This window comes from Novosphingobium sp. GW835-FHT14H07 (genome assembly GCF_058793515.1).
On record NZ_JBXAFX010000004.1, the window covers coordinates 165,495 to 220,670 of the forward strand.

The 55,176-nt window shown below is 63.3% G+C and carries 60 protein-coding genes (2 of these 60 running past the window's edge); 52 read left to right on the plus strand and 8 right to left on the minus strand.

The window, feature by feature from the left end:
* The 6 genes from AC1Q5P_RS05835 to AC1Q5P_RS05860 all read left to right on the plus strand — a co-directional run.
* A protein-coding gene (locus AC1Q5P_RS05835) for a strawberry notch-like NTP hydrolase domain-containing protein (RefSeq protein WP_492518418.1) crosses the window boundary here: on the plus strand, window positions 1-1,445 show its 3' end. 2,905 nt of this gene lie to the left of the window's left edge; the window shows 1,445 of its 4,350 coding nt (coding positions 2,906-4,350); the start codon falls outside the window, past its left edge; it ends in the stop codon at window positions 1,443-1,445.
* 11 nt (window positions 1,446-1,456) lie between these two features.
* Window positions 1,457-2,503, plus strand: coding sequence for a DUF7146 domain-containing protein (locus tag AC1Q5P_RS05840; protein WP_492518419.1), 1,047 nt, complete (start codon window positions 1,457-1,459; stop codon window positions 2,501-2,503).
* Between the two features lie 313 nt (window positions 2,504-2,816).
* Complete coding sequence (locus tag AC1Q5P_RS05845; protein ID WP_492518420.1) at window positions 2,817-3,743, plus strand: DUF2493 domain-containing protein; 927 nt, start codon at window positions 2,817-2,819, stop codon at window positions 3,741-3,743.
* 109 nt (window positions 3,744-3,852) lie between these two features.
* Entirely contained in the window at window positions 3,853-4,038 is a 186-nt protein-coding gene (locus AC1Q5P_RS05850; RefSeq protein ID WP_492518421.1) for a hypothetical protein, read from the plus strand.
* A complete protein-coding gene (locus AC1Q5P_RS05855) occupies window positions 4,035-4,637 on the plus strand; it encodes a DNA-3-methyladenine glycosylase I (RefSeq protein WP_492518422.1) in 603 nt (200 codons plus the stop codon). Before AC1Q5P_RS05850 ends, AC1Q5P_RS05855 begins: the two co-directional genes overlap by 4 nt.
* Window positions 4,638-5,084: 447 nt before the next feature.
* Window positions 5,085-5,408, plus strand: coding sequence for a DUF736 domain-containing protein (locus AC1Q5P_RS05860; protein ID WP_084277423.1), 324 nt, complete (start codon window positions 5,085-5,087; stop codon window positions 5,406-5,408).
* Window positions 5,409-5,497: 89 nt separating this feature from the next.
* Here AC1Q5P_RS05860 and AC1Q5P_RS05865 read toward each other — a convergent pair whose 3' ends face one another.
* Window positions 5,498-6,391 carry a Shedu immune nuclease family protein gene (locus AC1Q5P_RS05865; RefSeq protein WP_492518423.1) on the minus strand — a complete coding sequence of 298 codons (894 nt, stop codon included), beginning with the start codon at window positions 6,389-6,391 and terminating at the stop codon, window positions 5,498-5,500.
* Between the two features lie 332 nt (window positions 6,392-6,723).
* On the opposite strand from AC1Q5P_RS05865, the gene AC1Q5P_RS05870 reads away from it, so the two are divergent.
* The 3 genes from AC1Q5P_RS05870 to AC1Q5P_RS05880 all read left to right on the plus strand — a co-directional run bounded on the left by AC1Q5P_RS05870 (window position 6,724) and on the right by AC1Q5P_RS05880 (window position 8,289).
* Complete coding sequence (locus AC1Q5P_RS05870; protein ID WP_492518424.1) at window positions 6,724-6,885, plus strand: hypothetical protein; 162 nt, start codon at window positions 6,724-6,726, stop codon at window positions 6,883-6,885.
* A 150-nt stretch (window positions 6,886-7,035) separates the two neighbouring features.
* Window positions 7,036-7,488, plus strand: a complete 453-nt coding sequence (locus AC1Q5P_RS05875) for a hypothetical protein (protein WP_492518425.1) — start codon at window positions 7,036-7,038, stop codon at window positions 7,486-7,488.
* A gap of 483 nt (window positions 7,489-7,971) precedes the next feature.
* A complete protein-coding gene (locus tag AC1Q5P_RS05880) occupies window positions 7,972-8,289 on the plus strand; it encodes a DUF736 domain-containing protein (RefSeq protein ID WP_492518426.1) in 318 nt (105 codons plus the stop codon).
* A gap of 55 nt (window positions 8,290-8,344) precedes the next feature.
* Here the strand turns inward: AC1Q5P_RS05880 and AC1Q5P_RS05885 are convergent, their stop codons facing one another.
* A complete protein-coding gene (locus AC1Q5P_RS05885; RefSeq protein ID WP_084277419.1) occupies window positions 8,345-8,563 on the minus strand; it encodes a helix-turn-helix domain-containing protein in 219 nt (72 codons plus the stop codon).
* A 420-nt stretch (window positions 8,564-8,983) separates the two neighbouring features.
* Between AC1Q5P_RS05885 and AC1Q5P_RS05890 the strand changes: the two genes are divergently transcribed.
* From AC1Q5P_RS05890 to AC1Q5P_RS05910, 5 genes are all read left to right on the plus strand, one after another.
* Entirely contained in the window at window positions 8,984-9,274 is a 291-nt protein-coding gene (locus tag AC1Q5P_RS05890; protein ID WP_492518427.1) for a DUF2285 domain-containing protein, read from the plus strand.
* Window positions 9,275-9,373: 99 nt separating this feature from the next.
* Window positions 9,374-9,580 carry a transcriptional regulator domain-containing protein gene (locus tag AC1Q5P_RS05895; RefSeq protein WP_176217866.1) on the plus strand — a complete coding sequence of 69 codons (207 nt, stop codon included), beginning with the start codon at window positions 9,374-9,376 and terminating at the stop codon, window positions 9,578-9,580.
* The gene (locus tag AC1Q5P_RS05900) at window positions 9,537-10,148 is read left to right on the plus strand and encodes a DUF2285 domain-containing protein (protein WP_492518428.1); all 612 of its coding nucleotides are present in this window, start codon (window positions 9,537-9,539) and stop codon (window positions 10,146-10,148) included. Before AC1Q5P_RS05895 ends, AC1Q5P_RS05900 begins: the two co-directional genes overlap by 44 nt.
* Before the next feature lie 114 nt (window positions 10,149-10,262).
* Window positions 10,263-10,562 (plus strand): helix-turn-helix transcriptional regulator, encoded by a 300-nt coding sequence (locus AC1Q5P_RS05905; RefSeq protein WP_492518429.1) that lies wholly within the window; start codon window positions 10,263-10,265, stop codon window positions 10,560-10,562.
* 6 nt (window positions 10,563-10,568) lie between these two features.
* On the plus strand, window positions 10,569-11,453 hold the full coding sequence (locus AC1Q5P_RS05910; protein ID WP_492518430.1) for a replication initiator protein A: 885 nt from the start codon (window positions 10,569-10,571) through the stop codon (window positions 11,451-11,453).
* A 240-nt stretch (window positions 11,454-11,693) separates the two neighbouring features.
* Here AC1Q5P_RS05910 and AC1Q5P_RS05915 read toward each other — a convergent pair whose 3' ends face one another.
* Window positions 11,694-11,843 carry a hypothetical protein gene (locus tag AC1Q5P_RS05915; RefSeq protein WP_492518431.1) on the minus strand — a complete coding sequence of 50 codons (150 nt, stop codon included), beginning with the start codon at window positions 11,841-11,843 and terminating at the stop codon, window positions 11,694-11,696.
* Here AC1Q5P_RS05915 and AC1Q5P_RS05920 point away from each other — a divergent pair.
* The 5 genes from AC1Q5P_RS05920 (at window position 11,842) to AC1Q5P_RS05940 (ending at window position 16,082) form a co-directional block, all read left to right on the plus strand.
* Window positions 11,842-12,360, plus strand: coding sequence for a DUF2840 domain-containing protein (locus tag AC1Q5P_RS05920; protein WP_492518432.1), 519 nt, complete (start codon window positions 11,842-11,844; stop codon window positions 12,358-12,360). The two genes, AC1Q5P_RS05915 and AC1Q5P_RS05920, sit on opposite strands and share 2 nt — an antisense overlap.
* Window positions 12,357-12,965, plus strand: a complete 609-nt coding sequence (locus AC1Q5P_RS05925) for a S26 family signal peptidase (RefSeq protein WP_492518433.1) — start codon at window positions 12,357-12,359, stop codon at window positions 12,963-12,965. Before AC1Q5P_RS05920 ends, AC1Q5P_RS05925 begins: the two co-directional genes overlap by 4 nt.
* Window positions 12,946-13,290, plus strand: coding sequence for a DUF736 domain-containing protein (locus AC1Q5P_RS05930; RefSeq protein ID WP_492518434.1), 345 nt, complete (start codon window positions 12,946-12,948; stop codon window positions 13,288-13,290). Before AC1Q5P_RS05925 ends, AC1Q5P_RS05930 begins: the two co-directional genes overlap by 20 nt.
* A gap of 4 nt (window positions 13,291-13,294) precedes the next feature.
* Window positions 13,295-14,092, plus strand: a complete 798-nt coding sequence (locus AC1Q5P_RS05935; protein WP_492518435.1) for a lytic transglycosylase domain-containing protein — start codon at window positions 13,295-13,297, stop codon at window positions 14,090-14,092.
* Window positions 14,093-14,336: 244 nt separating this feature from the next.
* Entirely contained in the window at window positions 14,337-16,082 is a 1,746-nt protein-coding gene (locus tag AC1Q5P_RS05940; RefSeq protein ID WP_492518436.1) for a relaxase/mobilization nuclease domain-containing protein, read from the plus strand.
* 58 nt (window positions 16,083-16,140) lie between these two features.
* On the opposite strand, the gene AC1Q5P_RS05945 is transcribed toward AC1Q5P_RS05940, so the two are convergent.
* Together AC1Q5P_RS05945 and AC1Q5P_RS05950 are read right to left on the minus strand one after the other, a co-directional pair.
* The gene (locus AC1Q5P_RS05945) at window positions 16,141-16,659 is read right to left on the minus strand and encodes a GNAT family N-acetyltransferase (RefSeq protein WP_492518437.1); all 519 of its coding nucleotides are present in this window, start codon (window positions 16,657-16,659) and stop codon (window positions 16,141-16,143) included.
* A complete protein-coding gene (locus tag AC1Q5P_RS05950; protein ID WP_492518438.1) occupies window positions 16,647-16,919 on the minus strand; it encodes a type II toxin-antitoxin system TacA family antitoxin in 273 nt (90 codons plus the stop codon). The genes AC1Q5P_RS05945 and AC1Q5P_RS05950 overlap by 13 nt, the downstream gene beginning before the upstream one ends.
* Before the next feature lie 274 nt (window positions 16,920-17,193).
* Between AC1Q5P_RS05950 and AC1Q5P_RS05955 the strand changes: the two genes are divergently transcribed.
* The 3 genes from AC1Q5P_RS05955 to AC1Q5P_RS05965 all read left to right on the plus strand — a co-directional run bounded on the left by AC1Q5P_RS05955 (window position 17,194) and on the right by AC1Q5P_RS05965 (window position 20,880).
* Complete coding sequence (locus AC1Q5P_RS05955) at window positions 17,194-19,260, plus strand: conjugal transfer protein TraG (RefSeq protein ID WP_492518439.1); 2,067 nt, start codon at window positions 17,194-17,196, stop codon at window positions 19,258-19,260.
* A complete protein-coding gene (locus AC1Q5P_RS05960) occupies window positions 19,257-19,682 on the plus strand; it encodes a CopG family transcriptional regulator (protein WP_492518440.1) in 426 nt (141 codons plus the stop codon). Before AC1Q5P_RS05955 ends, AC1Q5P_RS05960 begins: the two co-directional genes overlap by 4 nt.
* Before the next feature lie 307 nt (window positions 19,683-19,989).
* Entirely contained in the window at window positions 19,990-20,880 is an 891-nt protein-coding gene (locus AC1Q5P_RS05965) for a response regulator (protein WP_492518441.1), read from the plus strand.
* 214 nt (window positions 20,881-21,094) lie between these two features.
* On the opposite strand, the gene AC1Q5P_RS05970 is transcribed toward AC1Q5P_RS05965, so the two are convergent.
* Complete coding sequence (locus tag AC1Q5P_RS05970; RefSeq protein WP_492518442.1) at window positions 21,095-22,903, minus strand: sensor histidine kinase; 1,809 nt, start codon at window positions 22,901-22,903, stop codon at window positions 21,095-21,097.
* A 16-nt stretch (window positions 22,904-22,919) separates the two neighbouring features.
* On the opposite strand from AC1Q5P_RS05970, the gene AC1Q5P_RS05975 reads away from it, so the two are divergent.
* Window positions 22,920-25,112, plus strand: coding sequence for an ATP-binding protein (locus AC1Q5P_RS05975; RefSeq protein WP_492518443.1), 2,193 nt, complete (start codon window positions 22,920-22,922; stop codon window positions 25,110-25,112).
* A gap of 164 nt (window positions 25,113-25,276) precedes the next feature.
* Here AC1Q5P_RS05975 and AC1Q5P_RS05980 read toward each other — a convergent pair whose 3' ends face one another.
* On the minus strand, window positions 25,277-27,487 hold the full coding sequence (locus AC1Q5P_RS05980; protein WP_492518444.1) for a TonB-dependent receptor: 2,211 nt from the start codon (window positions 27,485-27,487) through the stop codon (window positions 25,277-25,279).
* Window positions 27,488-27,770: 283 nt separating this feature from the next.
* Here AC1Q5P_RS05980 and AC1Q5P_RS05985 point away from each other — a divergent pair, with 283 nt between their 5' ends.
* Both AC1Q5P_RS05985 and AC1Q5P_RS05990 read left to right on the plus strand, forming a co-directional pair.
* On the plus strand, window positions 27,771-28,163 hold the full coding sequence (locus AC1Q5P_RS05985) for a response regulator (protein WP_492518445.1): 393 nt from the start codon (window positions 27,771-27,773) through the stop codon (window positions 28,161-28,163).
* The gene (locus AC1Q5P_RS05990; RefSeq protein ID WP_492518446.1) at window positions 28,160-28,522 is read left to right on the plus strand and encodes a response regulator; all 363 of its coding nucleotides are present in this window, start codon (window positions 28,160-28,162) and stop codon (window positions 28,520-28,522) included. The genes AC1Q5P_RS05985 and AC1Q5P_RS05990 overlap by 4 nt, the downstream gene beginning before the upstream one ends.
* A gap of 134 nt (window positions 28,523-28,656) precedes the next feature.
* On the opposite strand, the gene AC1Q5P_RS05995 is transcribed toward AC1Q5P_RS05990, so the two are convergent.
* Entirely contained in the window at window positions 28,657-28,950 is a 294-nt protein-coding gene (locus AC1Q5P_RS05995; protein ID WP_492518447.1) for a hypothetical protein, read from the minus strand.
* 353 nt (window positions 28,951-29,303) lie between these two features.
* Here AC1Q5P_RS05995 and AC1Q5P_RS06000 point away from each other — a divergent pair, with 353 nt between their 5' ends.
* The 27 genes from AC1Q5P_RS06000 to trbF form a co-directional block, all read left to right on the plus strand.
* Window positions 29,304-30,704, plus strand: coding sequence for an EAL domain-containing protein (locus AC1Q5P_RS06000; RefSeq protein WP_492518448.1), 1,401 nt, complete (start codon window positions 29,304-29,306; stop codon window positions 30,702-30,704).
* 202 nt (window positions 30,705-30,906) lie between these two features.
* Window positions 30,907-31,110 (plus strand): hypothetical protein, encoded by a 204-nt coding sequence (locus tag AC1Q5P_RS06005; RefSeq protein WP_492518449.1) that lies wholly within the window; start codon window positions 30,907-30,909, stop codon window positions 31,108-31,110.
* A gap of 405 nt (window positions 31,111-31,515) precedes the next feature.
* Complete coding sequence (locus tag AC1Q5P_RS06010; protein ID WP_492518450.1) at window positions 31,516-32,046, plus strand: hypothetical protein; 531 nt, start codon at window positions 31,516-31,518, stop codon at window positions 32,044-32,046.
* A gap of 9 nt (window positions 32,047-32,055) precedes the next feature.
* Window positions 32,056-33,426, plus strand: a complete 1,371-nt coding sequence (locus AC1Q5P_RS06015; protein ID WP_492518451.1) for a CsgG/HfaB family protein — start codon at window positions 32,056-32,058, stop codon at window positions 33,424-33,426.
* 82 nt (window positions 33,427-33,508) lie between these two features.
* Window positions 33,509-37,681: a beta strand repeat-containing protein gene (locus AC1Q5P_RS06020; protein ID WP_492518452.1), complete on the plus strand. Its 4,173-nt coding sequence runs from the start codon at window positions 33,509-33,511 to the stop codon at window positions 37,679-37,681.
* Between the two features lie 468 nt (window positions 37,682-38,149).
* A complete protein-coding gene (locus tag AC1Q5P_RS06025; protein ID WP_176217862.1) occupies window positions 38,150-38,512 on the plus strand; it encodes a peptidoglycan-binding domain-containing protein in 363 nt (120 codons plus the stop codon).
* A gap of 28 nt (window positions 38,513-38,540) precedes the next feature.
* Window positions 38,541-39,227 (plus strand): MotA/TolQ/ExbB proton channel family protein, encoded by a 687-nt coding sequence (locus tag AC1Q5P_RS06030; protein WP_492518453.1) that lies wholly within the window; start codon window positions 38,541-38,543, stop codon window positions 39,225-39,227.
* Between the two features lie 28 nt (window positions 39,228-39,255).
* On the plus strand, window positions 39,256-39,717 hold the full coding sequence (locus AC1Q5P_RS06035) for a biopolymer transporter ExbD (protein ID WP_492518454.1): 462 nt from the start codon (window positions 39,256-39,258) through the stop codon (window positions 39,715-39,717).
* A gap of 89 nt (window positions 39,718-39,806) precedes the next feature.
* Window positions 39,807-40,655: a cell envelope integrity TolA family protein gene (locus AC1Q5P_RS06040; protein WP_492518455.1), complete on the plus strand. Its 849-nt coding sequence runs from the start codon at window positions 39,807-39,809 to the stop codon at window positions 40,653-40,655.
* Window positions 40,652-41,962, plus strand: a complete 1,311-nt coding sequence (gene tolB, locus AC1Q5P_RS06045; RefSeq protein ID WP_492518456.1) for a Tol-Pal system protein TolB — start codon at window positions 40,652-40,654, stop codon at window positions 41,960-41,962. Before AC1Q5P_RS06040 ends, tolB begins: the two co-directional genes overlap by 4 nt.
* On the plus strand, window positions 41,959-42,558 hold the full coding sequence (locus AC1Q5P_RS06050) for an OmpA family protein (RefSeq protein WP_492518457.1): 600 nt from the start codon (window positions 41,959-41,961) through the stop codon (window positions 42,556-42,558). The genes tolB and AC1Q5P_RS06050 overlap by 4 nt, the downstream gene beginning before the upstream one ends.
* A 14-nt stretch (window positions 42,559-42,572) precedes the next feature.
* The gene (locus AC1Q5P_RS06055; protein WP_492518458.1) at window positions 42,573-43,232 is read left to right on the plus strand and encodes an OmpW/AlkL family protein; all 660 of its coding nucleotides are present in this window, start codon (window positions 42,573-42,575) and stop codon (window positions 43,230-43,232) included.
* Window positions 43,232-44,074 carry a tetratricopeptide repeat protein gene (locus tag AC1Q5P_RS06060; RefSeq protein ID WP_492518459.1) on the plus strand — a complete coding sequence of 281 codons (843 nt, stop codon included), beginning with the start codon at window positions 43,232-43,234 and terminating at the stop codon, window positions 44,072-44,074. The genes AC1Q5P_RS06055 and AC1Q5P_RS06060 overlap by 1 nt, the downstream gene beginning before the upstream one ends.
* Entirely contained in the window at window positions 44,062-44,751 is a 690-nt protein-coding gene (locus AC1Q5P_RS06065) for a CHAP domain-containing protein (protein ID WP_492518460.1), read from the plus strand. The genes AC1Q5P_RS06060 and AC1Q5P_RS06065 overlap by 13 nt, the downstream gene beginning before the upstream one ends.
* Window positions 44,751-45,200 carry a hypothetical protein gene (locus tag AC1Q5P_RS06070; RefSeq protein ID WP_492518461.1) on the plus strand — a complete coding sequence of 150 codons (450 nt, stop codon included), beginning with the start codon at window positions 44,751-44,753 and terminating at the stop codon, window positions 45,198-45,200. The genes AC1Q5P_RS06065 and AC1Q5P_RS06070 overlap by 1 nt, the downstream gene beginning before the upstream one ends.
* 1 nt (window position 45,201) lies before the next feature.
* Window positions 45,202-45,720: a hypothetical protein gene (locus AC1Q5P_RS06075; RefSeq protein ID WP_492518462.1), complete on the plus strand. Its 519-nt coding sequence runs from the start codon at window positions 45,202-45,204 to the stop codon at window positions 45,718-45,720.
* Window positions 45,721-45,873: 153 nt separating this feature from the next.
* A complete protein-coding gene (locus tag AC1Q5P_RS06080; RefSeq protein WP_492518463.1) occupies window positions 45,874-46,524 on the plus strand; it encodes a 2OG-Fe(II) oxygenase family protein in 651 nt (216 codons plus the stop codon).
* A 186-nt stretch (window positions 46,525-46,710) separates the two neighbouring features.
* On the plus strand, window positions 46,711-47,664 hold the full coding sequence (locus AC1Q5P_RS06085) for a LysR family transcriptional regulator (RefSeq protein WP_492518464.1): 954 nt from the start codon (window positions 46,711-46,713) through the stop codon (window positions 47,662-47,664).
* 431 nt (window positions 47,665-48,095) lie between these two features.
* Window positions 48,096-49,031, plus strand: a complete 936-nt coding sequence (trbB, locus tag AC1Q5P_RS06090) for a P-type conjugative transfer ATPase TrbB (RefSeq protein WP_492518465.1) — start codon at window positions 48,096-48,098, stop codon at window positions 49,029-49,031.
* Complete coding sequence (locus AC1Q5P_RS06095; RefSeq protein WP_492518466.1) at window positions 49,028-49,363, plus strand: TrbC/VirB2 family type IV secretion system protein; 336 nt, start codon at window positions 49,028-49,030, stop codon at window positions 49,361-49,363. Before trbB ends, AC1Q5P_RS06095 begins: the two co-directional genes overlap by 4 nt.
* Window positions 49,363-49,635: a VirB3 family type IV secretion system protein gene (locus AC1Q5P_RS06100; protein ID WP_492518467.1), complete on the plus strand. Its 273-nt coding sequence runs from the start codon at window positions 49,363-49,365 to the stop codon at window positions 49,633-49,635. Before AC1Q5P_RS06095 ends, AC1Q5P_RS06100 begins: the two co-directional genes overlap by 1 nt.
* The gene (gene trbE / locus AC1Q5P_RS06105) at window positions 49,632-52,124 is read left to right on the plus strand and encodes a conjugal transfer protein TrbE (protein ID WP_492518468.1); all 2,493 of its coding nucleotides are present in this window, start codon (window positions 49,632-49,634) and stop codon (window positions 52,122-52,124) included. Before AC1Q5P_RS06100 ends, trbE begins: the two co-directional genes overlap by 4 nt.
* The gene (gene trbJ, locus AC1Q5P_RS06110; RefSeq protein WP_084277381.1) at window positions 52,121-52,840 is read left to right on the plus strand and encodes a P-type conjugative transfer protein TrbJ; all 720 of its coding nucleotides are present in this window, start codon (window positions 52,121-52,123) and stop codon (window positions 52,838-52,840) included. The genes trbE and trbJ overlap by 4 nt, the downstream gene beginning before the upstream one ends.
* A gap of 1 nt (window position 52,841) precedes the next feature.
* The gene (locus tag AC1Q5P_RS06115; protein WP_492518469.1) at window positions 52,842-53,114 is read left to right on the plus strand and encodes a hypothetical protein; all 273 of its coding nucleotides are present in this window, start codon (window positions 52,842-52,844) and stop codon (window positions 53,112-53,114) included.
* Window position 53,115: 1 nt separating this feature from the next.
* The gene (gene trbK-alt, locus AC1Q5P_RS06120; RefSeq protein ID WP_084277379.1) at window positions 53,116-53,364 is read left to right on the plus strand and encodes a putative entry exclusion protein TrbK-alt; all 249 of its coding nucleotides are present in this window, start codon (window positions 53,116-53,118) and stop codon (window positions 53,362-53,364) included.
* The gene (gene trbL / locus AC1Q5P_RS06125; protein ID WP_492518470.1) at window positions 53,361-54,680 is read left to right on the plus strand and encodes a P-type conjugative transfer protein TrbL; all 1,320 of its coding nucleotides are present in this window, start codon (window positions 53,361-53,363) and stop codon (window positions 54,678-54,680) included. Before trbK-alt ends, trbL begins: the two co-directional genes overlap by 4 nt.
* A 7-nt stretch (window positions 54,681-54,687) precedes the next feature.
* Window positions 54,688-55,176 carry the 5' portion of a conjugal transfer protein TrbF gene (trbF, locus tag AC1Q5P_RS06130; RefSeq protein WP_084277377.1) on the plus strand. It continues 195 nt past the right edge of the window, so 489 of the gene's 684 nt are visible here — the first part of the coding sequence; it begins with the start codon at window positions 54,688-54,690; the stop codon falls past the right edge of the window.

A 55,176-nucleotide genomic window follows, 5' to 3' on the forward strand; every position in this document is an offset into this window, starting at 1 on the left:
AGCGCATCCTGGTCTTTTCCGAGGCGGGCGGCACGGGGCGCAGCTATCATGCCGATCTCGGCGCGGTGAACCAGCGCCGCCGCGTCCATTATCTGCTCGAAGCGGGCTGGAAGGCCGATGCCGCCATCCAGGGCTTCGGGCGCACCAATCGCACCAATCAGAAGCAGCCTCCGCTGTTCCGGCCGGTCTCGACCGATGTGAAGGCGCAGAAGCGCTTCATCTCGACCATCGCCCGACGCCTCGATTCGCTGGGTGCGATCACGCGCGGCCAGCGCCAGACCGGCGGGCAGAATATGTTCAGGCCCGAGGACAATCTGGAATCGTGGTATGCGCGCGATGCGCTGCGTCAGCTCTATGTGCTGCTCGCGCGCGGCAAGGTCGAGGGCTGCTCGCTCGCCCGCTTCGAGGCGGCGACCGGCTTGTCGCTGCTCGACAGCGACGGCGGCCTCAAGGATGATCTGCCCGGTATCAACATCTTCCTCAACCGCATGCTGGCGCTCACCGTCGCCATGCAGAACCTGCTGTTCGAGGCGTTCGAGGGGCTGCTCACCGCGCGGATCGAACAGGCTCAGGCGTCGGGCAGCTATGAGATCGGGCTCGAGACGTTGCAGGCCGAGAGCTTCCGCATCACAGGCCGCGCGCCGATCTACACCCATCCAGGCACCGGCGCGCAGACCGAGCTGCTGAGGATCGAGCGCAAGGATCGGCTGAGGCCGCTGTCGCTGGACGAGGCACTGACTCAGGCCGACAATCGCGGGGCGAAGCTGCTGGTGAACGCCCGGACCGGCAAGGCCGCGATCCAGCGGCGGGCGCGCAGCGTGACCGATGATGACGGTGCGATTCATCCGCGCGTGCGCCTGGTCTGGCCGCTCACTGACAGCGTGATCCCGGCCGAAATGCTGCTTGCCAGCCAGTGGGAGGAAGTGGAGCGCGACGCCTTCAGTACGGCCTGGTCGGCGGAGCTTGCGACGCTGTCTGACTATGAGACGACGACGCTGCATATGGTCTCTGGGCTGCTGCTGCCGATCTGGAAGCTGCTGCCCGACGAATCGACCCGCGTCTATCGGCTTCAGAGTGATGACGGCGAGCGGATCATCGGCCGCCGCGTCTCTCCGACCTGGGCGGCGCGTTTGGCCAATGATGACGGACCGGTCACAGTGTCAGGCGAGGACGCGATGACGATGCTGATGTCGGACGAAGCCGCGCTGCTTCTGGCGCAGAACCAGAAGCTCCAGCGTGTTCGGGCGATGAACGACTGGCGGATCGAACTCACCGGGTTCAACAACCTGGGTGTGGAGCGCCTCAAATCGCTGGGCTTGATCTCCGAGATCGTCTCGTGGAAGCTGAAGCTCTATGTGCCGACAGGGGCTGTCGGCGTCGCTGTGCTGGAGCGTCTGCTCGATCGTTTCCCGGTCGAGCGGATCTCCGGGCGCAAGGCCGCCTGAGGAGCCCCATGATGTCCAGTCCCGCCAGCCAGATTGCCACAGCCTTGGCTGACAATGCCGAGGCGGTCTGCCGCCGTTATCTCTCGAAGGGCCATCGTGAAGGCCGCTACTGGCTGGTGGGCGATGTGCGCAATACGCCGGGACGCAGCCTCTATGTTCGTCTGGCGACATCGCCGGACGGACGCGGCGCTGCGGGCAAATGGACCGATGCGCAAAGCGGCGATCATGGCGACCTGCTCGATGTGATCGCCGCGGCCAGACAATGCCGGACCTTGCGCGAGACGCTCGACGAGGCCCGTCGTTTTCTGAGCCTGCCAATGCCGCCGCCGGTGGAAACTACGCCGTTGCGCAAGGCGAAGGCGCCGACCGGAACGCCCGAGGCCGCGCGGCGGCTTCATGGCGGATCGAAGCCAATCGGGAGCAGCCTGGTCCGAACCTATCTCGCCTCCCGGCAGATCACGTATCTCACCGGCTGTGAGGCGCTGCGTTTCCATCCCCATTGCTGGTATCGGGCATCGGACGACGACGATCCCGATGTCCGCCCCGCATGGCCGGCGATGATCGCGGCGGTCACCGATCTCGATGGTAGCGTCACGGGCGTTCATCGTACCTGGCTCGCGCTCGATGGCTCGACCAAGGCGCCGGTCGCCTATCCGCGCCGCGCCATGGGCGACCTGCTCGGAAACGGGGTGCGGTTCGGACGTGCTGGCGCGGTGATGATGGCGAGCGAAGGCATCGAGACCATGTTGTCGCTGCGCCAGGTCATGCCGGTGATGCCCGCGATCGCTGGCCTCTCCGCCGCCCATCTCGCCGCCATCCTGTTCCCGGCAGGGCTGAAGCGCCTCTATGTCGCGCGCGACGACGATCCCGCCGGCGCGGCAGCCTTGAAGACATTGTCCCAGCGGGCGATCCCGGCGGGGATCGAGGTCGTGCCGCTCGAACCCCGACTCGGCGATTTCAACGACGACCTTATGGCCTTCGGGCGGGAGCGTCTGGCGGCAGGGCTTCGGGGGCAACTGCGGGCCGGGGATGCCGCGCATGTCCTGACGGGAGACTGAGAGGCAGCGGATCACGGTCTGGGGCTGGTGGATCATCGCCATCGGCTCCGGCCTTCAGGAGATGCCACGCCACCGGCCTTCGGGAGAGGGCGACTGCGGCAGTCGGCCCGGGACGGCAATGGCTGCGCGGGAGCTATTTTCCGCCGGGGCTGAAGCCCCTTTGCATCGCGAGGCAAAATAGCCCCCGCTGCGCCATCCTCCGCTTTGCTCCGGCCGCACCCCAGGGGCTGCGGTGCAGTCCCGTTCTACCCGCCGCTGGCCGTCGCCACGAAGGCCGCGAGAGGCGCGGCTCCCAGGCACGGAAAGAATGACAATGACCCATGATGACCAGCCCCAGGATCCACAACCCGGTTCCACCGCCTACCTCCTTCAGGAAATGCAGCTCTACGGCTATCGGCCCTATGAAGATGAACCCGATCATCGCCCGCTGCCCGACGATCGCATTGCCGGCGGCGCGGTCGCCGAGATGTTCGACGCTCTGGTTTCCTGCCTGATCGACACGCGGATCGAACCCGACCTCGAGGATCTCGCCTGGGGCATCGTCAACGTCTTCCACCGCGCCGGGACAAGGATCGAGCGCGAGCTTGACGACAACGAGCAGGCGCAGAAGCGGATGCAGCGCGAACAGGATGGCAGCGAGGTCAAGTCCATCGAGCTGGAGCGCACGATCGCCGAAGGGATCACCATGATCGAACGGCGCGACACGATGGAATATTTTCGCGATGCCGCCGCCGAGCAGTTCCGCATCCATCTGCGCAAACCCTGGCTTCCCCGTTCCGGCCCGATGGTCAACCACAAGGCGCTGACCTCGGCGGTGCTCGACAGCCGCAAGCATGTAGAGAAGCGCGGCTATAAGAAGCAGCGGCTGCTCGATCCCGATGGCGTGCGCATCGCCTTCACTGGCGGCGCCGACTACAACGATCATCAGCGCATCTACGCCGTGCTCGACAAAGTCCATCAGCAACTGCCGAGCATGATCCTCATGCATGGCGCAACGCCCACCGGCGCCGAGCGCATCGCCGCCTGCTGGGCACGTGATCGCAATGTGCCGCAGGATCCCTGTCGCCCCGATTGGAACCGGCACAAGAAGGCCGCACCGTTCAAGCGCAACGATGCGATGCTGGCGGTCATGCCCAAGGGCGTGATCGTCTTCCCCGGCACGGGCATCCAGGACAATCTCGCCGACAAGGCCCGCAAGCTCGGCATCCGCATCTGGGATTTCCGGAAACGGGCCGGGTGAACCGGAATTTGAAACGAAACAAGAACGAAAATCTTGCGCTCAGGGACGTCGATACCCTATTCTCAGATATCTGCTGCTTTGTCTGGTAGATTCGAACAGGGGATTTTCGATGACATGCAAGGCTGCTCGCAACGCCGAGCTTGAAAGGCTTCATAGCGAAGGCGCCAGCTATGCGGCGCTCGGTCGCCAGTTCAATCTGTCAGCAGCACGCGTGACACAGCTGATCGCAAGGGTGAGGCGCATGCGCAAAACCATGGCGCTGCGTCTGGAAGCCCCTTTGCGTCACACGACATGAGCGTCCTGTTCACACCACCTGATGGGCAAGCACGCTGTCTTTGGTGCGCGGCTTCACCCGACTACATCGCCTATCATGACAGCGAATGGGGCTTTCCGGTCGATGACGATCGCCGCCTGTTCGAGAAATTGAGTCTGGAAGGCTTCCAGTCAGGCCTTTCCTGGCGGACCATTCTCACCAAGCGCGAGAATTTTCGCACGGCCTTTGCCGGGTTCGATATCGACCGCGTGGCGGCCTTCGATCAGGCCGATGTCGAGCGCCTGCTGCAGGACGCCGGGATCGTGCGGCATCGCGGCAAGATCGAGGCGGTCATCAACAATGCCGCCCGGGCGCAGGATCTCGTGCGCGAGGCCGGATCGCTTGCCGTCTATGTCTGGAGCTATGAGCCACAGGGCGGCGATATTCCCTATCAGGCATCGACCTCGCCCGCCTCCATCGCCATGTCGAAGGATCTGAAGAAGCGCGGCTGGGCCTTTGTCGGTCCGACCACTGTCCATGCCTTCATACAGGCAATGGGTCTCATCAACGACCATGCCGAAGGCTGCGTCACCCGCGCGAAAGCGCAGCGCGCCCGTGAGGCGTTCCGGCGGCCGGGCTGAGAGGCTCTTCCCGAATATCGTCCGGCCCATGGCGATGGCGCGATGCAGCCGAACCCGGTGCGGCACGAACAGCGGTAATGTCACCAAAGGTTTGTGGGAAAGCGATGCGCCGCGACATCCTGGTGCGCCGCGCCTGATGCGCGGCGGGCTGATGCGATGCCCTGGGGCGGCGGTGGAAAGGCCTGCAATCCTGGGGCCGGGGCTTGCGGTCGGCATACGCCATTGCAACCGATCTTCAGACAGGTCGGCTATGGCCACTGCGGACTTTCTCCGGGCTGCTGGAGACCAACCCCTCTTTTGTCGCCTGATACGAGCCTCTGCCGCCTTGGGCCGTCAACCCCCGTAAAGGGGGTTCCCCTGCGCTGATGCTCCGGTGACGTCGGCATCCGGTCTCTCCTGTGGGCGCCATCGGGGATGGTCCCCGAGCAACCACAAGGAGATTTCGTCATGGCCACGATCGCCAACCTCACCGTGAAGAATGACGGCAGCATGGAAGGCATGCTCGCCACCCTGACCGTCCAGGCCCCGATCGCCATTATCCCCAACGGCCGCAAGTCCAAGGACAGCGAGCCCGACTTCCGCATCATCAGCCGCAAGACCGGCTACGAGCTGGGTGGCGGCTGGAACCGCTTCTCGCAGACCACGGGCGCCGAATATACCTCGGTGTCGATGTCGGCCCCCGAGTTCAGCGAAACCATCTACGGCAATATCGCCAACGCGCCGGGCGACGATCCGGCGAAGAAGGTCATCATCTGGAATCCGCCGGCCTGACCCCCAAAGGCCCGCGGCGGCCCCGCCTCCGGGCGGGGCTGAAACCTTGCCCTTCGTTCCGCATCGTCATTGTAACGCCAGGCGGCCGTTCAACCGGAATGGCCGCCTGGCCGTGATGTCTTCTGCCGCGCAATGAATTTCTGGACGGCGGGATGCATGGATTCATACAGGGCCGGTTCGGAATCGCGGGTCCATTTGTCGTTGAAGACCAGCGGCTCGTTCCGCTTCCAGGCGTCGATGTCATAGCTTTCGGCGCGCAGGGCTGCCTCGGCGATGTCCGATAGCTCGAGTTCAGCCGGCTTCATATGCGCGAACATGATCGTCGGCATCGCTTCTGCCGACTGCAGGCGATAGCCGCGGCTGTTGGCGCGCAAGACCGCCTTCGGCTTGTTGTACCCCGCCGCAACCTCCCGGCGGATGGTGTCGTAGGTCATGATGGTGAGATCGCGTTCGGCGCCATAACCGGCTAGCCGCAATTTGCGTGCATCATGATGCTCAAATTCCGCCGAGCGACCGATCATCAGCACGTAGCGGACCGACAGCCGGTGCTGCGCCATCGGCGCAGGCACCATCAACGGACGCAGCTTGTCGCGCAGGCGATCGGGATGTTGATGGACATAGTCGCGCCAGACGTCGATTTGCGCGACCGCGTCGTTGAATTCGGTGCTGAAGGCGGCGTTCTTGCTGGAATTCTTGAAGATCGGCTTGCTGCTGTCTTCCAGTTCCACCAGCACCAGACGCCACTCGATGCTGGATTTGGTCAGATAAGCATAGTCGGTCGCTCGTTCGCCGACGGGAAATTTGGCGATCACGCTGTTCATGTGAACCCGATGGTTGAGCATGTCCGGCGTCGGCATGAACATCGTGTTCGCCTCCAGAAATGCCTGAATGGCGTTCTCGTTCGCTTTCGGTGTCGCGATCAGCTCGTCGAATTCGGCGAGCCTTTCTCTAAGCTCGCAAGATAAGGATTTTGGCAAGCCCATCGTCTCCCTGCACTGGTCATGCGATCATCCTGAATCTGTACGCGGCTCGCGCATATGCTGACCATCAGATTCTGCGCGTCATAAGCGAGCGACCAAGCTGCGCGGCATGGGGCCTGCCCGTTACGTAAAAGCCCAACCTCGCTCGTGTGTCGGCGCTGATCCCTGTGGCCGAAGCCCGGCCTCCCTCAATCAACCCGTAAAGGGTCCGCTACGCATGCGCGTGCGGCCGCTTGGGACATGTCCCGGCGCGGTGATTGCGGCCAGGCCCCGGCCGGCGGGGCACCTGTCGAGCGGAGGATGGTCTTCCGCTCCTTCCGACAGGAGTTCAATCCATGCCGCTCAAGACCGCCCAGTCGCTCGCCTGGAACCTCGCGAAGACACTGATGACGATCATGGTCATCGTGCGGACCGACAGCGGTTACGCGGTGATGCCGTGGGACGAGTTTGACGGCAATCCGGCGAGCCTGGTGCGCGAATATGATCCCTTTTCCTGATCGAAAGGTGGGCTCCGCCCCGCCCGGAGCGAAACAATATCTGTTTCGCTTTTGGCCCGTCGCGCGTTATCTTGCTTCTCGCAAGACAAGCGCTGTGGAGGTGGTGGCGGGCGCGTCCGACGATCATTCGTCATGCAAAGGACGCATCTCATGACCATCTTTCTCGTTCTCGGCCTGTTTGCTGGCCTCACCATGCTCTGGCTGCTCTTCAGCCTCGCCGTCTATGCGCTGCCGCTCTACGCTGGCATCGGCCTTGCCTTCTGGATGCACGGGGCTGGCTTCGGCTATGCGCCCGCGATCCTTGCCGGCTTTGCAGCCGGGTTCGCGACGCTGTTCGCCGGGCAATTGCTCTTCGCGCTGTCGGGCTCGCCGCTGCTGCGGCTCGCTCTCGCGTTCCTCTTTGTCCTGCCAGCGGGCATTGCCGGCTATCAGGCCGTCCATGGCGTGTTTGGCCTCGCGATCGATCCCGGCGCGACGCTCACGATCCTGAGCGGTCTGGGCGCCACCCTGATCGCGGGCACCGCCTGGACTCGGCTGGCGGGCTTCGAGCGGGGCGAACTGGTTCAGCAGCCCATGACGCCATCGCTCCCCGCCGCCGAATAAGCGGTTGGGAGGCACGCGATACTGGTCGCGGCCAGCCCGATGGGAAGGTCTTGGGGTGCTTTCCTGGCGGCAAGCCCGGCGTCGTCGCGGCAAGGCAGTGACTGTTCGATGCTGCGGCTCCGTATGACCGGAGCGCAGGCTCGCCCGATACCTTGGGCAATCTGCTTGCCGATGAGTTCGCCTGAATTCCTGACGCCTGATCGCCAGCCTGCCCGTGCCTTTGCCCGCCCGCGCCAGAGCGGCCTCGGTTCGATGCGCGTCATGCCAACAGGATCGCGTTCCGCTCGACGGGCTTGCCGCAACGGCCGGTCGCCCATTTTCTTCCCCCGGCGTGCCGCCGTTCCTCGCGGAACCAAGAAAATCGGCGACCGGCCGTCCTCCGCTGCGCTGCGGGCCGAAGGCTGCGGCGCCCGTCGCCTCTCGGCTCCCCTAACGCATCGAGGCCGCGATGGTCGCGGGCTCGAAGCAAAAGGAAGACAGGCAATGGCAAGGATCGGTAGCTTCAAAAAGGTCTCGGGCGAATTCAAGGGCGACATCGTCACGCTCGGGCTTCAGGCCAAGGCGGTTCGCTTCGTCCCGGACAGCGAGGCCAGCGGCAATGCACCCAGCCATCGCATCTATGTGGGAGACGCCGAAATCGGCGCCGCGTGGGAGAAGCGGACCAGCGACAACCGCCCCTATCTCTCGGTCAAGCTCGACGATCCCAGCTTCGTCGCCCCGATCTTCGCGCAGCTCTTCGCGGACGAAGATGGCGGTTATGACCTGGTCTGGAACCGGCCCGTCCGCCGCGCGCGGGACTGAGCCGGACGAGGCGCCACCCGGCATCGGCCGGGTGGCGCCTCGTCGCGCGAAGCGTTCAAGGGCAGTCATCGGGACGGATGAGATCGATGTGGCTGACGCCCAATGCACTGGACAGTTCATACAAGGTGATGACGGTCGGATTTCGTCGCCCGCGCTCGAGGCTGCTCAGATATTGCTGACTGAATCCCGAAAGCGCCTCGACTTCCTCCTGCGTCAGGCCTTTCTCCCGACGCAGGCGGGCAAAGTTCCGGCCGACCAACACGCGCATGTCCATGCGTCTATGGATCGGCAATTACATACTAGAAGTTTATAAACTATAATATGTAATAAATCAGGGAGTGCAGCTGATGGCTTTGATGTTCGTGGCGGGAGAAGGCGGGGCTCGATGGGGTGGTTCCGGACCGGCCAGCCCTTTCCGCTTTTGCTCACCGACGTCGGTTCGACTCGATCAAAATGCTGATGGCGTCCGTTACGCTCATTGCGTCGTCCGTCCGTTCGGAGGTGTGGCCGGCTTACCCCCCTATAAACCTGCCCAAACTAGCTGTGGGACAAAGAGTCGTCCGGGAGCGTTCAGCGCGCTAAAGGCAATCGATCCAGAATGGAGGGTTTGCGAGGGCTTTGAAATGGCTCGCGCCTTGTCGCGCCGCCCGCGGCATCAGGCGCCCGCCATGGGGTAAGGGAAGGATGTCTGCGCATGACGATCGAACCCTTCGACGATGGGCCGCCCGGCGGCGACGTGCTCACCGTTTATGACCTCACGCATCTGGAGGCTTATATCCATCTGCTCGATGTGGAGAAGGCGGCGGACAAGCCCTGGCGGCAAGCCGTCGTCAGCCTGTTCGGGGTCGATGTCGCGCGAGAGCCCGACCGGGCATGGGCGGTCTATAGCGCGCACCTTGCCCGCGCCCGCTGGATGACCGAGGTCGGCTACCGGCAGCTTGCCGAACTGGAATTGCATCGACGCGACTCGACTGAAAAATCCTGAAAAAGAGCTTCCCGATGCGCCGCAGACGCCGTGAGGCGTATTATTCGCGCGAGGGTTGCCGCGATAGCCTGCCTTCCCAAAACGATCAGGGAGGGGGCTATGTCGCCAGCCGACGTCTGGCGCGCGGGAGAATCCGCGCGTCTTCCCGACAATGCCGATATCGGCATCGCCGCTTTCGAGTTTCTGCGGCGCAATGCCGCTTACAACCGCGATTTCGATCAAATTGCCCGCCGGAAAAATCCCGACCGAAAGGAGGAAGCCGTTGCCGCCCAGCGGTGGGGGCTGCGATTTCCTGATCGATCCTGAACAACCCGCTCCGCCGGAAAGGGTGATCTGGCGCGCCGACGTCAATCGCTTCACCGTGTTGATCGGCCGCGTACCGGCGCGCTTCACAGCTGCGGCGCCGATCGAACTGCGCAGCTTGCCGGGCCTGTCGATCCTCGAGAAGGGTGAGGACGGCCTTCACGCCGTGATGGGCGAGCGCGAGACGATCGTTCATCTGCGCATCGAGCCCGATGCCGAGCGCTGGGGTTCAATCCTCCTGCCGTTCGAGGCTCCCAACCGCACGCGCGCCCGCACCGCCCAATGGCTGATGGCGCGGCTTGGCGGCGAGACGCGCGAGCCTTCTCCCGAAAGCCTTTGGGACACCATGTCACGACGATCGCATCTCCACATCCTCCTGCGCCTCCTCGATGGCGCCCGCGTCGGCGTTCCCTTGCGCGAAATGGCGGCGGTGCTCGTCGATCCGGCCTGTGCCGCGATTACATCGGGAGACTGGGTGGACAGCGCCGAGCGCAAGCGGCTGCGCCGCTGGCTCGTTGAGGCCGCACGACTCGTCGAGGGAGGATATCGCACTCTGCTGGGCGGCCCATAGGGACATAATTTCTCTTTTTTCCTGTCCCTTCTTCGACGCCATTGCCCCCGCCAATCCTGCCCTCCTCATCGCCGGTCAGCGCCGTTGCTGCCGGCCCTTGTCAGGAGGACGCCCATGGAACCCGAGCCTGTCGCCGCTCGTCCCCGCTATCTCGCCGAGCCAAATCCCGCCGCGATCGTGCGGCCGCGCTATCTCAAGACCCCCGATGCCGCGACGCATCTGGGTCTATCTCCACGCACCCTTGAAAAGCATCGCTGCTACGGCACCGGCCCGGTCTATCGTCGGCTGGGCGGGCGGATCGTCTATGCGATCGACGATCTCGACGCCTGGGCCGCGCGCGGCACCCGCAAATCCACCTCCGATCCCGGCGTCGGCACCGTCCTGCCCGCGCAGCGCCGGTTCAGGCAGGACTGAACGGCGATGTCGCTTCATGTCCGCTGCGATCCGGGCGAACGCGCCCAGCTCGACCTGTTCCGCTCGATCCCGGGCGAGATTGCACCGCGCGACGCGCAGGATCTCATGTCCTGGCCCTTTTTCAGCCTTGCCAAGCGCAAGCGCACCGCACCGATCGAGTTTCGCATGGGCGAAACCTGGATCTCGGTCGAGGCCGTGCCCGAGCATGGCATGGCGACCATCTGGGATGCGGACGTGCTGATCTGGGCGGCGAGCCAGATCGTTCAGGCCCGTGACGCCGGGCGAGCGACCTCGCGCCTCATGATGACCACGCCCCATGAAATCCTCGCTTTCACCGGCCGCAGCATCGGCCGCGATCATTATGATCGCCTGAAGGCTGCGCTGGACCGTTTGCAATCGACCACCGTCGCCACGTCGATCCGCCAGCAGCACCAGCGCCGTCGCCATCGCTTTTCCTGGATCAACGAATGGCGCGAACTGGCCGACGGCCAGGGGCGCCCGCTCGGCATCGAACTGATCCTGCCCGACTGGTTTTATGCCGGTGTCGTCGATCGCGCGCTCGTGCTCACCATCGATCGCGCCTATTTCGATCTCACCGGCGGCCTGGAACGCTGGCTCTACCGCATCGTGCGCAAGCATGGCGGTCACCAGCCTGGCGGCTGGAGCTTCGACATCGCGCATCTGCATCTCAAGTCGGGCGCGCTCTCGCCATTGAAGCAATTCGCCTTCGAAGTGCGCGCCATCGTCCGCCGCCAGGCGCTTCCCGGTTACATCCTCACCATCGAATATGGCTTCGGCCGCGAGCGGTTGAACTTCGTCGCAGCCCCGGTCGATCCGCTCGACCGCGCCATGCGCCGGCTCAAGCTCAGGCCTGTGGACAACCGGCCATGAGACATGGCCTATTAAAAACCGCGCGACCTGGCCGATTGAAAACCGCCCGCTTGGCCTATGAAAAACCGGCATGGCGCGCGACTCGCCGCAAATCTGCGCTGAATCGCCCCCCTTCTAACGGTGCTAACAAGAGAGTCCTTCGGACTCTTGCTAACCGGCTGCAGGCCTGTGGACGATTTGCACCCCCGATTCCCGCCGGGGGCGTCCGCGCGCGATCGTGGGAGACAGCCATCAGGCTGCTCACCGACCACCGCCGCGCAACCGGGCGACCACGCTCGGCCGCGAGATTGATGCGGGCAGGATGCGCCTCGTCGCCGTGCGCATCGCCGCCGCGCTGCGCTTCGGCTGCGAACCGGCGGTCCTTCCGCCACCTTTTCGGAGATCTGCCATGACCGACTTGCCTTCCGGCGCGCGCAAGCCCGCCGGTCACTTTCCTCTGCATCGCAGCGATTCCACCGAGATCGAACTGATCTGGATCGAGAAGCGGCTCGAGCACTGGATCCGCTTCGGCCGGATCGCTGGCGAGCGGATCGTCAGCCGCAAGACCCGTATCCTTGCCTTCCGGCCCGATGCCGTCGTCGCGTTCATGCGCTGGTCGGCCAACGAGTATGGCACCATCCATTCGCGCATCGACATCCTGCGAGCGGTGCGCAGCGGTGAGCCTTATACCACCCTGCCTTTCGTGCGGCCGGGCGGCGAACTGCTGCTCTCGATCCAGGGCTGGCCCAAGGTCCGCACCGTGATAGAGGCGATCGACCAGATCGAGGCCATCGGCCTCGATCCCTGCGATATCGCGCCCGATCACTGGCGCCATGTTCACAATCGGCTGAGCGCTGGTCAGCCGTTCCGCGATTATACGGCAGAGCGCCATCAGGCCTGGCTCAAGCGCAAGGCGCTCGGGCAATGAGCAGGCTTCCGCTCTCCCATTATGTGCCGCATCTGACCGGCGTGGCGATCGGTATGGCGCTGAGTACGCTCATCGTGCCCATGCCCAAATTGCTGCTGTGGAACGCCAGCCAGAGCGCACCAGTCGGGCTCTATGCGATCAATCCGCTGCCCGACCCGGCGGTCGGCGATATGGTCGCCGTCGCGCCGCCGCCCGCGCTCGCCCGGCTGATGGCCGAGCGCCATTATCTGCCGGTTGGCGTGCCGCTGTTGAAGCATATCGCCGCGCGTCCCGGCGCCCTGATCTGCCGCCGCGATAGGGCCGTGACGATCAACGGGCGCCGCGCCGGGATAGCGAGAACCTCTGACAGTCATGGCCGACCCTTGCCGGTCTGGCGCGGCTGCCATGTGCTGCGCGATGACGAACTGTTCCTGCTCAATGACGCGACGGACAGTTTCGACGGGCGCTATTTCGGGCCGATTCCGGCCACAGGACTGCGCGGTCGCGCGACGCCCATCCTCACCCGCAACACGCCGGACGCGCCGCTGCGCTGGCGCTTCGGCGGCGCGCTCTCCCATCCTTCCATCACGCAAAAGGAGAAGTTCGATGCAGATCGGTTGCTTTGAAACGTCCGGCGACGGCTTCGCCGGACGTTTGCTGACGCTCACGCTCGACGTGCCGCTGCGGCTCGTGCCCACCGGCTTTACCGGCTCTGGCCGTGCGCCCGACTGGCGGGTTCATCTCGCCGATGATGCCGCGCCCGAGGGCGTCGGGCTGGAGGTCGGTTCCGGCTGGAACCATGAGGGCAAGGCGGGCGGCTTCATCGCCGTCGAGCTCGATTGCCCGTCCTTCCCGCGTCCGGTTCGCGCCAATCTGCTGCGCTCGCACCGCGACGACGACGCGCATGTGCTGCTCTGGTCGCCGCGTCTGCGGCGCCCCAAGGCGGAATAGGCCGATGCGCGCCCGCTTGGTTTCGCGCTGCCGTTGCTGCGCCATCCGCCTCGCCGCCGCATCGCTCCTTGCTGGCCCCGCTTCCTTCCTCTTCCCGGCCATCGCTCTGCTGGCCCCGGGCACGGCGGCGGCGCAGGTCGCCTCCGTCGCCGCGCATCCTTATGCGCCGCATGTTGCCGAGGCGGCGCAGCGCTTCGGCATCCCGGAGGCGTGGATCTGGGCCGTGATGCGCACCGAAAGCAACGGCAATCCGGCGGTGGTTTCGAGGGTTGGCGCAATCGGCCTCATGCAGATCATGCCCGCCACCTGGGCGGGGTTGACCGCACACCATGGACTTGGCGACAGTCCTTGGGACGTGCGCGCCAATATCCTCGCCGGTGCGGCTTACTTGCGCGAAATGGTCGATCGCTATGGCGATCTGCCCAGCGCGCTCGCTGCCTATAATGCCGGCCCCGGTCGCGTTGATGACTGGCGCATACGGGGGCGTTCGCTGCCCGCTGAGACCATCGCCTATGTCGCGAAGATCGCGCCGATGGTCGGCACATCCGGCGTCGCTGCGCCCGTCGATCTGCCCGGGGTTGCGCGCCCGCCGATCGCATCTGCCGCGCCCTCCTGGCGCAGCGCGACGCTGTTCGTGCTGCGCGGCGATGGCGAACCAGACAGCGACGATACGGTATCGGACGCTACGCCGCCCGTGCAGGCCGAACGGCTCGTCTCTGCTCCATCTTCTGAGGTTGCCATGCGCTCCACCCCGGCTGCGCATGGGCTGTTCGCGCCCGTTTCCGGGAGCAGTGAGCGATGAACCGCGCTGGCGTTCGCTGGCGTCATTCAGCGCAGGGCGGAGTGCGGTGAAAAGGAAGGCAAGTTGCCGAAATCGAAGGCAAAAAGGGATGGCGAGATAAAAAGGACGCCACCTGTGGGGCGTCATGTGGTTGGGATTGTAGGGTTTCTCCAGGTGGCACGGCATTGGGCCGGGTGGCGCGTTTTGGCGATTGTCGCGTCAATTCAAGGTGTCAGCGGGTGGCAACGCCATTTTCGAGGCCCCTATGACCATCGGCGACGATGATTTCGAGGTGCGGCCGGGAAGGAGCCGCGACGCGGGAAGCGGCTTGGGGCGCAAGGCGCAGAGCCTCGCCGCCCAGGTCAAGCACGCCGCCGCGAAGGCGGGCTATAGCCGCAAGGGGCCGTCGCGGGGGCGTGGGACCGGGCGTCATGGCCGCGGCCGCATCGCCCGGCTCAATGCTCGCTCGCCCGCCAATGCCCGCCGCGTCGTCATCAAGGCGCGTGTCGTGCGGCATCGCGGCAGCCGCTATCGTTCGGCGCCGCTCGCCCGGCACATCGCCTATCTGAAACGCGACGGCGTCACCCGCGACGGGCGCGACGCCAACCTGTTTGACGGGCGTGGCGATGCTGCGGATGGCAAGGCCTTCGCGGGACGCTGCGAGGATGACCGGCATCATTTCCGTTTCATCGTCAGCCCTGAGGACGCCGCCGACATGGCGGACCTGTGCGCCTTCACTCGCGAACTGATGGACGATATGGCGCGTGATCTGGGCACCCGGCTCGACTGGGTCGCGGTCGATCACTGGAACACCGACAATCCCCATATCCATGTGCTGCTGCGCGGGGTGGACGACACCGGCGCCGATCTCGTCATCGACCGCGATTATATCCGCGAAGGGCTGCGCGACCGGGCGCAGGCGCGCGTTACGCTCGAGCTGGGGCCGCGCAGCGAGCAGGAGATTCGGACCGCGCTCGAACGCGAGGTCGACGCCGATCGCTGGACCGGCCTTGATCGCCGGCTGGAGCGCATGGCCCAGGAGATGGCGGGCGTCGTGGATCTGCGGCTGCAGGCTGGCGATGATCCCCAGATGCACCGACTGCTGATCGGGCGGGCGCAGAAACTCGAACGGATGGGCCTTGCCGACGCTCAGGGTCCGGCGGTCTGGACGATCCGTGCCGGCGCCGAGCAGACGCTGCGCGACCTTTCGATCCGCACCGACATCATCAAGACCATGCACCGCGCCCTGCAGGGACAAGGCCGCGCGATTGATCTGTGCAGCCTGACGCTTCACAACGCGGCGCCGGCCGATCCGATCATCGGCCGACTGGTCGAACGCGGGCTGCATGATGAACTGATCGGCACCGCTTATGCCGTGATCGACGGCGCCGACGGGCGCACCCATCATCTGCGTTTCGGCGATATCGACATGACCGGCGACGCCATGACTGGCGCGATCGTCGAGACCCGCGTCTGGCAGGATGCGAAGGGCAACAGCCGGCTCTCGCTCGCGACCCGCTCAGACCTCACGCTGGCCGAACAGGTGCAAGCGCCGGGCGCGACCTGGCTCGATCGTCAGCTGATCGCGCGCGATCCGGTGGCGACCGGCAACGGGTTCGGGCAGGACATCCGCGATGCAATGGATGCGCGCGCTCACCATCTCGAAACCCAGGGGCTCGCTCAGCGACGCGGAACCGGCTTCCTCTTCGCGCGCGATCTGATTGCAACGCTCCGGGAAAAGGAGATCGAGCAGCAGATCGACGCCATCGTGCAGCGCACGGGCCTTGTCCATCGCCCTTCGGGGCCAGGCGACTATGTGAGCGGCATCTACCGCGAGTGCGTCGCTTTGGCCTCGGGACGCTTCGCCATGATCGATGACGGGGTGGGTTTCCAGCTCGTGCCCTGGCGGCCCGCGCTCGATCCGCATCTGGGCCTGCATATCACCGGAACCATGCAGCCCGGCGGCGGGGTAGACTGGTCGCTCGCGCGCGGTCGGGGGATCGGGCTATAAGCCGTCGAGGGGATGGAGCGATCCTGTCCCGACTTCATGAATGTAGGGCCACGACGCCTCAGTCGTCCGCGCCGAACCCGTTGCGAACGAGGTCGATGATGCGCACCGCCATGCTGCGATTAGGGTCAAAGGGGAGATCCTCGAAACCGTGGCGGCGGTAGAAGTCCCGCACCTCGTTGTCGAGCGGATGCGTGAGCACACAGAAACAGCCAATGCTTCGTGAAAGACGCACTGCGGTCGTGAGCGCGAACAGCATCAGCGATCGGGCGTAACCGCGTCCCTGATGGTCTTGATCGACCGCGAGCTGGCCCAGCAGCAGCGCCGGGAGGGGATCGGGACGGTTACGCTGATCGGCCCTTGCGACGAACGCGCGCTCGATCTGGGAAGCGGAAAGGCTGACAAAGCCGACGACCCGCCCCGTCGCGAGATCGCAGATCACACTGGTCCGTGACACGCCCGATTCCTGATTGCGCCATGCGTTACGACGAAACCAGCGGTTGAGCGATTCCCGCCCGCAGTCGAACGCCTCGCAATCATCCCCCTCCGCCAGCGGACGGGGCGGCGTTACCTCTCCCATGCGGGTCGCGATGCGGCGAGCTTGCCGAGCGCGTCGACCTGCCTCGGCTCTTCATGAACCCAGGCTTCGAACCTCTCCCAATCCTTGGCTGCAATGACAACCTGCCGACGTTCGAGCATATCTTCCTCCGCTGCCTCGACAGCCCGGCACCGTATGAAGTCGCTGAGGTTTGTTCGTGCCGCCTGCGCAGCAGCCTCCAGCATGGCGCGTTCCTGCTGGCTGACGCGCACGCTGATAATGGCCGGTGATGCCTTTGCCATGATGACACTCCTTTGCGTATGACAATGGCATACGCGGTAGCGGCGGTTCAATGGGCAAGCAGCTTCCACAAGGCCAGCGCGCAGCGGCATGAAAAGACTTGCCCTTGCGCCCGTCAAACATCCGGTGTCCGCAGAAGAAGGCACGCCAGTTCCTGTCTTTCTGCGCCAGTCTGCGCTTGTCGCAATCGTCTGTTGAAGCAGAGCCAGTTCTGCGTTTCTTGATATGCCCTCCCGCGTCGGCGGCACGATGCCGGCGCTCATTAAGGGCGCTATCATGTCCGCAACCAAGATACTCTGGGGCCAGGTGCTGGCCGTCATCACCCTGACTCTGTTTGGCGTCTGGGCCGCAACGCAATGGACGGCGGCCGCGCTTGCCTATCAGAGTGAACTGGGCCAGCCCTGGTTCTGGCTGGGGCCGTGGCCGATCTATCCGCCGCCTGCCTTCTTCTGGTGGTGGTTCGCCTATGACGCCTATGCCCCGAAGATCTTCGAGACCGGCGGCTTCATCGCGGTCTTGGGCGCCATGGCCGCCGTCGTCGTCGCGATCGCCATGTCGGTCTGGCGCGCGCGCGAGGAGAAGAAATCCGAAACCTATGGCTCGGCGCGCTGGGCAACGGACAAGGAGATCCGCAAGGCCGGGCTCCATGCCGATGACGGCGTGGTGATCGGCTGGCAGGGGAAACGCTATCTGCGCCACGACGGTCCCGAGCATGTACTGTGCTTCGCGCCGACCCGCTCTGGCAAGGGCGTCGGCCTGGTCATCCCCTCGCTTCTCACCTGGCCGGGCAGTTGCATCGTTCATGACATCAAGGGCGAGAACTGGCAGCTGACCGCGGGCTTCCGCGCGGCGCATGGCCGGGTTCTGCTGTTCGATCCCACCAATCCTTTATCCAACGGCTACAATCCGCTGATCGAGGTCCGCAAGGGCGAGTGGGAGGTGCGCGATGTCCAGAATGTCGCGGACGTGCTGATCGATCCCGAAGGCAGCCTCGAAAAGCGCAACCATTGGGAAAAGACCAGCCATGCCCTGCTGGTCGGCGCCATCCTCCATGTCCTCTATGCCGAGGCGGACAAGACGCTGGCCGGCGTCGCCGCTTTCCTCTCCGATCCCCGGCGCCCGGTCGAGGAAACCTTGCGGCGGATGAAGGCGACCCGCCATCTGGGTGAGGCCGGCGTCCATCCGGTCGTCGCCGCCGCCGCGCAGGAACTGCTCAACAAGTCCGACAACGAACGCTCGGGCGTGCTCTCGACTGCCATGTCGTTTCTCGGCCTCTATCGCGATCCCGTCGTCGCCAGGGTCACCGGCTCGTCCGACTGGCGCATCGCCGATCTGGTATCCTCGCCCGTGCCCGTCTCGCTCTATCTGGTGATCCCGCCCAGCGACATCAGCAGGACCAAGCCGCTGGTGCGCCTCATGCTCAACCAGATCGGCCGGCGACTGACCGAGGAACTGACCGTCAAGGGCCAGCGCCAGCGTCTCCTGTTCATGCTCGACGAGTTTCCCGCGCTCGGCCGGCTCGATTTCTTCGAAAGCGCGCTCGCCTATGTTGCGGGCTATGGGATCAAGGCCTTCCTGATCGCCCAGTCGCTGAACCAGATCGAGAAGGCTTATGGCCAGAACAATGCGATTCTCGACAACTGCCATGTCCGCGTCGCCTTCGCCGCCAATGACGATCGCACCGCCAGGCGCGTGTCCGACGCGCTCGGGACCGCGACCGAACAGCGCTCGATGAAGAACTATGCCGGCCACCGGCTCGCGCCCTGGCTGGGGCATGTCATGGTCTCGCGCACCGAAACCGCGCGGCCTCTGCTGACACCGGGCGAGATTCAGCAATTCTCCGAGGATGAGGAACTTGTTTTCGTCGCCAGCACCCCGCCGATCCGCGCGGCCAAGGCGCGCTATTATCTCGATCCGCGCTTCAACGCGCGGCTCCTGCCGCCGCCTGAACCAAAGCCGCTCGCCCCCGAGCAGCGGCCCCGTGATGACTGGACCATGCTCGACCCGGTGGAGGCGCCGCCTCTGCCGCAGCCGACTGCTGCCCAGGCCGAAGAAGTGACCGGAAAGGAGGGCGAGGACGGTGTTGCGACGGATACGCCTGTCGATGCCGGTGAGGCTGAAGCTACGGGCGATGCGGCCAATGCCGGGATCCGGCAGGAGCCGGAATTGGGCGAGCATGAGAATATCGCCTCCGATCCCACGCCCCAGGCCAATGAGTTCGATTTCGACCGGAACGATGCGCAGGAGGAGGATGGCGCTCAGGCGCGGCGGCAAGCCGACCGGCTGATGAGGCGCAATGCCCGCAACGCCTTGCTGGATCCCGATGACGGGCTGCTGCTATGAGCGGAGGGCATGTCAAGCGCAGCGTTCGCCTGCCGGCCGATCTCGCTCGCGCGCTTGCCGATCGTGCGCGAACGCGCAAGGCGTCGCAAACCGCGATCATCGAAGCGGCACTGGCCTCCTTCCTGTCGCCGGACGCTGCTGATCGGCTCGAAGCTTCTCTCAGCCGCCGGCTGGACCGCATGACACGAGACATCGCTCGTCTGCAGTGGCATGTTGAACTTGGTGCCGAGACCCTGGCCATTTTTATCCGGTTCTGGCTGACAAATCACGTCGCCCCGCCCGACTCGCAAGGCCAAGCTGCACAGGCCGTCGGCCGGGAGCGTTGGGAGCGGTTTGTCGAAACTCTTGCCCGAAGAATGGAAACCGGTTCTCGTCTTGAAAAGGAGATTGACCATGCAGGAGAAAATAAAAGAAATATTTGAATCAAATTAACCTTAATATATCGAAGAGATCGGCCATAAAACTCTGTACTTTCTGCATTATATATTTATAAATTATTGATATTAATCGATGATACACCATCATTGCTAGCTTAATTGATTTGCAATCATCCGATATGGGCGTATCGCCTTCTCGTGCACGGCGGCAGAGCGCCCGGCGCTTGCCTCCTGCGCAAAAAACGGTGCCAATCATGCACCATTTTCCCTTGGGAAAGTGAGGGATTGCTGCGCAATGAGAATGCAAACAGTGGGAATTTGGCTGTAATAGCCGGTGGGGCGAAGCGAGGCGATGAATCATTCGGATGGAGCTTTTGACAAGCTCATGCTCTTGCCCGAGGCAAGCCAGTGCGAGATTCTCATCGTCGATGACGATGAGGAATGTCTCGACGAATATGCAGAGATGATCGAGGCGCTGGGCTACCCTTGCCAAAAAACCACGTCGCCGGGACACGCGCTGCGAATGATCGCTGACAACCCGCGGATTGGTATCGTTCTCGCCGATTTCAGGATGCCGCTGATGGACGGCGTCACCATGCTTGAAGAGCTTTCGGCGCGGTTTGCTGCGCTGCGCCCGATTGTCGCAATTATCATTACCGGTGACGGATCGCTCGATCTCGCTGTGCAGGCGATGCGTTCGAATGCAATCGACTTTCTGACCAAGCCGGTAGGGCGAAGCGCGCTGGCCGCATCTTTGCGCCGCGCAGCCACGCGTTGGACTCAACTCGTCGGCCAGTTCAACCTAGCCAAGATGCTCGGACGCGGCGGTCTTGCGGCCAGCCTCACGCCAATCCCGGCTGCCGCCAATCGGGAAGTTCGCGAGCCGACTGCGGAAGAATTGCAGGTCTTCGTCCGCTCGATCATCAAATCCCGCCAGAGCCGATCAGCCTTCCTTGATACCAGTCTGTTTGCCGATCCGGCATGGGATATTCTGCTTGAACTCGCCTCGGCCGGCCTCAAGGACAAGGCGGTGCCGCCGTCCAGCGTCTGCGCCGCCACGCAGGTTCCCTTCACCACGGCGCTTCGCTACGTGCGGCAACTTGTCGCGGCAGGCCTGGTGCGGCGGTGGCAGGATCCCAAGGACAAGCGCCGCACATTGCTGGCGCTGGAATCCGCAACGCTTGAGGCGATCACGCAGTATCTTTCCTCAATGTGGCGCAGTCACGGCGTTCCTGTGGGTTGATCTGGCCTGTGGGCTGATACCGGCGGATCGGTGGCTCCACATGCGCCATCGCACCAAAGGCCGAACCCGCATTGCGATGCCCCAGTCGATAACAGGTCAGACTCGTTTCCGCCGACTCTCGCCAATTTGGCGGTGACGCACGATCTGCCTGTCTCGTGCTGCAACCATTTCGGTTTCAAAATGGCAGCAATGCAGGCGGATTGATGCGCCCCGTTCACAAGCGCGGCAGCGTGATCCGGATCGTCGTTCCTTCGCCCTGCGTATCGACAATTGCAACCGATCCCCCGTGCAGATCGATGATCTGATTAACGATCGCGAGCCCAAGCCCCGAGCCTTCAACCGGGCCGACATTGGAGGCCCGCGCATAAGCTTCGAATACCCTGTCGCGCTCGCTTTCAGGAATACCGATGCCATGATCGCGCACTTCGATCTGCACCGTCTGCTCCAATGCCCTGAGGTCGATCCGGATGCGCGCCGGCGCGTCCGAATACTTGATCGCGTTGGCAATGATGTTGCTCAGCACACGCTCGATCAGCGGGCGATCAAAGGCAATGACCGGAAGCTCACCACCCTCGATCTCGAAAATCGTTTCCGCATCTCTTTCGCGGAACGACTGGACGACATGATCGACGGCTTGCGCGAGGCAGGCAGGTTCCGGGCGGTATCCCAGTTCGATCTGGTCCAGCCTGACGCGCTCGATCGTGCTGTCCAGCAGATGGAGAAGGCTCTTGATCGAACCGCGAATGCGTGAGGCCCGGCTGCGGATCTGTTCCGGCGTTTTCTCGTCTGCGCGCCGCTCCAGGCGCTGTGCAGCGCTGTCGATGATGGCAAGCGACGTGCGGAATTCATGGGAAGCGATCGCCAGGAAGCGCCGCTGAATGTCGCTGATACGCCGTTCGCTCGAAAGCGCCGCTTCAAGGTCCGCCGTCGAACGGTACACGTCATCGACATCGGTCATCAGCAAGACGACGGCGTCGTCGCGCTCGTAACGGATGCGTGCGCCGACTATGTGAAACCAGAGATAGCGCCCATCCTGAACGCGCAGCCGTGTTGGCAGTGCTCCGGTGCCGCTGGCCAGAATCATGCCTTTCAGCCGTGCAAAGTCATCCGGCGTCTCGAATACCGCTTCGCATCCGTCATTCTCGTGGATTGCCTCGCCCAGCAGCTGCTGCGCAGAATGATTGGCCTTGACGACGCGGCATTCGCCGACCGACAGCACCAGTGAGGGCGCCAGATTGAGATTGAGCACGGCGTCGAGCGCATATTCGCTTGCGGCGAGCTGGCGCGACATTTCGATGAGCGGGGAGATGTCTTCCTGCGTAACCAGGATCGAGCGCCGCGCGGTCACCGGATCGCTGACAAATGAAATATCGAGCGAATGAACCGGGGCATCGGGGAGCGCCATGACCGCAGTCGTCTTGATCCCGCTTTGCTCGCGACCTTCTGCCAGCAGGCTGACGATGGCGTCCGGATCGGCAAACATTGCCCGGAAACAGTCGCTTTCGTTTCCGGCGCTTCCCCCAAGATGGCCGAAGGTCCGGGTCGCAGCCGGATTCTGGGTCAGCAGACTGCCCTCTTCGGTGAACAGAGAAATCATCAGCCGCGTATGGCGCAGCGCCTCTAGCGAGCGCAGGTCTGCGAACGGCAATTCGGTATCGAGCCGGGCCTCTATTTCCACGAGCATGGCCTGATCGTGTCCATCGAGGCTCACCCCGCTGCAACGGCACATCGCCGCTGTCGCCCTGCCGCGCGGATAGAAGGTCCAGCTCTCGTGCCGAATCTCTGCCCTTCCGAACGCCTCGCGATAATCACCAAGGCGGATGCGCGTCGAATCGCTGTATGGCGTCAAGAGCCGGTTCAGCAGTTCCTCTTCGCTGGTGGCATCCCAGAATCCCATTGCGGGGCGGTTCGCCCAGCAGATTCTTTGCGTTTCGAAGCTGTAGATGTAAAGCGGACACCCCAGAAGCGAAAAGGCTTCGAGGCTATCTGCGTTCAGGTAAGGAAAATTGGATTTCAGCCGCATCGTCTCAAAAGGTTTGTTGAAAGTTCTGCGCAGCAAGTGGCGGCGTGGGGATGATGAACTGATCGCAGACAATTCATGTGACCGCAACCACGGCGCTCAAGGGAGCCTTCCGCTCCGCAAATGGCTTTGGCGCTCCTATCTGCGTTCGGCCATCATTCCTCTCCTCGTCATAGAAATCGGTTTTCTGGCGGTCTACTGGGTCAGCAATGTCATAATCTATCGTCAGAACATCGCCGAACTCAATGCCGTCTCGCGCGATTTTCTTGCCGACGTCGCGCGCCGCGAGGCCGAGACGATCAATACGAGTCTGTCAGATGTTTCTCGCAGGACGGGCACATTCGCCCGCCAGACCTTGCGCGCGCTTGAAGGCGACTATAGCCCGTCCGCGGCGGAAAGGGCGCGTTATGACTTGTCGCCAACAGGCGTTTTTCTGACACGCTACGACAATGGTACGACCGCGAGTTTTTACAGCAATGCGGCGCCAGTAGGACCGGAACAGATTGCCAAGGTCTGGAAGCTTGCCGCCCTCGATCCCCTCATGATCGACATCAAGCAAAGTGATCCTTCTATCGCGTCGATCTATTTCAACACGTTCGACAGCTACAACAGGATCTATCCCTACGTCGATGCGGGCAAGCAATATGCTCCGGGCATGGTCATTCCCAGCTACAATTTCTATTATGAGGCGGACGAAGCCCACAATCCTGCCCGCCGCCCTGTGTGGACAGATGCCTATATCGATCCGGCAGGGCACGGATGGATGGTCTCATCGATTGCGCCGGTCTGGCGCGGACGAAAGCTCGAAGGCGTGGTGGGTATCGATTTGACGCTCGATACCATCGTCAATCGCCTCAATGGCCTTCGCCTTCCCTGGGGCGCCTATGCAGTGCTGATCGACCGTAAAGGCGGCATCATTGCGATGCCGCCGGCCGGCGAGCGGGACTTCGGCCTCAAGGAATTGACCGCGCATCATTACGCGCAGGCAATCATGTCCGACACCTTCAAGCCTGATCAGTTCAACATCTTCAAGCGCGAGGACATGAAGGTGCTGGCCAGCGCCATGGTGAAGGCACCGGACGGCTTCGTGAATCTCGATTTTGCCAATGGTCGCCAGCTCGCGAGCTTCGCCCGCATCGCCGGTGCGGACTGGCGGCTGGTGGTGATCGCGCCAACGGCGCGCATTCACGCCAAAGCCGATATGCTGCGCGCCAGGTTTGAAATGGTGGGCTTGGTCATGCTGGCGGTCCTGTTTCTCTTTTATGTTCTGTTCTTCCTGTTCCTCTATCGGCGCGCGAACCGGATGAGCACAAGGGTAGCGGCGCCGCTGGACGAGATTACCCGGCTGATCCGGCGCATCGGCGATGGGGGTTACCGGCAAGGTTTCGCGGGATCGAGCATCACCGAACTCGACGATCTGGGGCACCGCATCGTGGACACCGGCAACCGTCTTGGCGACGCCCATGACCGGATTCGCGCGCAGGAGCGGGCGCTCAGTCTCGCACTGATGCGGCAGCGCGCCGCCAACGAAGAGCAGATACGGTTCGTACGGATCATGTCGCATGAATTGCGCACGCCTTTGTCCGTGATCGACAGCGGTGCGCAGATTATCGATCGCAAAGCCGAGGCCCTCACAGCAGCCGAACTGCGCAAGCGGGCGGGACGATTGCGCAGTTCGGTCCAGACCATTTCGACGCTGCTCGGCAAGCTGGTCGACAGCACCGCCATGGATTTTGCCCACGGCAACCGAGACCAGACCGGTGCCGTGGATTCCGGCGCACTGGTTCGGGACATAGCCTGCTCCATCATCCCCTCGTCGCGGTTGACGCTCGATCTCCCCGATCAGGGACCGCCGATCGCCGATGGTCCGGCCTTGCCGATTGCCCTCGGGTCGGTGCTTGATAACTGCATGCGGTATACTGCCGCCGAAACACCGATCCTGATCACGCTTCACCCGGATGGCGACCTTGTACACATCACTGTCGCCGACAATGGTCCGGGCATTCCCGACGAGGATCTCGCCTATGTCGGACAGCGTTTCTATCGCGGTCGCAGTTCGACCGGAATCGAGGGGGCGGGCATGGGGTTGTATATTGCGCGCAAGCTCGTCGTATCGCTCGGCGGCGATCTTGCGATCGCGTCCGATGACACCGGGACGGTTGTCAGACTGACCGTTCCGGTCATGCTTTCGCATCAGAATGTCGCTGCGTGACGCCCTGCATGTTGAGGATCGGCCAGGCAATGGCGGCATTGCTCGAATGCGGTCGCGTTCGGTCTCGGCCTTGACCGGTACGTTGCAGGCCTGAAGAGATCGCGGCCGAATGTCGATGGCGTGTTCGTTTTCGAATGCGGCGCGCCGGCTTCAAGCCGCCCTTTTCAGAAGCTGGCCCCCATGGTGATGCCATAGGTCCGCGGAGCGCCGATGTGATTGTAGTCCAGTCCGAAGCCTGTCAGAAGATCGATGCGCGATGTGAAATAGTGCTTGTCGGTCAAATTCTTGCCCCATAGCGAAGCGTGCCAGCGGCCATCCGAAGTTGCAAAGTCGAGATGCGCCTCGAAAATGGCATAGCCCGGTTGACGCAATCTGGGGATGTTCAACACCTCGAAGAACTGGCTAGATTGATAGGTCGCGTTAGGGTGGAGCGACAGACGACCGATGCCGGTGTCGAGCAGGGTCAGGTCTGCACCCAGATTGAATGTCAGTCGCGGCGCGTTCGAGAGACGGTTGTTCGCGACGTTCACGCCGCTGACCGAGCCGCGCACGATCCTGGCTGATAGCAGGCCCAGTCCGCCGCGCAGTGACAGGGTCTCGCTGGCACGGAACGAAAACTCGGCTTCGGCGCCATAGATCCGCGATTTGTCGATGTTGAGCAGCGTTTGTGCGGCGTTGCTTGGATCGACATTGATGAACTGCTGGTTGTGGTAGTCGTAATGGAAGGCCGCCATGTTCAGCGTGACCGCGCCGCCCGCAAGCCGTAGTTTGGCGCCCGCTTCATAGGCAGTCACCTCCTCGGGCTTGGCCACGGTGAGTTCCGATGGATCGAAGAAGGCCTGGGCATTGAAGCTCGGAGCGCGGTATCCGCGGCTGGCGTGCACGTACAGGAGGCCGCCACCGGTCAAGTTGTAGTCGAAACCGATCTTTCCAGACAGGTTTTGGGTGCTGTAGCGAAGCTCGGACAACGGGATCAGATTGGCGACCAGCGTGCCGTCGATGCCCAGGGCGTTAGCCTCGAAATCGGCCTGGACGCCACGGTCATCGGTATAGCGCAGGCCGCCGCGCAAGGTCAGCGCATCGGAGATGGCATATTGGACGTCGCTGTAGATGGCGAGGCTCTTCTTGACCTGCCTGAAGCGGTTGCTGAACAGGCAGGCGAGCGGCAGTCCAACAGCGCAGTCGTTGGCGGTGATGCCTGGAATGCCATCGGAATCGACATCCTTGGCGATCTCGAGAGTGGTAGCGTTGAGCACCTTCTCCCGGCTGAGATAGAAGCCCAGAATGAAGTCGAAGGGCCCCGCGAGGTCGCTGGTGAGCCGCAAATCCTGCGCTACCTGGCTGGCATCGTCAAAATAGGGGATTTCCAGGGTTTGTGCGGCCGTGCCGTCGGTGTCTTCATAGAACCAGAGCTTGCCTTTGTCGTAAGAAGTGATGCTGGTCAGCGTCAGCCAGTCCGCGATGTCCGCATCGGCGGTTACCGCGACTGACCAGGTTTCCGCAAAGCGGCGCTCATCGATATTGGAAGCGATTTCCCACTTGCCGAGGCCCATTCGATTGACCGCTTCGGGCTGCGCATAGACACCATAGTTGCGCGGCGTTTGCTTGCTCGTCGAAGCGCGCAGGGTCAGGCGCAGACTATCGGCCGGTTCTGCATAGATGGTCGTGCGGAGTGCCCATTCGCGCACCGAGGCGAGGTCGGCCTTGCCCGGCACGACGTTCCTGAACCAGCCATCTGCCCGAGCGAAAGTGCCCGCAAGGCGCAAGGCAGCCATGTCGCCAAGCGGCAGGTTGATCGCGCCGTTGCTGTCGATGCGGTCGTAATTGCCATAGCCTGCGGTGAAATAGCCGTCCGTCTTCCCCAGGCTCGCCTTTCGCGCGATCAGATTGACCGCGCCGCCAGTGGTGTTCTTGCCATAGAGTGTGCCTTGTGGCCCGCGCAGAACCTCAACGCGTTCAAGGTCGAACATGGAAACGCCAAGCAGGGCGAAATTGCCTTTGTAGACCTCGTCGTAATAGGTCGCGACCGGGCTGGACTGGTTGAGGCTGTAGTCGGACATGGACACGCCGCGCATGGCGAAGATCGGTGTGTTGTCTCCAACGACCGAATTGAGTTGCAGGTTGACCACTCTGCTGACGAGGGTGTCGACATTGGTTACGCGCGCGCTCGTCAGCGTGTCGCCACTGATCGCGGAGATCGAGATCGGCACCGATTGCAGGTTCTCGGCGCGCTTGGTGGCGGTGACGACGATCAGATCGTCATGGGCTTCTTCGCTTTGGGCCAGGGCCGGACTGCCTGACAGCAGGGCGGCGATGATTGCGGGATACCCCCGCCAAATCGTCGCTCCGCAGGCGGTCAGCGTCTTGACCAACATGATCTCGTACCATCCCCATGCTTGACGTCCAATGTCGTCGGTTATCCCGCGGACGTCTGCCAACTCCACATGGGGGATGCCCTATGATAAACGCACGAACACCAGGCAACGGTTTTTGTCGCGGCCGAAGGTCGGCCGGTATAGAAGGTGGTCCCATGAGATACGATGTTGTCTGCACAATTGTCATATCGCCGGGCGGCGTTCGCGTGATCGCATGCAACGAATGCGGCGCGGCCGTCCGGCTTGCCGTTTCAGGCACCAGCGCGCGGCAGAACGTCACAGTATGAACATGCCAGCCTGCATCCTGTGTGTGGAAGATCAAGCGGACCTGCTTGAAGACCTGCTCCTGGAATTGCGCGACCATGGATACAGAGCCGAGGGGTGCCGAGACGGTCTGGCGGCGCTGACTTTGCTGGGCGAGTCGCATTTCGATCTGATGATTTGCGATATTCAATTGCCCGGACTGGGGGGTATCGAACTGCTGAACCGCATCCGCACCGAGCAGCGGGAGCACAGCAATATCCCTGCCGTGCTGCTTTCTGCCTATGGCGATCAGGATTTCCGGCGAGCCGGACGGGAGCAGGGTGTGTCGGCCCAATTCGTCAAGCCGGTCGACTATCGGGAGTTGCTGGTCGCGGTCGAGGAAATCCTGAGCGAAGAACAGGAGGGAGAATGAGCGAGCAGGCAGTGAGCGTCCTCCTGGTCGAGGACGACATCGACAGCGCCGAGGAACTTGCAGAGCTTCTTGAAAGCTACGACATGACCGTGACGCTTGCGCATACCGTGGGGCAAGCGTTGGATAAGGCACGTCAAAGCCCGTTCACGGTGGCGGTGATCGACGTCAGTCTGGGCCTCGAAAGCGGACTGGATATAGCCGAGGTTTGGCACGGCAGCGGGCCTTGCATTGTGCTGCTTACGGGCAGCCCGGTCACCGAAACGCAGATGAGCAGGTTCGCAAAACCGGCGCCGCCGGTCTTGATCAAGCCTCTCGATGTGTCTCAATTGCTGGATACTATCGCGCGGCGCCAATCCTGACGGATCGGCTCTCGAGGGAGAGCGGGGTTTGCAGCCGCACTGTTGACGCGGTGCCTCGTTTCGTGAATGCGGGCCGTGCTTTTTGATTTCCGAGGCGCGAGCCCGTTCCCCGTGATTCCCGTTTACCGCTGATCCTATGCGGGGGGCGTGTCCTTCAGAGGGCGCGGCGCAGTTGCGAGCGATTCTCCCGCATCCACGCCAATATCCCATAAGTTCGCAGCGCGATAAATCTGCCTTTCGATCCGGTCGAGCTTCGCTGCGAGATACCCGGCCTCGTCGCTTTCAAGAAGCGGCAGGATGCGCACGCGGATATTGTCCGTGGCAAGGCGGATCACATTAAGCGGCTGCTTCAGTTCATGGAGCAACTCGCGCGGGAGCGTCGCTTTCGTCCCATCGGGCTCGATGTTGTGGCTCTTAGTCAGCTGCACTGCCCTTTGCGTTTGCGCTCGGCTCGATGCGCTCTGTCCATAAAGAACGGTTGCGCATGCCGCAATGACGATGGTGACCGTAAAATTGTCTATCTGCGCGTCGTGGTGTCGCGAAGGCAATCTACCGCCGGAATGGCACCATTACGCCGCCGGATTGCCACCAAATTGACTCGGCATCTCGCCTTGAGGGTTGTTAATGATCCTCAAGTTAACCCGCTGCCATAGTTCGAAAAACATTTTCGTTCTCCTAAAATTCGGCGCGAAGGAAGTACTTAATTAATGCAATGAAATCTGAATTTATTTTTCAGAATTTCACTGATGCGATCAATTAATCCGCGTTATCTTCTTAACTGATGCGGGATTATATTGATTATTTTCTTTGTTTCTGCGTTTCGGAGGGGTTCGTAATGGCAGCGAGAGGGGGCAGCGTTCATGGCGGGCAGGTCGGCGGGAATGTGCACCCGTTGCCTTTGCCTCGTCGCCGCCTCGTTGAAAGCGCTGCGCTGAGCTTCAGTCTTCGCGTCGACAACTTTCCCCATATCCGTCAGGCTTACGGTGAAGACGCGGCTCGCGCCGTGCTGGTTCAATTGACGCGGCGCTTGAGCGATGCCCTAGGGGTGAATGGCCTTGTTGAGCCTGGCCCGAACGGTGTCATGGAATGCCTTATCTGGCGCCATGCCGGTCAGTCAGGCAATTCGGTTGCGGAATGCGTCGACTGGTTGAAGCGGTTGTGCGCCGACGCGCCCCTTCTGCCTGTCGAGACGTCAGTTGGCAGCATACATTTCGCGCTTTCCGTCGACGAACTGATTTCGGCTTCGGCAATGCCGACAGTGACGAGTGTACTTGGTCAAGTCGGAGGCGGTTTCGCAGGTGACGTTGCGCGACCCGACAGTGGTTGGGCCGAGCAATATCGTTCCGATATGGCGATGGCTTCTGGGCTTCTGACCGGGCTTGGTAGCAAAGGCGGCGATGCTGAACCGGTCCTCGCCTGGCAGCCAGTCAGGGATGCCGATCGGGCGGCGGAGGCAGGCGACTTCGAAGGCGCGCTTTATTGGGAAGGCTGCCTTCGTCATATTGATCGCGATGGTCAGGTTTCTTCTCTTGAGGGCGCGCTAGGCGCGTTGGAGCGGCTCGGCTTCATTCGCCTCCTTGATCACCGTGTAGTGGCGATGGCGCTGGACGAACTTGATCGTCAGCCAGGCGAGGTCACGATAGGCGTCAATATTTCGGCACGAAGCGCTGCTCTTGACGATCTCTGGGAGGAGACTGCGCAGCGCCTCCGGCAAGCGCCGTGGGTGGCGCGTCGGCTGGTTGTGGAGATTACCGAAACATCCGCAATCCCCAACATGAGCGAGGCGGTGCGCTTCGTGGATCGCCTGCGCTCTTTGGGCTGCCGGATAGCGATCGACGATTTCGGAACCGGATATGCGTCGATCCGAAATGTGATGGCGCTGTCGCCCGATTTCGTGAAAATCGACCGCTTCTTTTTGCATTATGCGAGCTACGGCGAAGCCCAGCAGGGCATATTCGAGCATCTTGTCGGTCTTGCCTGGTCGCTCGGTGCGACGGTTATCGCAGAGGGCGTCGAAACCGCAGAGCAGGCCGCATTGGCGGCAAAAGCAGGCTGCCGGTGGCAGCAAGGCTTTTTCTGGGGAAGGCCTTCGCTGAGTCGCCCGCGGTCATTCGGAGCCGGTCTGTCCGGTGATGCTGCCCATGATTCACTCGCGTCTTCCAGCATGGCGGTAGGCCAATGAACGGTCGCGAGCATTCGAGCGCCAAGGGGCGCTGGGAATGGCTCATCATGCCGTGCGAACCTGGCGCCGAAGCGCCGGAGTGCGAGCGCCGGAATCCACGGGGCATTCTCATCGCCATCCCTCTGAGCGCTCTGCTCTGGTGGGGCTTGATCGCATTGTGGAGGGCTTTCGGATGAGTTCGTCTCCAACGCTTTCGCCAATCTTGCTCGATGAACGCAAAGGCGCGCTGGATGATAGCGATTACCGTGACGTATCGAGCGTGCCGGATCGCGATTTCTTTTATCAAGGCGTGCAGGACGATGGTGGAGAGGCAAGCCCACTTGTGCTTGTCGTCGTCGCTGCCTTTCCCATCGCGCTTGTCTTTTGGGCTTTCGTCGCCTGGGCGATCTGGAGCGCATTCCAGTGACGCTGTCGCGCCTGCGCCCAAGTCTCGGATTGTCCGATAGCCATCCAGACACCTCGTTGGTTTCCGGGGGCAATGCCCTTGGTCCGGCAACTTACCCCTTCACGCCGGTTCCCTCGGGTCGCGCCACGGGGAGGCGAGGCACCGCATTCGGATATGACCGCCAAAGGCTGTCCGGAGCGGTGTCTCGCCGTTTGACATTTCAGCGCCTTCATCGCGCAGCCGCCTCTGGCTTGGGGGGAAGCGGGCTGCGCCTGAGGGGCGAGGCGAGCCGCTCGATAAGCACGCCCGCCTCTCAGATGCCCTTGATCGGGGCGCACGACTGCGGCGCTGGCCACTTTCGGCCCAGCAGCCGACCGCCAAGCTTGCGCGAACATCCTTGCCAGCTCATGTGACGGAGAAATTCTAGTGTCCAAATTCCGCATCCTCATGGGAGCGCTAGCCGCAGCCGGGCTGATACCGACGCCGGTTTTTGCCAACAATGTTGGCGAAAATGTCGCATGGCAATTCCAGACCAGCACCGACAAGGTCAACCGGGCCTACCTTGAAGATCTGCGTTGGAAGAAACTGAACGGTACCTACGCGGCACCTGTCTATAACACCTATATCGATCGTCAGTATAACTGCTCCGTCGGTGCGAGCGCGATCGGCAACGACTCCGTGACCAACGCGGTAGCCAATTCGCCTTCCACTGCGGGGCACAGTTCCACTTCGACTGGCAACGACAACACCACGACGCTGGCCAGCGCATCCGGTTCTGGAAGCAACACAGCCAACCAGTCCAATTCGGGTTCAGTCGGTTCGAGCACGTCGGGCGCCATTTCCACAAGTGTGCGCGGCGACAACTATCAGGCGCTCAATACCGAACAGGACAATTCGGGTGACCAGACCGCGACGGTGACAGGGTCGACCGCATGCCAATACAGTTCTTTGAATTGACGCGGCGATATGATTTTCTCTTCGTTTGCCTTCGGGAAGCTGCGTGCTTCGGCGGCACTTGTCGCGATAGCGCTCGCAACTTCGGGCTGCTCGGCTCTTCACCCCGGCGTGAACACGCAGCGCCTGGCTCCAGGTGAGGCACCCACGCCGCTTGGAACACCCGTCCGCGACAATCGCTCGCCTATGGAAGCCGCTCTGGCCTGTTTTGGTGATCAGCTCGTTGCCCAAAACGGGCCGCGCCGTGTGATCGCGGTCGGTGATGTCAAGGACTACACCGGCAAATACTCGATCAACGAGGGCAACGCGATCACGCAGGGCGGGGCGCTGATGGTCTATTCGGCGCTTGGCAAGATCGGCGGGCCGCTGACCATTGCGGAGCGCTTCGACCCTACCATAGCGGAACGCGAACTGGGTTACACCGACCGGCGTCAGCTTGGCGACGGTGACGTGCATGAGGTCAATGGCAACCGCGTGCCGTGGCTTCCCTATTTCGGCGGCACCATCACCAAGTCCGACTACTACATCGTCGGCGGCATCACCGAACTCAATTACGATATCCGTTCAGGTGGCGGTGAAGTTGTCATCAACAATATTGGCCCGAAGGCGCGGGTCTATACCCAGAGCGTTGCCGTCGATCTGCGCATCGTGAACTCCCGGTCGCTGGAAGTGATCAAGACGATCAGCCTGACCAAGCAGTTCACCGGATACGAGATTGGGGCGAACGTCTTCCGTTTCTTCGGCACAGACCTGTTCGACATCAATGTCGGTGCCAAGGGACAGGAGCCATTGCAACTCGGCATCCGCACCGCGCTGGAAGAAGCGACGATGCGGCTGATCTCGGCGGTAGCGAAAGTCGATCCTTCGATCTGCATGGGGCAGCGGCAGGATACCATTCCCGAATTTTCCGCCGATCAGTTGCGCGGTCGCGCGCTCGCTGCACCGCTTCGGCAGGGCGCGGCATCGGCTGGTCCCGTTTCGCTGCTTCCCGTCGCGCCCTCGGCACCGGTGCCCTCGGCCACGCTCAACGGTGTCAGCACATCGGGCGATGCGCCTTCCGGGGCCATGCTCCAGCTTGGCTTCGAATTCGGTGACACAACCCTGATGGGCAATGCGCAGGCCGTGCTCGACCAGATCGTGCTTCAGGCCGCCAGAGGCCCGGTCAACGTGATGATCATCGCGCGCGAAACCGAGAACTGGGATCCGGCCAAGCGCGACAGCCTGATCGACGCGCGTCTGGCGGCGATTGTCACAGCGCTGGCCAATCGCGGGATTGCCCCGGGCGGCATCAGCGTCACCTGGCGGCCGGACAAGGCCGATACGTCCATCCACCGGGATGGGCCGGGCATGCAGGAAATCGCACGAATTCAGATCAGGAAATAGCGGAAAGGAGTGCGCGCTTCCTCAGGGGGGGGGAGTTATTTCTATTTGTCAAGACATTTTTCCTCAAATCACGGAGTGGTACATGTCCACCAATACACGCAAAATGCGTTCGGTCCTGATGACCGGCGCAAGCACAGCGCTTCTCGCCACGTTTGGCGCCACGTCGGCGCTGGCTCAGTCTGTTACGGAAACTGCCGCTGTCTCCATCAGCAAGGAACAGCAGTTCAACAGCTACAGCACGCCGACCCCCGGTCTTGTGTTGAACGGCAACACCCAAGGGTCAGTCAACGCCAACGTCACGAACAATGACGCGGCCGCCTATGCGCTGCTGAACAGCACCGTGTCCGTCGGCTCGTCCGCGACCACGGGCAATGCCTCGTCGGCAACCGGCTATGCCAACAGCGCCAACCTGACGGTCAATGGCGATCTCAACAATGTGACCGGCTCCGGCTACGCGACCGTTGGCGCATCTTCGGTTGCCGCAACGACTGCGGCCACTGTTGCAGGCACCACCGACATCGGTATCTCGCTGTCGCAACAGAACACCAGCACCGCTGCGACGGTGACGGACAATACCGCGATGGGGATCACCATCGACCATGGCGCATCGGCCAGCACCGCGACACTCGTGGGCAACAGCCAGAGCGCCACGGGCGTCCTCAACTCGGGCGTGACCGCGCTCAACCTTGACGTCAACAACTCCAGCGGTTCCGGCGGCATTGCCGCTGCCCAGTCGAGCGTCAACAGCTCTCTGACCGCCACGACTGCTGGCTCTGTCGGGTTTACGACCGGTTCGGGGCCGTCGACCAACGCGCTGCTGAACAGCACGGTCGCTCTGACGGACAACAGCCAGAAAGCCACTGCAGTCGCCAACTCGGGTTCGAACACCCAGTCGGTCACCGGCAATGCCATCACGCTTGCGGCCGAGTCCACGGGCCAGGCCAAGGCTGGTGCAACTTACGTTGCTGGGGATCCCACTGCAACGCCTCCCACATCTACCGTTCACAACACCTCGGCTATCGCTGGCTATGCCACGGTGTCGAAGCAGGAACTGGCGGTATCGGCCGCTGGAGCCAAGACCGTCACTGCTTTGATCGACGATGCTGGAACAAACTTTGGCGCTTCGGTCACCGGCAACGTAGTGGGCTCGACGCTGTCCAACGACAGCAACGCCGCCACGGCGCTGGCACGCGGCAACGAGGTGTCCAACGCGACCACCATCGCGGCGAACAGCATCGCCACCGGAACGCTCGCCTCGCCAGCCTCGGGCACGGTCGCGGCCATCGCATCGCAGCAAGAGACCACCGTCGCCACGGGCACGCTGAGCATCGTCGCCCAGATGGGTGGCGCGGGTTCGGACGCGCCGATCGTTTCCAATGCGATCACCGGTGATGTGACGACCAGCTCCGCCTTGAGCGCGTCGGGCAACGCTGTTCTGGCTGATGCCGCAGCGAACCGTGGCGGCAGCGCGATCACCGCTTCGGCCACCACGATCACGACGCTCGGCACCGAAGCTCCTTCGGCAGGTGTCAGCAGCGGCGTTGCAACCGCCAATGCCGCATTCGCGGTGGCGAACAAGCAATCGGTGGCTTCGGGGACGAGCGTTCAGGCCGGTCTGGTCGACAGCTTCACCACGCCGACCAAGAGCACCTTGGTCCAGACCGCGGTCAGCGGTAGCCTGACCAGCTCGAGCATCGCCTCGGATGGTAACAGCCTGACGGCCAATGCCACCGGCAACGCCACGCTGGGCACCGGCAATGCGATCACGCTGTCGGGCACTAACGTGGGCACCAGCGCTGCCATCGCCAGCAATCAGACCATGGCAGGCAACGCCAGCGCCTGGATCGGCATGGCGGGGACCGCTGCTACTTCGCCGACGACGCGGAACTTCACGTTTGCGGGTGCAAGCACCGGTTCTGCTGGGAACTATACGTTCACCGGTACGGCGGCTGGTACATCTACGGATCGTGATGCCCTGGCTGCTGCCTATCCTGCTAACACGTTCACCTACTCGGACGGAGTTATCACTCTCACCGCTACGGGGCAGCTAACCAGCTCGAGCTCATTCCCGGCGTCGTACACCACTGGCGGTTCGGCAGGAACGCCGGCGGCTGGCGGTGTCATCGTCACGGTTGGCAACGACATCACCGGCAGCAGCGTGACGGTCGATGGCAACGAAACGGCCGGTTCGGTCAAGGGTAATAGCGCGACCAATGCACTGGCTGCCAATGCGACCAACCTGACTCGCGGCAATGGTGTCAGCGCTTCGTCTGCGGGCAGCGCTAACGGGACCACTGGTACTGCCAATGCCGACATGGCCGTCGCCAACGTGCAGGGTAATACCGGTAACCTCTACAGCACCGTCGGCGCCGTGTTCGGCGTCTCGGCAACGGGCGTTACCGATCCCACTCTAAGCGACGTTGGCACCAGCACCGTGTCTGTGTCCGACAATGCGCAGCGCTCGACTGTGACCGCCAACACCGGCTCCAACAGCATCGCGCTTTCGGCAACTAACGCCACAACGACCTCGGCTCTGGCGAACAACCAGTCGAGCACAGGTGGTCTTGGTGCGACGATCTCGTCCTTCAGCGGCGCGAACGTCACTGTCGGTCGGGATATCTCGAACAGCACGGTTAAGGTGGACGATAACGCCATCTCCGGCGCGACCACGGGCAACGCGGCAACCAACAGCGTAAAGGTAACCGGCAGCAGCACGCTGGCCGCTTCGGACGCCACTGTTGGTGCAACTGCGACGCCTGCTTCGACCCTTGCCACGGCCGATCACGCGCTCGCCAGCAACCAGTCGGTGACGGGTGACGAAACAACGACGGTTACCGGCAAGTTTGATATCGTGACGCTGGGCGTCGGTGCGCCAGCATCGGCCAACGGCACCAGCGACATCACCGGCAGCACGTTGTCCGTTTCGGGCAATGCGCAGTCGGCGGCCACCATCGGCAACACCGCAGCCAACAGCATGACGCTGGCGGGTGGTAGCATTGCCACCAACGGTGCGTTGCAGTCGGTTCAGACGGCTTCGGGTTCGGGTGGCTTCACGGCCTCGTCGACGATGACCGTCGCGGCTCCGGCGGCGAACAGCACGTCGAACCTGACGCTGGACAACAACACCAACATCGCCTCGTCCACCGTCAACGATGCCGCCAACAGCATGGTGGTTACGGCCGATACCGCCCTCACGTCGACCACGGTTGCGGGCCCTCCGAACCAGACTTACGGCGCCAATGCCTCGCTGTCCGGCTCGGCTGGCACCTACGTTGCTGCAGCTGATTATGTTGTTAACAACGCCCAGACGGTTGGGACCAATGCGGTTACCGCGACGGCGACGACCAACGTCTGGAACAATGACGGCGGAGCGACCGGCCAGAGCCAGTTCGCAACCAACGGCATCTACCAGAGCACCGTCGATCTCAGCGGAAACGCCACCACGGCTGCGGCAATGGCCAACCGCTCGACGAATTCGCTGACCCTTTCGGCCAATTCGGACAGCGCCTCGGCAGGTGTCGTCAACCAGCAGGTCAGCGGTGGTGCCGTGTCGGCGACCGCCACGACCAAGGCTGACGTTGTGGTTGCGGGCTATGACGCTGCCAGCGGCACCGATCCCAGCCCGGTCGATACCAGCTCGGTGACGCTGAACGGCAACGCTACGACCGCGCGCGCAGGCGGCAACACCGCCACCAATGCGCTCTCGGCCTCTGCGACCACCTTCGCCAACACTAGTGTCGGCGGTTCGGTTTCGCTCACCGGTGCCCGCACCGACAGCGTCGCGGCGAGCTTCGCCGTGCTGAACGAGCAGGCCAACACTGGTGCCATCACGGCAGCAGCGAACGTCACCTACGGGGCGTCGTTCAACAATCTGGGAACGGCGCCTTCGGTGACCAACTCCTCAGTGGCACTGAACGGCAACAGCGCGGTTGCGGTCGCCTATGGCAACGCCGCCACCAACTCGCTGACGCTTGCTGCGCTCAACAGCCCGGCCAGCGGCACGACCCCGACGACGGCGGCTATCGCAAGCAACCAGAGCAACACCGGCGCGATCAATGCGACCACCGGCGTTGGCACTGGCGCGCTCGCGATCAATGCCGTGGCCAGCGGTGCCGGCAACACCGGCGGCGTGTCCAACTCCAGCCTGTCGATCAACGGCAACTCGCTGGGTGCGGCCGCCTATGGCAACAGCGCGACGAGCACGCTCACCATCGGTGGGAACAACGTGAACGTTACGGGCTACAGGCCGCTCTAAGCCAAGGAATTCCTGCGCTCCTTGCCTCGGAGCGCCGGATGACCCGGAAATACCCCCAAACCAACCGGCAGCCTGCCACAAGCTGCCTTTCCGGGTGTGCCCCCGCGTTCGATCCGACGCGGGGGCCTTCCCCGGCAGATTTTCAGCGCATCGTCTTTCCGCTTGCAGAATTTTCGATGCCGCCACCCAATCAGGAACGTAACCTCCATGTTTGTTGTCAGCCTTCGCCGCTCGCTTGTGCCCATCGCGATTGCAACCGCTGTCAGCCTTGGCGCTGTCGGCCCTGGGTCCGTAACAGCGCAGGCCGCAGACAAGACTGGCAACTTTTCCGTAAGAGGCCTCGGATCGCAAACCTGCGAAGCCTATGTCGCAGCACTTGCCAGGCCGGACGACTTCTTGCGCTACGGAAACTGGTTGCTTGGTTATGCGACAGCTCACAACCGGCTAGTCGCAGACACGTATGATACCATGCCCACCGAAGGCGGCACCGATTTCCCCAATGTGGTCGCGGTCGTCTGCCGCACCAATCCCCGGATGCTTCTGGAGAACGCGGCGGCCAGTGCCATCGATGTGATACGGCCCTTGCGCCAGACTGCGGCCTCGCCGCTGGTGCAGGTGACCGCCGATTACAAGACCGTTTCGATCCATCAGGAATCGCTGAAACGGCTCCAGACAGCCCTGATCGCAAAACAGGCCTTCAAAGGAATGGCGACGGGGGCTCCCTCGGCGGCATTCACGGATGCGCTGAAGGCCTTCCAGCGCAAGGAAGGCATTCCCGTAACCGGACTGCCGGACATCGACACCTTCATCCGCGCCATCGTCAAACGCTGATCGCCCGGTAAGCAACAGGAGACATCGCGTGAAGTTCGACTGGTTGGCATCCCCCGCTTCGCCTTTTCATATCTTTCTTGAGGCTGATCGGCTGGTCCAGACGATTATCGTGCTCCTGCTGCTGGCCTCGATCGCTTCGTGGTCGATCATCATCGGCCGGGCCTGGGCGATCTGGCGTGAACTGCAGCGCTCGCGCATCGTCAAGCGCCTGCTGACCACTATCGGCACCCAGGACGATCTGCGCAATCTCAGCGACGGCGCCGAAGGCCGGATCACGCACATCCTCGGCGCGATCGAGGTCGAATGGCGCTGGTCCTCGGAAAATCTGGTCCGTGATTACGATCAGGTCCGGCAGCGCGTCGTGTCTATTGCCGACATGGCTATCGCGCGTGAGGAGCGACATCTCGCGGGAAGCACCGCATGGCTGGCGACCCTTGGAACATCCGCCCCCTTCATCGGCCTGTTCGGAACGGTCTGGGGGATCATGGGCAGCTTTCTCGCCATCGGGCAAAGCCAGGATACCTCGCTCGCCGTTGTGGCACCGGGTATCGCGGAAGCCCTGCTCGCAACGGGTGTCGGCCTGTTTTGCGCCATCCCGGCCGCGATGGGCTTCAACCGGCTCGTACAGATGCTCGCCGCTGTCGATGCCGAATGGCGCTCGATCGCAGGGCTGCTCGAACTCGCCATTTCGCGCCATTTCGGGTCGCACTTCTGATGTGCGCGGTCGGTGAGGACATGCAGTCATGATACTGCAATCCAGGTCCATCGGGCGGGGAAAATCCCCACATGCTCAGCTTCTGAGCGAGATCAACGTCACGCCGCTGGTTGACGTGATGCTCGTGCTGCTGGTCATTTTCATGATTACCGCGCCGCTTGTGGCAACGGGCGTCAAGGTCGACCTGCCGCAGGCGAAGACGCGCGAACTCGCGTCAGACCAGAAGCCCGTCGTAGTGACAATCGACGCCGTCGGGGGAGTATTCATTGGCGATGCGTCCGTGCCCCGCGAGGCGCTCGGCAATACCCTGCAGCAGATGGCGCAGGCTTCCGGCGATCCTTCGGCCATGCGCGTTTTTGTCCGTGCGGACCAGGCCATCGCATATGGCACGGTGATGCAGATCGTCGCCGAAATCGGTGCGTCGGGATTTGAAAAGGTCGCCTTCCTGTCGGATTCGCGTGACCCCGATGTTCAGAAGAAACTCCCGTGAATGCGCGGCTCCCCTCCCTTCTATCCGTTTTTCTGCACCTTGGACTGCTCGCCTTGCTGTCGCTTGTAACCTTCCGCGCGCGCGAAATCATGATCCCCCCGGTGGGGATGGCCATCGAGATCGTGGATCTCGATCATGCCATGCCGTTACCCGATTCGGCATTTGTGAGGCACGAAGATGTCGAGGTTGCGGCACCGGCGGCTGCGGCTACCCCCGCTGCTGCCCGGCAAACGGCACCGGCCCCAATGCCGCAGGAAACCACCGTTCCTGTTGCGCCTTTGCCGCCCGTTGAGGCGGGCGCTGCTCCATCCCAACTCGCTGAATCATTGCAGCCCAGCGAACGCCCGGCTCCGGTGCTGGGTCCCGGTGCGGTCGCCAGGCCGTTGCCGGCGGCGCCGACGCCTACCCGACCCCCGGCGTCGGCGCCCACTCCGTCTGCCTCGGCCAATCCGTCACCGGTGATGCCTCAGCCGGTTGCCCCGGCCCGTCGGCTTGACGGTGCATCGTTGGCCCGCGCGCTGGGCAAGCCGATTGGGTCGGCACCTCGCCCCCGTCTCAATTCGGGGGCAATCGGATCGGCCATTGGGCAGGCGGTGCCGCGCGGGGTTGCCGGTCTCACGATCCGGCAGCGCGCCAATCTTGTCGATATGATCCGCTCGCAGATAACCCCGTGCTGGAATCCGCCGCAAACGGAAGAAGGTAGTGGGCATGTAACGATCCTGATGCGGATCAGGCTTGGCCGGGACGGGCAAGTGTCTGGTTCACCATCCGTCGCCCGGATAAGTGGTCAGACCGCTGCGAATGGCGCTTATGCCAATGCGCTCGCCGGAAGCGTCCGCCGCGCCGTGCTGCGCTGCGCGCCGCTCAGGCTGCCAGCCGAACTCTACGATGCATGGGCGGACGTAGAACTCAATTTCGATCCGAGAGACATATCATGATCAAGGCAGTCATGCCGGTGACCCTTGCGCTGTTGGCAACGGCATCTCAAGCATTTGCTCAGGGGCCGCTGCATGTCGACATTACCGACGGCACCGCCTCACCCCTGCTGATCGCTATTCCCGAGGTTGCCAGCGGCGTCATTCCGGGCGTCGCCAATGGCGAGGATGCGGGAGCGGCACTGGCACACATCGTGCGAGCGGACCTGTCTTCCACGGGGCTCTACCGCTTCGTTTCCGTCGATGGACGATATAGCGGGTCCGAAGAGGTTGCCTTTGCACCTTTTGTACGTGCAGGAGCGCAGGCGCTGGTGTTGGGCCGCGCCCGGCCCTCGGGGAACGATGCGCTTGCCTATGATTGTGTGCTGTACGACGTTTTTGGTGCCCGCATCGAGACCTCGCAGCGCATTCTGGTCAGCAAGGCGCAGTGGCGGCGCGCAGCACACAAATGCGCGGACATGGTCTTCGCCTTCACGACCGGCGACCAAGGGCATTTCGATACGCGGTTGCTGGTAATAGGCCAGGCAGGGAGTGCTCCGGGCCAGGGAACGAGCCTGCTGTCGATGGACTTTGACGGTGAAAACCGCACTTCCCTGTCAGATGAGCGCGAACTGGTGGCGATGCCGCGTTTTGGCGCCGGTGGTCGGCGGATCATCTACACATCTTTTGCCGGTCCGGGACAGAAGCTGGTGCTGGGCGATCTCGACAGTGGCGAGATCCGAACGCTTGACGTTCCCAAAGGTGTCCCGTTCGCGCCGCGTTTCTCGCCTGACGGTGCCTCGGTCATCTTCTCGCTCGCCCGCGATGGTGAGGCCGACATCCATGTCATCGACCTTGCAAGCGGCGCTGTTCGGCAACTGACAAGCAATGCCGGGGCGGACACGAGCCCGAGCTATTCACCCGACGGAACGTCGATTGCGTTCGAATCCGATCGTTCGGGCGAACCGCAGGTCTATGTGATGGCATCCGACGGTAGCGGCCAGAAACGCATCAGCTTCGGTGCCGGGGCGCATGGCTCGCCGACATGGAGTCCGCGCGGCGATCTCATCGCATTCACCAAAATCGAGAACCGCACGTTGCGTATCGGCGTCATGAAGCCCGATGGTTCCAGGGAACGGATCATAACCGAAGGGGGGCGGGATGAAGACCCTGCCTGGGCGATCAGCGGGCGCGCGATCGCTTTCCAGCGCACCGCTGCCGGTGACGCGCTCCCCGCCGTCTGGATAACCGATCTGACCGGAAAATTGGCCCGGCAAGTGAAGGTCGGTTTTTCCGTCGGAGAGCCGGCCTGGTCGGAAAAAAGGCCATGAACGAGTCGGCCTCCTTCCGGCATGGTTTTCGCGTTCGTGCTTGCCTGGGCACCTCGTTGTTGGTCGGCTTGTCGGTCGTGCTGGCGTCCTGTCAGCGCCCGGTGCAGCCCCTGCGCCCGCCACCCAGCTTCGAGATGCAAGGGCCGGCGCCCGCACCGCTGACAGTTCAAGAGGACGAAGCGCAGAGCCGGCTTCTGCGGGATCACGAGACACCGGCCACGGTTGAGGATTTCGAGCGCTATGCGGGAACGACGCGCGTTCTGTTCGCACGGGACAGTGCCGAACTGGATGCGGCGGCGCGCGCCATTCTCGACCGTCATGCGCAATGGCTCAATCTCCACCCCGAAGTGCGCGCTTCGCTTCAGGGTCATGCCGATGAGTTCGGCTCGCGCGAACATCAGTTCGCGTTGGGTGAAAAGCGCGCTGCAGCCATGAAATTCTATCTCACCGCCCAAGGCGTGGCCGCCGAACGCCTCGTGCCCACGTCCTTCGGCAAGGAGCGTCCGGCCCGAACCGGCGGTGATGAGATCAGCCAAAGCCAGAACCGCCGTGGCGAGACCGTGCTTGTCGGTCTGCCCGGCAGCGCCAGACAATGAGGGGAGTACCACAAATGCGCCGTTTTGCTGCAGCCCTGTGCGCAATTGCTGCTGTGTCAGTCGCAACGCCTGCTCTTGCCGAGCCAGGCGACATTCTGATCAAGATTCGCGGCGATTACGTGCTGCGCTCGGGCAGCAGTACGGTGACCTTTGACCTTGGTGGCATCCCGGTCTCCGCGAATGCCAAGGCGGCTCCGGGCGGCGAGGCGAGCCTGACCTTTTTCATGACCGAGCATTTCGCCACTGAATTCACGCTTGGCGGGGCGCCCTATGATCTGAAAGACAGGAACGGTCGAACGCTCGTCTCGGCCGGGCTGATTACGCCCACCGCCATGCTCCAGTACCATGTCATGCCGTCCTCAAGGGTGTTCAGGCCCTATGTCGGCGCCGGTCTGTCCTACGCCAATTTCTATAGCGAAAAGCCCGGTGAGATTCTGACGAATCGCACCGTGACCCCGCCCATTTCGTATTCCGCCGATATTAAGGGTGCGCTGGCACCTGTGGTCCAGATTGGCGCCGACATCGCCATCAACGAGCAACTCTACATCAATGTCGATGCCAAGTATCTGGGCGCCAGTTCCAGGCTGACCGTCGAGCAGGGGAGCAATAGCCAGACGGTGTCGCACAAGATGCGTTCGCTTGTTCTGGGCGCTGGCGTGGGATTCAGGTTCTGATGACGCGGTCCGGAAGCATCGGCGCACAGCGGACGAAACGTTTCGCGGCCATGGTCCTGGCAGTCTGGTCGCTGCCCTTGGCCGGTGTCGCGCAGGCGCAGAGTCTGAGCGGTATCGAGCAACGGTTGCAACGCATCGAACAGACCATGCGCGGCCTGCAAGGGGATCGACCGGCTTCCGTCAGGCCGGCGCCGTCTTCCGCCGCGCCGGTCGATGCGCTTCTGCAGCTTGACCGACGGCTGGCAGCCCTTGAACGGGCTCTGTCCGGCCTCGTGTCCATGCAAGAGCAGGATCATCGCGCGCTCGCTGCCAGCCTCGCGCAAATGCAGGCGCTGAAAGGAGACATCGAATCTCGCCTCGATGCGGTGGAGCGGCAGGCTGCGGCAGTTCCCGCAGTATCCACTGTGCCGCCTTCCGCTCCGGTTTCACCAGTGGCGGTCCCCCCGACCGCCGACGAGCGTTTCCGGCAGGCCATGGCCTATGCCGAAGTGCAGGACTGGCAAAAATCCGAACTTGCCTTCGACAGTTTTGCCGCCAGCTGGCCGTCGGATCCTCGCGTTCCCGAAGTGCGCTTCCAGCTTGGTCGTGCTTTCCAGGGACAAGGCAAACATGCCCAGGCCGCCCAGATATTTCTCGACCTGTATGAAAAGGCGCCGCAGGCCCCTTTCGCTCTGGCCAATCTCTTCGCTCTGGCGGAGGCGCTCACCGGTATGGGGCCGGACAACAATGTTCAGGCTTGCGATGTATACGCCGAAATCGAGGCGGTGCATGGCGGTACTCTCACGATAGAGCAGCGCTCGCGTCTGCTCGACCGTCGTCTGGCCCTGAAATGCGCCGGCTGACGTCCCTCCGCCTGCTGGCTGGTGATCCGTCGTCCATAGCGTGGACCGTGCTGTCCAGCGCACTCGCGATGGCGTTGTCATGCGGTTGTGCCACACCTCTGGCTGCCAGCGAAATGGTCCGGCGATCTGCCGGGGAAATGGCGTCGACACTTTCAGGCACCGGCCTGCAATGCGTTCCCTATGCGCGCAGGATCAGCGGGATAGCGATCTATGGTGATGCCCATACCTGGTGGGATCAGTCCGCCGATCGTTATGACCGGGGCTTCAGGCCGCGGGTCGGCGCTGTGATGGTGCTGCCGTCGCATGGGAAGATGCAGCTTGGCCACGTCGCGGCCGTAAGCCGCATCATTGACGCGCGGACCATCCTGTTGCGTCACGCAAACTGGTCCCCGATCGATGGTGTGCGCGGTCAGGTCGAGGACGATATGCCCGCCGTCGACGTCTCGCCAAACAATGACTGGAGCCGGGTGCGCGTATGGTTCGCGCCGCTCCAGTCTCTGGGAACGACGCACTGGCCGGTCCAGGGTTTCATATACAACCGCAAGCCCGCCCTTCTTGTGCGCACGAGCGATCCGATCGGCGATATCATCGCCCGCGTCACGCGCTCTGGTACCATTCGGCGACCCGTCCAAAACAATCCTGCCGTCGATAACGCCATCAGAAAGAAGGTGACGTGATGGATTCTTCCCTCAAGCCGCACGAGAACCACTTTGTCGCGCTTGGTCAGCTGCTGACTGGAGCCGGTGTTCCGGCCGATCGCACGGAACAACTCGTAACCGGCATGTTGGCGCAGAGTGCTCGCGAAACCCGGCTGGCCGTCTCGCGCGACATATGCGCGCTCGTGGATGGCTATATCCAAGGCCTGGACGAGCGTTATGCAACTCGTCTCGACGATGCGCAGAAACTTATGACGAAGCTCGCTGTCGAACTGGAAGTGTCTCGCAGGCGCATGCGTGACGAGCGCTTTTCCAGAAATCGTACCGTGATTGCGCTCATCCTCCTCCAGTTGGTCGCCTCGGCCGTGATGCTTGTTTCCCTCAATTTCAACGGCAGGGCCACGGCTGTGGACGTAGGCAGCGCGGCGGATGTCGCGCTTGGCCCCGGATTCGAAGTTCTCGAGAGGTAAAATGCCTGAGGAGCGTATATCTGCATCCGAACTGGTGCATATTGAACAACTGATGCGCACGGCCTTCGAGGCGCTATCGCATGCCCAAACCCTGCTCGGCGCTCGTCTGGACATGAGATCGGAACAGCCGTGCCAACCACCTGCCGGACAATTGCCTGCCGACAGCGCCGACGTCGACATTTCGTTCCTGCGGCGCAAGGGGAACGGAAGTGAATGCACACGCCCGGCAACGATTGAAGGGCGTATTCGTCGCCTGGCGCCGCGCGCCAGCCGAGGCGGTGCGGCGATCCTGCGCAATCTGCTTGAGCAGCCCGGTGATTTCATAGACCAGCGCGACCTCGCAAAGGCAGCAGGAGTGACGTCCGGTTCTTCGCATGTCGTGAAAGTCTACATCTGTCATTTGCGTAAAGCACTGGAATATCATGGCTTTGGGGCCAGCGTGATAGAGACTGGTTGGAAGAGCTACGCCATCAAGGCTGATGCCGTTCCCAGCATATTCACATTTCTCAATCGTTCATGATCGGCGTTTGCGTGACCCGCATAGCGATAGCGGCGGATGTTTGCGCCTTGGCGCATACCGCCGCTGCAGAGCTCACGCCGACCCGAAATCCCGCTGCAAGCTTGCGGCACGAAATGCCCGCCCACGCCAATTTCCTTCGGAGATCAAGATGCCGTGTCTCAAATCACACAATTCCTGAACGTACCGCTCTTCGCTTCGCCAGTGTTCGGCTATGAACTCCCCGACTGCGAACTGCTGAATCAGGCTCTGCTAGCTGCATGTGCAGCGCGGCGCACGTCCGAGCAAAGCATGGCGGTCTCTAACCAGATCGGCTGGCATTCCGCGCCGGATCTGTTCGTGCGCAAGGAAGAGGCTTTTCGCTCGTTGTGCGCCCAGATCGGCCAGGTGCTGACCCATGTCGCGCAAACCACGCTCCCCGCTTTCGATTTGTCCATCCACGACATTCAGGCACACGGCTGGGTCAACATCAATCCGAAAGGCGGCTTCAACACGCCCCATGCCCATCAGGGCTTTCACTGGTCGGGTTGCTACTATGTGGCCGTGCCGGACGCTCAGGATAATCGCAGCGGGCTGATCGAGTTTCTCGATCCGCGCGCCAGCGTCAGTATGCGGATGCCTGATGAGTCGGTGTTGTTCGCGCCCAAGTTCCAGGTGCGTCCACGCGCTGGTACGATGCTCATCTTCCCATCGTTTCTGAACCATTGGGTTTATCCGAATCAGGATGACGACGAGCGGGTCTCCGTCGCATTCAACGCCCGCGTCGAGGCCAGAGCCCACCCTCAAGGTGCTGCCGTTGCCCCATAAGATAGCTCAAACCTGTTGGAATGGCGCGAGCGGGACCTCTTGGTTCCTGCCCGTTCCAGCTTTGCTTGCAGCCTTCGTCGTTCACAACAAGGCGTGATCTGTCCTTGCGCCAACTGCAAGTCGGCTGTGTCCTGCACATTGACGTCTCCCGCCCCGGCGCCTTGCGCAGATCCGAAATTGCGGATCATGCGGAAGATTGTCGCGGGAAAGCCGGATGTCGCCGCGTTCGATCCCCTGTCGGTTCGGACTGGCATTGAACGCGCGCACCTTGAAACGGCCCTGGCTGTTCACCTTCATGGCTCCTTCGGCAGGGCGGCCCGGGCGCTCAACATGTTGCCTTCGACGGTGAACAAACGTGTTCGCAACCTGGAGTTTCAGTTGGGCTGTGCCGTGTTCGAGCGTCAGAAGCGCCGACTGGTAGCAACGCATGCGGGATCGGTCTTCCTGCAGCACAGCGCAAGTCTCCTTCGCGATTTCCGTGCTCTGGTAGATGCGGTACGCCGGATCGCTGACGGCAAGGCGGGGCAGGTCTTTATCGGCTATCATGGCGGTATTGCGCACCAGAAGCTTCGGCGCCTGCTTCTCGAAGCCGATCCGGATTTTCCTGAAATACACAAGATGCCCGTCGAACTGCCCTACGATCGACTCTTTGAAGCCCTGGCCAGCGGACGAATCGATCTTGCCATCACACACAGCGTTCCAGATCTGTTTCAGGGGCGGAGCGCGCCGATGTGGAGCGAACGCTTCGTCCTTTGCCTGCCCGAAAGCCACCGGCTTGCGGCGTGCGCAACGGTGCAGTGGGAAGATCTTCTGCACGAAACCTTCCTCATATCGGGTTTCGATGCCAGCGAGGTCATGCGTGATTTGCTCGAGGAGCGCTTTGCACCGTTCGGCGTTTCGCCGCGCGTGGCAGTTCACGAAATTGGCCCCGCCGCCATCATTGACATGGTGGGGGTGGGCAAAGGGGTCAGCTTGTGTCTCGATTCCATGTCGCGGGAAAATGATGCGGGAGCAGTCTTTCGTGAATTGAACAGTGCCCCCGGCACCACAGACCTGACGATAAATGCCTGCTGGCACACGGATCATGCCAATCCCGCGCTCGACATCCTCCTGAAACGTCTGGGCGTCAGGCCGAAGTAGGCGATGCCATTGCGGGGCAGTCGGAAACGGGCAGCTTCGTCGACTGCGGCTGCGAACCCGGCGGATGCCCGCCTCGGCGCTTAGAACTTCACTTTGCGCTATCAATCGTGATAATTTTACTCTGGATCGTTAGTCTTTGATCAGAGCCGGAAGGGGGCGGCGGCAGGTCACGCCATTGGTCTGTCCCATCATGCGCCCAATTTCCCCATTTTTGGCCTGACGCGGGTAGCCGCCCGGTGCCTCGATCTACGCCATTGCCTGTCTTGATGCGCCAGCATTCTCCGCCGTGAAATCGTTGTTGAATCAAGTGCGTTCCTGCGTCTCTTAATCATCCCCAACGCGCCGGGCGGCTTGTCGCCGGCGCCCTCGAACGGGGATATTTCATGGGTGCAGCCAGCCAGAGATCGGAAGTTCATGCACGCGGCGCGCGCATGCTGCGCACCGCCATGGGCACGTCGATCGCGGCCTGGCTCGCCGATCCCGCCATCATCGAGGTGATGCTCAATCCGGACGGGCGCCTTTGGGTCGACCGGCTGGGAGAAGGCATCAGCGACACCGGCGAGCGCCTCTCGCCCGCCGACGGCGAGCGCATCATCCGCCTCGTCGCCCATCATGTCGGGGCCGAGGTTCATTCAGGCGCCCCGCGCGTCTCGGCCGAACTGCCGGAAAGCGGAGAACGCTTCGAAGGGCTGCTGCCGCCGGTCGTGACCGCGCCGGCCTTCGCGATCCGCAAACCGGCCGTCGCAGTCTTCACGCTCGACAATTATGTCGCGGCCGGGATCATGTCGTCGGGCGAGGCCGAAGTGCTTCGTCGCGGCGTTGCCGACCGGCTCAACATCCTCGTCGCCGGCGGCACCGGCACCGGCAAGACAACCCTCACCAACGCGCTTTTGGCGGAAGTCGCGAAGACTTCTGATCGCGTGGTGCTGATCGAGGATACGCGCGAACTGCAATGCGCCGCGCCCAATCTGGTCGCCATGCGCACAAAAGATGGCGTCGCCTCCCTCTCCGATCTCGTGCGCTCCTCGCTGCGTCTGCGCCCCGACCGTATCCCCATCGGTGAGGTGCGCGGGAGCGAAGCGCTCGACCTCCTCAAGGCCTGGGGTACCGGCCATCCCGGCGGCGTCGGCACGATCCACGCCAATAGCGCCGTCGGTGCGCTGCGCCGGATGGAGCAGCTCATCCAGGAAGCCGTGGTGACCGTGCCCAAGGCCCTGCTCGCCGAGACCATCGATCTCGTCGCCGTGCTGGTGCGGCAGGGCACCGGGCGACGTCTCGCCCAGCTCATGCGCGTCGAAGGCCTCGATCCCGTCCTCGGCGACTACCGCCTCACGCCCGCAACCCCCGACATCGGAGAAGAACCATGATCGATCTGTCCCGCCGCGCTGCGCACCGTCTGCGCGTAGCGCCTCTCGCCCTTGGCATCGGCCTCATCGCGCTCGCCAGTCCCGCTTATGCCTCGGGCTCGTCGATGCCCTGGGAAGCGCCGCTCCAGTCGATTTTGGAGTCGATCGAAGGCCCGGTCGCCAAGATCGTCGCAGTGATCATCATCATCGCCACCGGTCTGGGGCTCGCCTTCGGCGACACCAATGGCGGGTTCCGCCGACTGATCCAGATCGTCTTCGGCCTGTCGATCGCTTTTGCGGCCTCGTCCTTCTTCCTCTCCTTCTTCTCCTTCGGCGGCGGGGCGCTGGTCTGATGGAGGGCCGTGAAGAGGAAGTGCCGGGTTATCTGGCGCCGGTCCATCGGGCCCTGTCCGAACCCATCCTGCTGGGCGGTGCACCGCGCAGCCTGGCCATCGTCAACGGCACGCTCGCCGGCGCTCTGGGCCTTGGCCTGCGACTCTGGCTCGCGGGCCTCGCGCTCTGGGCCATAGGCCACGGTCTCTCGGTCTGGGCCGCGCGCCGCGATCCCCAGTTCGTCGATGTCGCCCGGCGTCACCTCAAATATCCCGTCTGGATGCGGCCATGATCAACTTCTCCGAATATCGCCCCAAAGCCGCCTGTCTGGCCGATTTCCTCCCCTGGGCCGCATTGGTCGCGCCCGGCGTCGTGCTCAACAAGGATGGTTCGTTCCAGCGCAGTATGCGCTTTCGCGGGCCCGATCTCGACAGCGCGACGCCTGCCGAACTGGTCGCGGTGACCGCGCGCCTCAACAATGCGCTGCGCCGCCTGGGTTCGGGCTGGGCGGTGTTCGTCGAGGCGAGCCGCGTGCCCGCACAGGACTATCCCGACAGCCCCTTTCCCGATCCGGTCTCGGCGCTGGTCGACCAGGAACGCTATGAACAGTTCCGCGAGGAAGGCGCCCATTATGAGAGCTTCTACCATCTGACTCTCCTGTGGATGCCGCCCGCCGAAGACGCCGCCCGCGCGGAGAGCTGGCTCTACGAAGGCCGGTCGGGATCGGGCGTCGATCCGCATGAACTTCTGAAGAGCTTTACCGACCGCACGACCCGCGTGCTGCATCTGGTCGAAGGGTTCATGCCCGAGGTGGCCTGGCTCGATGATGGCGCCACGCTCACCTATCTCCATAGCTGCGTATCGACGAAGCGCCAGCGCGTGCGTGTGCCGGAAACCCCGGCCTATCTCGATGCGCTGCTCACCGACGAGGCACTGACCGGCGGGCTCGAACCCATGCTGGGCGAGCATCACCTCCGCACACTCACCATCACCGGCTTTCCGACCGCGACCTTTCCAGGGCTGCTCGACGAATTGAACCGGCAGGCCTTCGCCTATCGCTGGTCAACCCGCGCGATCATGCTCGACAAGACCGACGCCACGAAACTGCTCACGAAAATCCGGCGGCAATGGTTCGCCAAGAGGAAGTCGCTCGCCGCGATCCTCAAGGAGGTGATGACCAACGAACAGTCGGTCCTCATGGATTCCGATGCGTCCAACAAGGCGGCCGATGCCGACATGGCGCTACAGGAACTGGGCGCGGACGCGGCCGGCATCGCCTATGTCACCGCGACCGTCACCGTCTGGGACCGCGATCCGGCCCTCGCTTCGGAAAAGCTCCGGCTGGTCGAGAAGGTCATCCAGGGCCGCGACTTCACCTGCACGATCGAGGGCATGAATGGTATCGAGGCCTGGCTCGGATCGCTTCCCGGCCATGTCTATGCCAATGTCCGCCAGCCCCCGATCTCCACCCTCAATCTCGCCCACCTGATCCCGCTGTCCGCGGTCTGGGCGGGGCCGGAACGGGATGAGCATTTCGGCGCTCCCCCCTTGCTCTACGGCAAGACCGAAGGCTCGACCCCGTTCCGGCTTTCTCTCCATGTCGGCGATGTCGGCCACAGCCTAATCGTCGGCCCGACCGGCGCCGGCAAATCGGTGCTGCTGGCGCTGATGGCGATGCAGTTCCGCCGCTATGCGGATGCCCAAATCTTCGCCTTCGACTTCGGTGGCTCGATCCGCGCCGCCGCGATCGGCATGGGCGGCGACTGGCAGGATCTGGGCGGCGCGCTGCATGAAGGCGATAGTGGTGCCGCTGTCGGGGACGGCGTGGCCCTGCAGCCGCTGGCCCGCATCGACGAGCCGGGCGAACGGGCCTGGGCCGCTGAATGGCTGGCCGCGATCCTCGCCGGTGATGGCGTGGACATCGATCCCGCCGCCAAGGAGCATCTGTGGACCGCGCTCGGTTCGCTGGGCAGCGCGCCGGTTGCCGAACGCACGCTCACCGGCCTTGCCGTGCTGCTCCAGAACCAGCAGCTCAAACAGGCGCTGGCGCCCTATTGCGTCGGCGGTCCCTGGGGGCGGCTGCTCGACGCCGAGACCGAGCAACTGGGCGATGCCTCTGTTCAGGCCTTCGAGACCGAAGGGCTGATCGGCGCGGCCTCGGCCGCCGCGGTCCTTGCCTATCTCTTCCACCGCATCGAAGGCCGGCTCGACGGGCGCCCCACGCTCATCATCATCGACGAGGGCTGGCTGGTGCTCGATAGCCCGGCCTTCGCTGCCCAGCTGCGCGAATGGCTCAAGACGCTGCGCAAGAAGAACGCCAGCGTCGTCTTCGCCACGCAGAGCCTCGCCGACATCGAGACGTCGAGCATTGCGCCTGCCATCATCGAAAGCTGCCCGACCCGCATCTTCCTGCCCAATGAACGCGCAGCCGAACCGCAGATCCGCCAGGCGTACGAACGCTTCGGGCTCAATGCGCGGCAGATCGAGATCCTCTCCCGGGCGACCCCCAAGCGCGATTATTATTGCCAGTCGCGGCGCGGCAACCGGCTGTTCGAACTGGGCCTGGGCGAAGTGGCGCTCGCCTTTGCGGCGGCCTCCTCCAAAACCGACCAGCGCGTGATCGGCGAACTGGTCGCCGCCCATGGCCGTGTCGGCTTTGCCCCGGCCTGGCTGCGGCATCGCGGCCTCGATTGGGCCGCCGGCCTTTTGCCCGAACCCGTACCCCCGTCCGATCCGGACGATCCCTTCCTGTCGCTCGATCCCGAGGAGTTCAATCCATGAAGAAGCCATCGTTTCGCCGCGCCTTGCTGGCCGGCGTTGTCAGTCTGACCGCTCTGGCCGGGCCTGTTCTCACCTCGCCCGCGCAGGCGCAGTTCGGCGGGGTCGTCTATGATCCCACCAACTACGCGCAGAATGTGCTGACCGCCGCCCGCTCGCTCGAGCAGATCAACAACCAGATCCGCCAGATCGAGAATCAGGCGACCAGCCTCATCAACGAGGCGAAGAATCTCGCCAGCCTGCCGGTCTCGACGATCTCGACCCTCCAACAGCAGATCGGCCAGACGCGCCAGCTCCTGGGGCAGGCGCAGCGCATCGCTTACAGCGTGCAGGACATCCAGAGCGCGTTCACCCAGCGCTACAGCGGCGCGAACCTGACCGCCTCGCAAAGCCAGATGGTCGCCGCCGCCAATGCCCGCTGGCAGGACAGCGTCGGGGCGTTCCAGGACGCGCTTCAGGTGCAGGCCGGCGTCGTCGGCAATATCGACGGCGCGCGCGCCAGCATCGAGACGCTGGTGGGGGCCAGCCAGTCGGCGAACGGCGCGCTCCAGGCTGCCCAGGCCGGCAACCAGCTCCTCGCGCTCCAGTCGCAGCAGCTTGCCGATCTCACCGCCGCGATTGCGGCACAGGGCCGCGCGCAATCGCTCGAAGCGGCACGCAACGCGGCGACGGAAGCCGAAGGCAAGGCCCGCTTCCAGCGCTTCCTCGGGCATCAGTGACATGCACCGGGCCGCGTCCATGGGGCTGATCGCGCTGGTCGGGGTGACCACCGGCTTCCTTGCCGCCGGGGCCGCCCATCTGCGCTACGATACCCTCGCCTGCGCCCCCGAGCATCCCGAGCCGGGCAAGGTCTATCCGCACACCACGCCCTGCGTGACCGGCGCCGCCTTCGCTGCGGAGATGGTGCGGATCGAGGCGGCGGCGGAGGCGAGGCGCAAGGCGCGCGCGCAACAGGAAGGTCCGTTCCTCGTCTGGCTCAGGGGGGGCGACTGAGATGTCGCCCGCTGCCAAAATCGCGATCGGCGGAGGGATCGGCGGGCTGATGCTCGCCGTGGCCGTGGTTTCCGCGCTGCACCGTCCGCCCGAACCTGCTGTGACGATCCTCGTTCCTGAGGACGAGGCGGCCGCGGCCCGCCAGGACGATCTCGCCCGCTGCCGGACCATCACCATGCCCGAAAGCAGCTGCGACGCGGCTTGGGAAGCCAGACGCCGCCATTTCTTCGGAAAGGACAACCGTCCGTGAACGACACCTCGGTGATCGACAGCTTCCTGTCGGTCTTCACCAGCTACATCGACAGCGGCTTCGGCCTATTGGGCGGGGAGGTCGGGTTCCTCTCTTCGACCCTGATCGCGATCGACGTGACGCTCGCCGCTCTGTTCTGGGCCTGGGGCGCCGACGAGGACGTGTTGCAGCGTCTGGTGAAGAAAGTGCTCTATATCGGCGTCTTCGCCTACATCATCGGCAACTTCTCCAACCTTGCCAATATCGTCTTCCAGAGCTTCGCCGGCCTCGGTCTCAAGGCGTCGGGCGGCGGTCTGGCGCTCGCCGATTTCCTCAAGCCCGGCACGGTCGCCGCGACCGGCCTCACCGCCGGCCAGCCTTTGCTCAACGCGACGGCGGACCTGCTCGGACCGGTCGGCCTGTTCACCAATTTCGTGCAGATCCTCGTGCTGCTGATCGCCTGGCTGATCGTCGTGCTCGCCTTTTTCGTGCTCGCCATCCAGGTCTTCATCACCATCGTCGAGTTCAAGCTGGTGACGCTGGCCGGCTTCGTGCTGGTGCCCTTCGCCTTTTTCGGGCGCACAGCCTTCATGGCCGAAAAGGTGCTCGGTCATATCATCTCCTCGGGCATCAAGCTGATGACGCTCGCCGTCATCACCGGCATCGGCACCACGCTGTTCAGCCAGTTCACCAGTGCCAATGTCGTCGTCGAGCCCGATCTCAAGCAGGTGATGGCGATCGCGCTCGCTGCGCTGACCCTGCTCGGCCTCGGCATCTTCGGCCCCGGCATCGCCAATGGTATCGTCACCGGCGGTCCCCAGCTTGGCGCCGGCGCGGCAGCCGGAACGGCATTGGCCGCAGGCGCCACGCTGGGCGGCGGTGTTGCGGGCGCCCGCCTCGCCGGTGGCGCCGCGATGGGCATGGCTGGCAGCGCCGCCACCGGCATGGCGCGCACAGCCGGTGCGGCCTCGGGCGCCTATAGCGCCGGTGCGGAAGGACGATCGGGCGCGGCGGCCGTCGGCGCAGGCCTCGCCAATGTCGGCAAGAGCACCGGCGGCGCGGCCGTTTCGCCGCTGCGCCGCGCCGCGCAAAGCCTCAAGCAAAGCTATGCCGATGGCCGGAACGCGGCGGCGGGCACCGCCGCCGGTGCGGGAGCGCAGGCTTCCGCTGCGCCGGCATCCGGCGCGGGATCAGCCTCGGCCGCGCCGCCCGCCTGGGCCGCGGCGATGAAGCGCCGACAGGCGATCACCCAGAGCGCCAATATGGCCGCTCATACCCTGAAGGGCGGCGACAGCCATGGCGGCGGCGCCGGTCCCGACCTCTCGCAAAAGGACTGATACGCACATGTTCAAGCGACCATCGATCCGTTACGGGCAAGCGCCCGAACCCGTGACCCCCTATCAGCGCGCTGCCCAGGTTTGGGACGACCGCATCGGCTCCGCGCGCGTCCAGGCGAAGAACTGGCGGCTCGCCTTTTTCGGCTGTCTTGCGCTATCGGGCAGTCTGGCCGGCGGTCTCGTCTGGCAATCGGCGCGCGGCACGATCATCCCCTGGGTGGTCGAGGTCGACAAACTCGGCGAGGCGCGCGAGGTCGCGCCCGCCACCGCCGACTATCGGCCGACCGACCCGCAGATCGCCTTCCATCTCGCCCGTTTCATTGAGAACGTCCGCTCGATCCCCGCCGACGGGATCGTGCTGCGACAGGACTGGCTGCGCGCCTATGACTTCGTGACCGACAAGGGCGCGCTGTTCCTCAACGACTATGCCCGGGCCAATGACCCCTTTGCGCAGTTGAGCAAGGTGCAGGTCTCGGTCGAGGTGTCGAGCGTCATC

Coding starts and splice junctions, on each gene's coding strand:
- AC1Q5P_RS05905 (WP_492518429.1), top strand. CDS start 10,263: ATGGAACCCGAGCCTGTCGCCGCTCGTCCCCGCTATCTCGCCGAGCCA.
- AC1Q5P_RS05865 (WP_492518423.1), bottom strand. CDS start 6,391: ATGGGCTTGCCAAAATCCTTATCTTGCGAGCTTAGAGAAAGGCTCGCC.
- AC1Q5P_RS06055 (WP_492518458.1), top strand. CDS start 42,573: ATGCGCCGTTTTGCTGCAGCCCTGTGCGCAATTGCTGCTGTGTCAGTC.
- AC1Q5P_RS06070 (WP_492518461.1), top strand. CDS start 44,751: ATGGATTCTTCCCTCAAGCCGCACGAGAACCACTTTGTCGCGCTTGGT.
- AC1Q5P_RS05885 (WP_084277419.1), bottom strand. CDS start 8,563: ATGGACATGCGCGTGTTGGTCGGCCGGAACTTTGCCCGCCTGCGTCGG.
- AC1Q5P_RS05945 (WP_492518437.1), bottom strand. CDS start 16,659: ATGGGAGAGGTAACGCCGCCCCGTCCGCTGGCGGAGGGGGATGATTGC.
- AC1Q5P_RS05980 (WP_492518444.1), bottom strand. CDS start 27,487: ATGTTGGTCAAGACGCTGACCGCCTGCGGAGCGACGATTTGGCGGGGG.
- AC1Q5P_RS06015 (WP_492518451.1), top strand. CDS start 32,056: ATGATTTTCTCTTCGTTTGCCTTCGGGAAGCTGCGTGCTTCGGCGGCA.
- AC1Q5P_RS05920 (WP_492518432.1), top strand. CDS start 11,842: ATGACCGACTTGCCTTCCGGCGCGCGCAAGCCCGCCGGTCACTTTCCT.
- AC1Q5P_RS05925 (WP_492518433.1), top strand. CDS start 12,357: ATGAGCAGGCTTCCGCTCTCCCATTATGTGCCGCATCTGACCGGCGTG.
- AC1Q5P_RS05930 (WP_492518434.1), top strand. CDS start 12,946: ATGCAGATCGGTTGCTTTGAAACGTCCGGCGACGGCTTCGCCGGACGT.
- AC1Q5P_RS05970 (WP_492518442.1), bottom strand. CDS start 22,903: ATGCGGCTGAAATCCAATTTTCCTTACCTGAACGCAGATAGCCTCGAA.
- AC1Q5P_RS06025 (WP_176217862.1), top strand. CDS start 38,150: ATGCCCACCGAAGGCGGCACCGATTTCCCCAATGTGGTCGCGGTCGTC.
- AC1Q5P_RS05875 (WP_492518425.1), top strand. CDS start 7,036: ATGACCATCTTTCTCGTTCTCGGCCTGTTTGCTGGCCTCACCATGCTC.
- AC1Q5P_RS05915 (WP_492518431.1), bottom strand. CDS start 11,843: ATGGCAGATCTCCGAAAAGGTGGCGGAAGGACCGCCGGTTCGCAGCCG.
- trbK-alt (WP_084277379.1), top strand. CDS start 53,116: ATGTCGCCCGCTGCCAAAATCGCGATCGGCGGAGGGATCGGCGGGCTG.
- AC1Q5P_RS05940 (WP_492518436.1), top strand. CDS start 14,337: ATGACCATCGGCGACGATGATTTCGAGGTGCGGCCGGGAAGGAGCCGC.
- AC1Q5P_RS05890 (WP_492518427.1), top strand. CDS start 8,984: ATGACGATCGAACCCTTCGACGATGGGCCGCCCGGCGGCGACGTGCTC.
- tolB (WP_492518456.1), top strand. CDS start 40,652: ATGATCAAGGCAGTCATGCCGGTGACCCTTGCGCTGTTGGCAACGGCA.
- AC1Q5P_RS05910 (WP_492518430.1), top strand. CDS start 10,569: ATGTCGCTTCATGTCCGCTGCGATCCGGGCGAACGCGCCCAGCTCGAC.
- AC1Q5P_RS06095 (WP_492518466.1), top strand. CDS start 49,028: ATGATCGATCTGTCCCGCCGCGCTGCGCACCGTCTGCGCGTAGCGCCT.
- AC1Q5P_RS06065 (WP_492518460.1), top strand. CDS start 44,062: ATGCGCCGGCTGACGTCCCTCCGCCTGCTGGCTGGTGATCCGTCGTCC.
- AC1Q5P_RS05985 (WP_492518445.1), top strand. CDS start 27,771: ATGAACATGCCAGCCTGCATCCTGTGTGTGGAAGATCAAGCGGACCTG.
- AC1Q5P_RS05860 (WP_084277423.1), top strand. CDS start 5,085: ATGGCCACGATCGCCAACCTCACCGTGAAGAATGACGGCAGCATGGAA.
- AC1Q5P_RS06060 (WP_492518459.1), top strand. CDS start 43,232: ATGACGCGGTCCGGAAGCATCGGCGCACAGCGGACGAAACGTTTCGCG.
- AC1Q5P_RS05935 (WP_492518435.1), top strand. CDS start 13,295: ATGCGCGCCCGCTTGGTTTCGCGCTGCCGTTGCTGCGCCATCCGCCTC.
- AC1Q5P_RS06085 (WP_492518464.1), top strand. CDS start 46,711: ATGCGGAAGATTGTCGCGGGAAAGCCGGATGTCGCCGCGTTCGATCCC.
- AC1Q5P_RS05870 (WP_492518424.1), top strand. CDS start 6,724: ATGCCGCTCAAGACCGCCCAGTCGCTCGCCTGGAACCTCGCGAAGACA.
- AC1Q5P_RS05895 (WP_176217866.1), top strand. CDS start 9,374: ATGTCGCCAGCCGACGTCTGGCGCGCGGGAGAATCCGCGCGTCTTCCC.
- AC1Q5P_RS06075 (WP_492518462.1), top strand. CDS start 45,202: ATGCCTGAGGAGCGTATATCTGCATCCGAACTGGTGCATATTGAACAA.
- AC1Q5P_RS06100 (WP_492518467.1), top strand. CDS start 49,363: ATGGAGGGCCGTGAAGAGGAAGTGCCGGGTTATCTGGCGCCGGTCCAT.
- AC1Q5P_RS05950 (WP_492518438.1), bottom strand. CDS start 16,919: ATGGCAAAGGCATCACCGGCCATTATCAGCGTGCGCGTCAGCCAGCAG.
- AC1Q5P_RS05990 (WP_492518446.1), top strand. CDS start 28,160: ATGAGCGAGCAGGCAGTGAGCGTCCTCCTGGTCGAGGACGACATCGAC.
- trbJ (WP_084277381.1), top strand. CDS start 52,121: ATGAAGAAGCCATCGTTTCGCCGCGCCTTGCTGGCCGGCGTTGTCAGT.
- AC1Q5P_RS05955 (WP_492518439.1), top strand. CDS start 17,194: ATGTCCGCAACCAAGATACTCTGGGGCCAGGTGCTGGCCGTCATCACC.
- AC1Q5P_RS06020 (WP_492518452.1), top strand. CDS start 33,509: ATGTCCACCAATACACGCAAAATGCGTTCGGTCCTGATGACCGGCGCA.
- AC1Q5P_RS06040 (WP_492518455.1), top strand. CDS start 39,807: ATGATCCCCCCGGTGGGGATGGCCATCGAGATCGTGGATCTCGATCAT.
- trbE (WP_492518468.1), top strand. CDS start 49,632: ATGATCAACTTCTCCGAATATCGCCCCAAAGCCGCCTGTCTGGCCGAT.
- AC1Q5P_RS05880 (WP_492518426.1), top strand. CDS start 7,972: ATGGCAAGGATCGGTAGCTTCAAAAAGGTCTCGGGCGAATTCAAGGGC.
- AC1Q5P_RS06050 (WP_492518457.1), top strand. CDS start 41,959: ATGAACGAGTCGGCCTCCTTCCGGCATGGTTTTCGCGTTCGTGCTTGC.
- AC1Q5P_RS05965 (WP_492518441.1), top strand. CDS start 19,990: ATGAATCATTCGGATGGAGCTTTTGACAAGCTCATGCTCTTGCCCGAG.
- AC1Q5P_RS06000 (WP_492518448.1), top strand. CDS start 29,304: ATGCGGGATTATATTGATTATTTTCTTTGTTTCTGCGTTTCGGAGGGG.
- AC1Q5P_RS05845 (WP_492518420.1), top strand. CDS start 2,817: ATGACCCATGATGACCAGCCCCAGGATCCACAACCCGGTTCCACCGCC.
- AC1Q5P_RS05850 (WP_492518421.1), top strand. CDS start 3,853: ATGACATGCAAGGCTGCTCGCAACGCCGAGCTTGAAAGGCTTCATAGC.
- AC1Q5P_RS06115 (WP_492518469.1), top strand. CDS start 52,842: ATGCACCGGGCCGCGTCCATGGGGCTGATCGCGCTGGTCGGGGTGACC.
- AC1Q5P_RS05960 (WP_492518440.1), top strand. CDS start 19,257: ATGAGCGGAGGGCATGTCAAGCGCAGCGTTCGCCTGCCGGCCGATCTC.
- AC1Q5P_RS06035 (WP_492518454.1), top strand. CDS start 39,256: ATGATACTGCAATCCAGGTCCATCGGGCGGGGAAAATCCCCACATGCT.
- AC1Q5P_RS05840 (WP_492518419.1), top strand. CDS start 1,457: ATGTCCAGTCCCGCCAGCCAGATTGCCACAGCCTTGGCTGACAATGCC.
- AC1Q5P_RS05855 (WP_492518422.1), top strand. CDS start 4,035: ATGAGCGTCCTGTTCACACCACCTGATGGGCAAGCACGCTGTCTTTGG.
- trbB (WP_492518465.1), top strand. CDS start 48,096: ATGCTGCGCACCGCCATGGGCACGTCGATCGCGGCCTGGCTCGCCGAT.